This window comes from Pseudomonas sp. UBT, assembly GCF_050915955.1.
GTDB classification, from domain to species: Bacteria; Pseudomonadota; Gammaproteobacteria; order Pseudomonadales; family Pseudomonadaceae; genus Aquipseudomonas; species Aquipseudomonas antarctica_A.
On sequence record NZ_CP168079.1, the window covers coordinates 539,739 to 597,409 of the forward strand.

Sequence of the window (57,671 nt, forward strand, 5' to 3'; positions counted from 1 at the left end):
TCAACTACTGCATCCGTCGCTTCAACCTGAAGACACCGGGTCGCGAAGATATCCCGGTGGTGCAGGCCGAGGCGATGAGTGAGAACCAGCGGGCCGGTGCGTACATCCGTGCGCTGGGCGGTGCGGCTAATTTGTTGAGTGTCGGCGCCTGCACCACGCGCCTGCGGTTGGACATGGTGGATCGCAACAAGGCAGTGGACGCGGAACTGAAAGCGCTTGGCGCGATGGCCGTGGTGCGGCCGGGCAATGGCGGGAGTTTGCAGGTGGTGGTGGGGCCGATGGCCGACAGCATTGCTGATGAGATTCGCTTGGCCATGCCGTCATTTGTTGCCACTGCACCGGTAGCGGCTGCGCCTGTGGATAAGCCGGTTGCGGTGAATGTGCACGAGGCCGAGAAATGGCTGAGCGCCTTGGGCGGACGCGGGAATGTGCGGCAGCTGGAAGCCGTGGCGATGACCCGGTTGCGCGTGGAATTGGGGGATGACTCGGTGCTGTCCGAGGCCGACTTGACTGCGCTGGGTTGCCAGGGTGTGAGCCAGTTGGACAGCGGGGTTTGGCACCTGTTGATTGGTGACAAGGCCTTGGGGTTGGGCGAGGCGCTGGAGCGGTTGGTCAGTGGCCGTGAGGTCGGCGCCAGGGTTTAGCGCTGTAGCGGCTGTTCTGGCCTCATCGCGGGCAAGCCCGGCTCCCACATTTGACTGTATTCACAGTTCAACATGTGGGAGCGGGCTTGCCCGCGATTGGGCCCGACAGGCGCCCGATTACTTCTGTTCAGGCACCTCAACTAAATCCAACACCCGATCCACCATCAACTGAATACCCTCCAGCATCCGATGAATCCCCAGCACCGCATCACGCTGCGGGCCGTCGATATCAAACGCCAGATTGCCCGCCAGCGCCTGCACGGATGCCAGGTCTTGGGAGGCGTTGGCGAGCAGGGTTTCGCTGTTCAGGTTGGGCAGTACGGTGAAAATATGGTCGGTAGATTGAGAATCAGATGGAGGATTGGGACTGTCTTTGATCATGGTAAATCTCCTGAAAAATAGGAGCTGCCAACATCACTTGCAGATGATGGGAGGCAGCTGTGCGCGGGTCTGCAAGACCGAGTCAGGAGCAGCTCGGCAGACCCGAAGGTCTCCCACGCACAGCCACCACAAAACGATGACCATGAAAAACGCCACGATTATAGCGGCGCTTCTTAGCTCCCAACATGATTTCGGCAGGCTTGCAGTCCCGATCGCTGAATTGGCAGCGACTGGCGAAGGTTAATGAGGCCAGTTCCGAGGGACAACCTGAAAGGCCTGTGGGAAATCTCCGAGACCTGAAGATAGCGCAGACAATAAAAAACCCGGCCTAAGCCGGGTTCATTGTTTGCAATCTACGCCTAAGCAGACGCCGCACGCTGCTCAGCTTCGTAATGGCGAGTCTGGAAAGGCATCAGTGCTTGAACCTTCAAACCCAGCCCCTCACTCAACCCCCAAGACACCGCCAGTTCATCACGACGGCTGCGCAGCGCAACAGCGCCTTGCGGTTGCACGTTGTGCTTGGCAGCAGAACCCGAAAACAATTCAAGCGCCTTCAACGCTTCCAATACCCGGGAATCCGTCGCACATGAAAAGCGCGTGAAGCGCTCAAGCAAGTAACCTGCGCGGCGAAGCTCCACTTCACTGGAGTGCGCCTTCAGAAAAGCCCTCACCTCGCCCACAAGGTTCGCGTCCGAATACCAAACCGCCTTCGCTGCAACGACAAGCGCAGCGTCATCAGCCTGATTCAAAGGGCTTTTGACCAGCGTATCCAAGGCGGATGAGAGGACGGGAGCGTTAAAAGGCTTCGTCAACTTCAGTCTCCAAGTAGTCGTGCAGAATATTGGTCAGAATGGATCTAGGTGATTCTTTATTGCCAACATACATATCAATCGCCTGCAATGCCAATCGACGGAACTCAGTGGTAACGATGAAGCCTGCCCTGAGCAACGCCATGATGTCGCTTATATCCTGATCAGTAGCTCTGCCCAATTTGGAGATCGCAATATCGATAGGCGCAGCTATGTGCAGATGCAGTGAAGATTTATCAGGAAACGCCTCGAGGGGAATACTTCGTTCCCAGTAGTCTTCATGAAGCGGGCCAAATGCAGTGTTGTATTGAAGATCGTAGTTCAGCTCCATGACGCGGCCGGATTGCTCATCGAAAAATGTTTCTGGAAACTCCGCCAGCAATGTCCGTAGACGCAATGTGTCTCGCGCATTCGCGCAATAAATTTCTGCATCCACATCAGTGGAAACTCGATGGTGCGTATACAAATGGACAGCACAACCGCCAAAGACAATAACCTTTACCGCGCCGGGCTTGGCGCCCTCAACCATCAACTCCACCTCGATGGACTTGAACATTGAAATCAAAGCCTGGCCCAGTGGGGTATTCGTATTGAGTCGGGGAGAGACGACATCTGGAAAACCCATTATTGAATCTCAAGCCGGTGCAACGTTGTTGAACGGGTATTGAGCTCAAATCCCGATCACTGACTTTTCAGTGACCGAGCAAGGCTATTGAGGCGGGTTCCGAGGGACAACCTGAAAGGCCTGTGGGAAAGATCTCAGGCGCCTGTCCCGGCGCGTTCGCGAGCAAGCTCGCTCCCACGTTTGATCGGTGCCCGACGTGGCAATGCGGTCAAATATGTGAGCGGGCTTGCTCGCGAATAGGCCCTTGCAAACAACAAAAAACCCGCTGACCAAACTGGCCCAGCGGGTTTCTTGTTTCTACAATCTGCGAATCAAAAATCCGCCAACTGCCACACCTCATACGCCGGTGTCTCATAGGGATGGCTCAGTTTCAACGCGGCCACAACCGCCACGATCAACTCATCCGCCACCACCAGCTCAACCTTCCATTCTTCAACCACTTCAACCTGGCCGACTTGCCCGATAAACGGCTGGCTGCCGTCCAACGCGCGAAATTGGCCCTGGCCCAGCACTTGCCAGGCACAGCTGTCGTAATTGCCGATGCGCCCGCCGCCAGCGGCAAAGACGGCGGTTTTCACCGTCTCCACATGGCTGTCGGGCACAAAGAAGCTGAGCTTGTACACCGCCTTAGTTCACCCACACGCGGGCGTTGCGGAACATGCGCATCCAGGCGCCGTCTTCGTTCCACTCTTCCGGACGCCACGAGTTCTGCACGGCGCGGAATACACGCTCCGGGTGCGGCATCATGATGGTCACGCGACCGTCGCGGCTGGTAAGGCCGGTGATCCCGCGCGGCGAGCCGTTCGGGTTGGCCGGGTAGCTTTCAGTGACCTTGCCGTGGTTGTCGACGAAACGCATGGCCACACAGCCGGACAGGTCGGCTTCGAGCAAGGCTTCTTCGCTGGAGAACTCAGCGTGACCTTCACCGTGGGCAATGGCGATCGGCATGCGCGAACCGGCCATGCCTTGCAGGAAGATCGAGTTGGATTCCTGCACCTGCACCATGGCGACACGGGCTTCGAACTGCTCGGAACGGTTACGCACAAAGTGCGGCCAGAACTCGCTGCCCGGGATCAGCTCGTGGAGGTTGGACATCATCTGGCAACCGTTGCACACACCCAGAGTGAAGCTGTCGTTGCGCTCGAAGAAACCCTGGAACGCATCGCGAGCACGGCTGTTGAACAGGGCCGACTTGGCCCAGCCTTCACCGGCACCCAGCACGTCGCCGTAGGAGAAACCGCCGCAGGCCACCAGGCCTTTGAACTCGTTGAGGTCAACGCGACCGGCGAGGATGTCGCTCATGTGCACGTCGATCGCATTGAAGCCGGCGCGGTCGAACGCGGCCGCCATCTCCACCTGGCCGTTGACGCCCTGCTCACGCAGTACCGCAACTTGTGGGCGAATGCCTTTCTTGATGTAAGGCGCGGCGATGTCCTGGTTGACGTCGAAGCTGAGCTTGGTGCTCAGGCCCGGGTTGTCTTCTTCCAGGATCACGTCGAATTCCTGCTCGGCGCACTCAACGTTGTCGCGCAGACGCTGGATCTGGTAGCTGGTTTCAGCCCACTGGCGTTGCAGCAGACGGCGCTGGCCGGCAAACACAGTGTCGCCGTTGAAGGAGATATTGATCTCGCCATTGTTGATCGGCTGGCCGATCACGGCCACGCAGTCGTCCAGGCCAGCGGCGCTGAATTGTGCGAGTACGTCCGGCGTAGCGTCCTGGCGAACCTGGATCACGGCGCCCAACTCTTCGTTGAACAGGATGCCGTTGATCTCGGAGGCGTCCTCGGCAACGCTGTCGAGCACGATGTTCAGGCCGCAATGACCGGCGAAGGCCATTTCCACAACGCTGGTCAGCAAACCACCGTCGGAACGATCGTGGTACGCCAGCAGGTGGCCGTCGGCATTCAGGCCCTGGATGACGGCGAAGAAGGCTTTCAGGTCTTCAGCGTCATCCACGTCCGGCGCGTGCTTGCCAAGCTTGCCATGGGTTTGCGCGAGGATCGAGGCGCCCATGCGGTTCTGGCCACGGCCCAGGTCGATCAGGATCAGATCGGTGGTGCCCTTGTCCATGCGCAGTTGCGGGGTCATGGTTTGGCGGATGTCGGTAACCGGTGCGAAACCGGTGACGATCAGCGACAGCGGCGAGGTGACGCTCTTGTCGGTGCCGTCTTCGTTCCAACGGGTAGCCATGGACATCGAGTCCTTGCCCACCGGAATGGTGATACCCAGTTCAGGGCACAGCTCCATGCCGACCGCCTTGACGGTGTCGTACAGGCGCGCGTCTTCACCCGGGTGACCGGCAGCGGACATCCAGTTGGCCGACAGCTTGATGTCGGACAGCTTGCCGATGCGGGAAGCGGCGATGTTGGTGAGAGTTTCACCAATGGCCATGCGACCCGACGCCGGAGCGTCCAGCAGCGCCAGCGGCGTGCGCTCGCCCATGGCCATGGCTTCACCGGTGTAGACGTCGAAGCTGGTGGCGGTGACGGCAACGTCGGCCACCGGCACTTGCCATGGGCCGACCATTTGGTCACGGGCAACCAGGCCGGTGATGGTGCGGTCGCCGATGGTGATCAGGAAGCTTTTGCTCGCCACGGCCGGGTGGTGCAGCACGCGTTCGATGCTGTCGGCCAGTTCCAGCGTGCTTGGGTCGAAGTCATCGCCCAGCTCGGCTTCACGTACCGCCGAACGGTGCATGCGCGGGGCTTTGCCCAGCAGCACTTCGAGTGGCATGTCGACCGGGCTGTTGCCGAAGTGACTGTCGGTAACCGTCAGTTGCGGTTCGGCAGTGGCTTCGCCGACCACGGCGAACGGGCAACGCTCGCGTTCGCAGATGGCCTGGAAGCGCGCGAAGTCTTCAGGGCCGACGGCCAGCACGTAGCGTTCCTGGGATTCGTTGCTCCAGATTTCGTGCGGGGCCATGCCCGGCTCGTCGTTTGGAATGTTGCGCAGCTCGAAACGGCCACCACGGTCGCCATCGTTGACCAGTTCCGGGAAGGCGTTGGACAAACCGCCGGCGCCGACGTCGTGGATGAAGCTGATCGGGTTCTTGTCACCCAACTGCCAGCAACGGTCGATGACTTCCTGGCAGCGGCGTTCCATTTCAGGGTTTTCGCGCTGTACGGAAGCGAAGTCCAGGTCAGCCGAGCTGGTGCCGGTGGCCATGGAGGAAGCTGCGCCGCCGCCCAGGCCGATCAACATCGCCGGGCCGCCGAGTACGATCAGCTTGGAGCCGACCAGGATTTCGGCTTTCTGTACGTGTTCTTCACGGATGTTGCCCATACCGCCGGCCAACATGATCGGCTTGTGGTAGCCGCGCACTTCATCGCCACGCGGGGTGGTGATGGACTGCTCGAACGTACGGAAATAGCCGGTCAGCGCCGGGCGCCCGAATTCGTTGTTGAACGCGGCGCCGCCCAGTGGGCCTTCGATCATGATGTCCAGCGCGGTAACAATGCGCTCAGGCTTGCCGTACGGCACTTCCCACGGCTGTTCGAAGCCCGGGATCTGCAGGTTGGACACGGTAAAACCGGTCAGGCCCGCCTTTGGCTTGGCGCCACGGCCGGTAGCACCTTCGTCACGGATTTCGCCACCGGAACCGGTGGCGGCGCCCGGGAACGGGGCAATCGCGGTCGGGTGGTTGTGGGTTTCAACCTTCATCAGGATGTGCACCGGCTCCTGCACCGCGCCGTACTGGCGGGTTTCAGGGTCCGGGAAGAAACGCCCGGCGACGGAGCCGACGATCACCGAAGCGTTGTCCTTATAAGCCGACAGAACGCCTTCGCTGTGCATCACGTAGGTGTTCTTGATCATGCCGAACAGGCTTTTTTCCTGGCTTTCGCCGTCGATGTCCCAACTGGCGTTGAAGATCTTGTGACGGCAGTGCTCGGAGTTGGCCTGCGCAAACATCATCAGTTCGATGTCGTGCGGGTTGCGCTTCAAGCCAATGAAGGCGTTGACCAGGTAGTCGATCTCGTCTTCGGCCAGGGCCAGGCCCAGTTCGGTGTTGGCCTTCTCGAGGGCGGCGCGGCCACCGCCCAGCACGTCAATCGCGGTCAGCGGCTTGGGCTCGGCGTGGCTGAACAGACCGGCAGCCTGTTCCAGCTGGCTGACGATGATCTGGGTCATGCGATCGTGCAAGCTGCTGGCGATCAGCTCGGCCTCGGCATCGCTGAACTGGCCGGCGACGTAGAAAGCGATACCGCGTTCCAGGCGCTGGATTTTTTCCAGGCCGCAGTTACGCGCGATATCACTGGCCTTGCTCGACCAGGGCGAGATGGTGCCGAACCGCGGCAGAACCAGGAACAAGCGGCCGGTCGGCTCTTGAACGGGAACGCTGGGGCCGTACTTCAGAAGGCGTGCGAGCACTTGCTGTTCGTCGGCGGTCAACACGCCGGTAACGTCGGCGAAGTGAGCAAATTCAGCATACAAGCCTGTAACCGCTGGAACCTTTTGGCTCAATTGCTCAAGGAGTTTGCTGTGGCGAAAGGCAGAAAGGGCAGGAGCGCCGCGCAGGATCAACATCTTCGGGACAGCCTCGGGAAGGGGTGTGCTTTGAGGCCGTGCATTCTAGCGTAAACCGCCGCCAACGGCACCCGAAACGGCACGGCTGGCGGCTGCCGAACGTCAGTTGGCACTGATTGCACGGTATCGGAGCGTTTTCCAAGGGTTTGCGCGCAGTTATTTTAACCGTCACAAACCCTCGTCAACCCACGTTTCTGCGGGCTTCAGCCCGGTTTTGCGGGCGCTAGCAGACAAGTCCCCTGCTGTCGAGATATGGCGCCGAGGGTCGTTTGCGTATACTGCGCAGATGTTCTCCCCTACTGCTTTACGCCCGCGATGCGCCAAATGGCTCATCGCAACCGGACTCTTCCTGATGCTCAGCGCCTGTGTTGATAAGCCCAGCACGCTCGAGCGAATCAAGGAGGATGGCGTATTGCGGGTGATCACCCGGAACAGCCCGGCGACGTATTTCCAGGACCGCAATGGTGAAACCGGTTTCGAGTACGAACTGGTCAAGCGTTTTGCCGATGACCTGGGTGTGAAGCTGGAGATCGAGACCGCTGATAACCTCGATGACCTTTTCGGCCAATTGGGCAAACCCAAGGGCCCGGTTCTGGCCGCCGCCGGCCTGGTCAGCAGCGAGCAACGCGCGCAACAGGTGCGCTTCTCCCATCCGTACCTGGAAGTGACGCCGCAGATCATCTACCGCAATGGCCAGTCTCGCCCGACCACCCCGGCGGACCTGGTGGGCAAGAAGATCATGGTGCTTAAGGGCAGCACCCACGCCGAGCAATTGGCCGAGCTTAAAAAGCAGAACCCTGCGATTGAATACGAAGAGTCCGACGCCGTTGAAGTGGTCGACCTGCTGCGCATGGTGGACGAGGGGCAAATCGACCTGACCCTGGTGGACTCCAACGAAGTCGCGATGAACCAGGTGTACTTCCCCAACGTGCGCGTGGCGTTCGACCTCGGCAATGCCAGTAACCAGAGCTGGGCCGTGGCGGCGGGGGATGACAACAGCCTGCTCAACGAGATCAACAGTTACCTGGACAAGGTAGAAAAGAACGGCACGCTGCAGCGCCTTAAAGACCGCTATTACGGGCACGTTGATGTACTCGGCTATGTCGGTGCCTACACCTTCGCGCAGCATTTGCAGCAGCGCCTGCCCAAGTACGAAAAGCACTTCAAAGCCTACGCCAAGGAAGAAAAAGTCGATTGGCGATTACTGGCAGCCATCGGCTATCAGGAATCGCTGTGGCAGCCGGCCGTCACCTCCAAGACCGGCGTGCGCGGCCTGATGATGCTGACCCAGAACACCGCCCAGGCGATGGGCGTGTCCAACCGCCTGGACGCCAAGCAAAGCATCATGGGCGGCGCCAAGTACCTGGCCAAGATCAAGGATGAGCTGGACGACAGCATCGCCGAGCCGGACCGCACCTGGTTCGCCCTAGCCGCCTACAACGTCGGCACCGGCCATCTGGAAGATGCGCGTACGCTGGCCAAGCGAGAAGGCCTGAACCCGAACAAGTGGCTGGATGTGAAGAAGATGCTGCCGCGCCTGGCGCAAAAGCAGTGGTACAGCAAGACCCGCTACGGCTATGCGCGCGGCGGTGAGCCGGTGCACTTTGTGGCGAACATCCGGCGCTACTACGACATCCTCACGTGGGTGACCCAGCCGCAGCTGGAAGGCAACCAGGTGGTCGAAGGCAACTTGCATGTGCCGGGTATCGACAAGACCAAGCCGCCTGAAGACACCCCGCAGCTTTAACACCAGACTCGCAAACACTGCAGAATCCTGTGGGAGCCGGGCTTGCCCGCGATGGCATTCTTACAGCCGACACATGCGTTGCCTGACATACCGCTATCGCGAGCAAGCCCGCTCCCACATTTTTGATCTCCGCCTGGCTTAGAGGCCGGTGAGCAGATGCACGACGCCGCCGGTCAACACCATCACCCCCGCAACACCCGCCGCCTTCAGCGCCTGCGCATCCAACCGCCCGGCATCCTGCAGCTGCACGCGCACCCGCGTCAGCGCCACGCGCTGCTGCGACTTGAGATTATCCGCGCCACCCAACGCATTCAGCATTTCGGCCGACAACAAACTCGGTGGCGGCGCCACCACCGTCTCGGCAATCAGATCCGGGGTCAGGGCTTTCCAGAACGCCCGCTGCAATTTCTCGAACATGCTCAGTGCTCCACGACAGGTGAGGTTTCAACGGTGGCCGCGTGATAGAGGCGCAGGGCCTCGCGCACTTGGGCAGCTTCTTCCAAGCCGAGCACCTGGCGGGCGATGATCTGGCAGTCGGCCAGGTCCAGCTCGCGCACCGTGGCCTTGATGGTCGGGATCAGCGGTACGCTCACTGACAATTCATCCACGCCAAGCCCGATCAACACCGGCACCGCCAGCGCTTCGGACGCCAACGCGCCGCACACACCGACCCACTTGCCATGCGCATGGGCGGCCTTGACCGTGGTGGCGATCAACCGCAGCACCGACGGATGAAAACTGTCGGCCTGGCTGGCCAGCCTTGGGTGGTCGCGGTCCATCGCCAGCGTGTATTGGGTCAAGTCATTGGTGCCAATAGAGAAGAAATCCACATGCGGCGCGAAAACGTCCGCCATCAACGCGGCAGAAGGCACCTCGATCATGATCCCCAGCTTCGGTAGTTCGCAGAGCCCCAGCGCCAGCGCTTCTTCTTCAAGAATCTTGCGCGCCAGGTGCAGCTCCGACAGCAGGCTGACCATCGGCAGCATGATATGCAGCCGCGCAAACCCGGCACTCGCCAGGATCGCACGGAACTGCTCGCGCAATAACGCGGGGCGTTCCAGGCACAGGCGAATACCGCGCAAACCGAGGAAGGGGTTGGTCTCGCTCTCCATCGGCACGTAGGCCAATGGTTTGTCGCCACCGACGTCCAAGGTGCGCACGACCAAATTGCGCTCGGTGCCCAGGGCGCGGGCGATGGCGCTATAAGTACCGGCTTGCTCCTCGGGGCTCGGTGCGCGATTGCGGTCCAGGTAGAGGAACTCCGAGCGCAGCAGGCCGACGCCTTCACCGCCCAGGCTCAGGGATTGCTCCACCTCCTGCAACGACGCGACGTTAGCCGTGACCTCAACGTGATGACCATCGCGTGTGATGGCCGGTAAGGCAGCCTGTGCCACTTCGCGTTGACAGCGCAGCACCTGCTGCTGCCGGGCTGCCTGCAGTTGTTCAATTTCGGCCAGGTCCGGGTCCAGGTGCAGCTCGCCTTTGTCGGCGTCAAGCAGTACTTGTTTGCCGTTGGCCAGCGCCAGCACGTGCGCTGGCACACCGCAAATAGCCGGAAGACCCAGTGCCCGGGCGAGGATCGCGACATGGCTGGTCGCGCCGCCGCCGACCGTGACAAAGCCCAGGACCTTGCGTGTGTCCAGGCTGGCGGTCTGTGACGGGGTCAGTTGCTCGGCGATCAGGATGGTTTGCTCAGGCAAGTCCCAGGCACGCTCCTGGACACCGAGGATCAGTTTAAGCACGCGCTGGCCGACATCCGCCAAGTCTGCCGCGCGCTCGGCGAGCAGCGCGTTGCCCAGGCCCTGGAACAATGTGGCGGTGTTTACCGTGGCGCGGTTCCATGCAAAGGCAGCGCTTTTGCCATTGGCCAGCATGGCATGGGCTTGCTCCAGCAGGGTTGGATCTTCAAGCAGCTCTTGATGGGCGCGGAAGATCTCCGCCTGGGCACTGCCGGCCGCCTTGGCCTGCAAGGCTTGCAGCGCCTCGGTTGCCGCCAGCAGGCCACGTGCCAATATGGCCCGCTCGGTCGCCTCTCCTGCGCCCGCTTCGGTAATCTTCAGTTCAGGCTCGGCCACTTGCACCACCTGACCAAATGCCGACCCCGGGGACGCACATACGCCCCGCAGCAAGGTCGCCGACGATACCGGCGCAACGGCCTCGACCACCTCGGCCACCTCAGCCGGTGCCGCGATCGTCTCGCCACACCCTTCAGCCAGCAGCGCGACCAATGCCTCGATCGCCGCCTCGGCATCCTCACCCGCCGCACTCACCTGCAAGGTATCGCCCTGCACGGTTTGCAGCGCCATGATCGCCACCAGCGACTTGGCGTTGGCACTCTGGGTTTGCTTGTGCAGGTAAATGCTGGCACTGAACCCTTTCGCCGCCTGGGCAAAGACCGCCGCAGGACGGGCGTGCAAACCGTTGGTATTGGGCAAGGTCAGCGGCTTGGAAAACCGCGCATCGCCCTCCTCCTCGACCGCTGCGGAAGCGGCCTCCCCCGGTGATACTCGCAACAGCGGCTGGCCTGCATCCACCACACCGCCGTCCTCGGCCAGCAGCGTAAACGGTTCGCCACTGACCACCAGCATCAAGGTCAGCAAACTGCGCGCATTGAGCGCCACGTAGTCGGCGTCGAACTCAATCAGCGGCTGCCCGGCCTCCACCCGCTGGCCTTCCTGCACCAGTCGGCGGAAGCCCTGACCCGCCAGGTTCACGGTGTCCAGGCCGATATGCATCAGCACCTGGACGCCATTGTCGTCGGTCACGCTGACCGCATGACCACTGTCCTGGATATTGCTGATCACCCCGGCCAACGGCGCGCACAGGGTTTGCGAGGTGGGATCGATACACAGGCCGTCGCCGATCACGCGACTGGCGAACACTGGGTCGGGCACCTGATCCAGCGCCAGCAGCACCCCGGACAGGGGCGCCAGCAGTTCCAGGGGTTGAGTTGTGGTCATGACTTCACCTGCTGTTTTGTTCTGTAAAAATCATAGGGTGGATGTGAGTCCTGGGATGACGAAGATCAAATGTGGGAGCGGGCTTGCTCGCGAATGCGGTGTATCAGGCGACACATGTATTGGATGACCCACCGCTTTCGCGAGCAAGCCCGCTCCCACATTTAGTCCGCGTACATTTACAGATTTACTTCCACCAGTATTCGACCTGCACACCCACATTCGACCCGTGCCGCGCCGTACCGTACGCGCCGGTGTCGGACAACGCCGAACCTGCCGCCAGTTCATTCGCCGCGCGCTTGGCCGCTTCGTTCCAGGTTGCATAGGTGTAGTACAAACGCACTTCCGGCCGCGCCCAGAAATCCGGGCCGTTGGGCGACCAGGTCGGGGCGAAGGTAAATTTGCTCAACTTGCGCGTACCACCGGCGGCCTCAACCTGATCATGCCCAAGTTCGGTGACCAGTTTGAACTGCTCGCTGATGGCGTACGCCGGGCGCACGCCGATGGACATCCAGGTCTGGTCCTGGCTGCCAGGTCGGATGTCTTTCTGGTACACCGCCTCGATCTGCCCGCCGAATCGCGGGGTCACCTGCCAGTCAAAAAATTCCACGGCGCGGTAACTTTTGCTGCTCTTGTCCAGCGCGGTGTCGCCGGTATAACCCAAGCCCGTGCCGGGGCCTTCGCCGTACTGCAAGGCGAATTTGTTCTTACCGCCAAGGAAAGGTTTTTGCACATGCTGCGCCGTGATCGCCCAACCGCTGTTGGCGTCACGCCCGCCGGCTTTTTCGATGTAGCTCAAGCCGAACTCCAGCTCACCGCCGGGGTTGGTCTTGAAGCCTGCGACGTTGAAGTCGTGACGGGTGGCGTATTCCTTCTGGTACAGGTTGTCCTTGCGCGAGAGGGCATAGCTGTATTTGAGGTCACCGATCAACACGTCCTCGATACCGCCGCCCGTGGCGCTCTGGTTCCAGTAGTAGAAGTCGGAGATATGGATGTCGTTACGCTTGTAGTAACGACGGCCGGCCCACAACGAACCACCATTGAGACTGGGCAGGTTGGACCACTGCGCATACATCTGCGGCATGCGCGCCGAGCCGTTGTCTTCACCCTGGAATTTCAGGGCGCGGTCGTACTTGTTGTACAGGGACGCCATGGCATCGACGCTGAGCACCGAGCCGTCGTCGAGGGTCAGCAGGTCCTGGCGCAATTCAAATTCAGCGTACTGCTCGCATTCGTTACCCAGACGGTATTTCGATTGCGCTCCCGGCAGTTGGAAACACTGTTGCTTGCCACTGCCCGTCGACGTGCCCGCGCCGCTGCGCAAGTAACCGGCAAATTCGAGGGCCTGAGCGGCAAAAGGGGCGGTGAGACACGACGCAATAAGGCCCAGCTTTATTGTTGTTTTCATGAAGCACTCCAATATTTTTATTATGTTTTGGTGAAGCGCCCCTGCACTCCCATACAGGGGTTGAAGCGGGTCTCAGTCCTTGAGGTGCAGCACAAACGACTCATAAGGTCGCAACACCACCGTGCTCGAACGCAATGGGCAGTCGGGGTAATTGCTGATCAGCAGGCGTTGCTCGTTCGCCGCACTGATGACGCCTTCCGGCAGTTGGATTTCGCAGGGTGTGCCGTAAAAATTGTTCAGCACCAACAAGCGCTCGCCATCGCCTTCGCGCAGGTACGCCCAGACCTGGAGGTGGTCTTGCAGCAGTTGGCGATAAACACCCTCCTGGATCAGCGGCTCGTGACGACGCAACGCAATCAGCGCGCGGTAGTGATGCAGCACCGAATCCGGGTCATCCAGTTGGCTTTCGACGTTGATCTGCGCCGCGTTGGCCGGAATACCGATCCACGGTTCCCCGCTGCTGAAACCGGCATTGGCCTGCGTGCTCCACTGCATCGGCGTACGACCGTTGTCGCGCGACTTCTGCATGATCGCCGCCATGCTCGACGCCTCGGACTCACCGGCATCGCGCTTGAGCCGGAAGATGTTCAGCGTCTCGACATCTCGGTACTGATCAATCTTGTCGAACCCTGGATTGGTCATGCCCAGCTCTTCGCCCTGGTACACATACGGCGTGCCCTGGAGAAAGTGCAGCGCAGTGGCGAGCATCTTGGCCGAGACCACGCGGTACTCACCGTCGTCACCAAACCGCGAGACCACCCGCGGCTGGTCGTGGTTACACCAGAACAGCGCGTTCCAGCCGCCACCGGCTTGCATGCCCAACTGCCAGTCGGAAAAAATCTGCTTGAGTTGCAGGAAATCGAAGTCAGCCTTCACCCACTTTTGCAGGTTCGGGTAATCCACTTTCAGGTGATGAAAGTTGAAGGTCATCGACAGCTCTTTCGATGCAGGATTCGAATAGCGGATGCAGTGTTCCAGGCTGGTGGACGACATCTCGCCGACGTTGATCAGGTCATGGCCTTCGAAGACTTCACGGTGCATTTCCTGCAGGTACTCATGCACGTTCGGGCCATCGGTGTAGAAGCGGCGGCCGTCGGTGTTGTCTTCGGGGAAATCGGCAGGCTTGGAGATCAGGTTGATCACATCCAGACGGAAGCCACCCACGCCTTTGTCACGCCAGAAACGCATCAACTGGTACACCTCGGCGCGCACGTTGGGGTTGTCCCAATTGAGGTCAGCCTGGGTGTGGTCGAACAGGTGCAGGAAGTACTGGCCGGTTTGCGCCTCGTATTCCCAGGCCGAGCCGCCGAACTTGGATTCCCAGTTATTCGGCTGGTCGCGCCAGATGTAGAAGTCGCGATACGGGTTGTCGAGGCTGCTGCGCGCCTGCTGGAACCACTCATGCTCGATGGAGGTATGGTTGACCACAATGTCGAGCATCAGCTTGATGCCGCGCTTGGCCGCTTCGCTGATCAGCAGGTCGCAATCGGCCATGGTCCCGTAGCTGGGGTCGATAGCGTAGTAGTCGCTGATGTCGTAGCCGTTATCGCGTTGCGGCGAGCGCAGGAACGGGGTGATCCACAGGCAGTCCACGCCCAGCCATTTCAGGTAATCAAGTTTGTCCACGATGCCCAGCAGGTCACCGGTGGCGTTACCCGCGTGGCTGTGAAAGCTTTTTGGGTAGATCTGGTAGATCACCGAGTGTTGCCAGTTTTGCATGGTGGACTCCTTCAATTAAGTTGTGTGTTGGCCTTGAAGGCCTCATCGCGGGCAAGCCCGGCTCCCACTTTGATTTGTGAACACATTCAAATGTGGGAGCTGGCTTGCCTGCGATAGCGATCGATCAAGCGACGCGATACCCCGGCCGCACAATCTTCATGCTCAACGCACAGGTCAGAACAAACGGCACCACAATCGCGATGACCATCCCGATGACAAAAACCGGGATGTACTGCGGAAGAATTGAGATAAACGCCGGCAAACCACCGACGCCGATCGCCGAGGCGGTCACCTTGTTCAACGACAGGAAAATGCTGCCCAGCGCCGAGCCCAGCAGCGCGGCATAGAACGGAAACTTGAAGCGCAGGTTCACCCCGAACATCGCCGGTTCAGTGATACCGAAGTAAGCAGAAATGGCCGAGGTGGAAGCCATGCTTTTGTCCCGCGCGTTGCGGGTCATGTAGAACACACCAAGCGCGGCGCTGCCCTGGGCCAGGTTGGACATCACGATCATCGGCCAGATAAAGGTGCCGCCCTGGGTCGAGATAAGCTGCAGGTCCACGGCGAGGAACATGTGGTGCATGCCGGTGATAACGAGCGGCGCATACAGCAGGCCGAAAATCGCTCCGCCGACCATCGGCGCCAGGTCAAACAGGGTGACTACGCCTTCGGTGATCAGGATGCCGAGGTGGCGGGTGACCGGGCCGATGATTGCCAGGGCCAGCACGCCGGTGACGACGATGGTGGTGATGGGCACAACGAGCAGTTGAATCGCATTCGGCACCCGTGCGCGCAGCCATTTTTCAATCACGCTCATCACATAGGCCGCCATCAGGATTGGCAGGATCTGCCCCTGGTAGCCGACTTTTTCGATCTTGAACCAGCCGAAAATATCGAAGTAGGGCAGGCTCTGGCCATCGAGCCCGGCGACTGCCTTGCCGTAGTTCCACGCGTTGAGCAGATCGGGGTGCACCAGCATCAGGCCGAGCACGATGCCGAGGATTTCACTGCCGCCAAAGCGCTTGGCCGCCGACCACCCCACCAGCGCCGGCAGGAACACGAACGAGGTGTTGGCCATCAGGTTGATCAGGCTCCACAGGCCGTCCAGGTTCGGATAGGCCTCCAGCAGCGTCTTGCCCTCGATGAACATGCCTTTGGCGCCCATCAGGTTGTTCACGCCCATCAGCAGGCCGGCGATGATCAGTGCGGGCAGGATCGGCATGAACACATCGGAGAACACCCGCACCAGACGCTGCATCGCGTTGGTCTTGTCGGCGCCCTTCTTCTTCACGTCGGCGATGGTGGCGGCGGCGAGGCCGGTCTGTTCGCGCAGTGCGGCGTAGACCTTTTCCACTTCACCCGGGCCGATCACCACCTGAAACAAACCACCGGTGAAGAACGAGCCTTTGACCAGATCGACCTGGTTCAACGCACTGCTCTTGACCAGGCTCGGGTCCTTGAGCGCGAGGCGCAGACGCGTCACGCAGTGGGCAGCTTGCTCAAGGTTGTCGCTGCCCCCGAGGTTCTCGAGAATCTCGCGGGCGATATTCGAATAATCGTGGCTCATGCTTGGTATCCACTTTGATTTTTTTATTTGGGGGCAGTCATTGGCAGCACGCCGAGAGCAAAAATACTCGTCTGTACGAGTTAAAGCAACAACTCGTCTGTACGAGTTAAGAAATGTTTATTTTTCTGAGTTTTAAGTCAGACATTTCTCTTATTCCATTTGGGTCCAATGGACAAAGCCCACCTCTGCCACTAAGGTTCCTGCCTTGAACACCGTTCACCCTTCATCACGTCGGGCACAGAGCCATCGCCATGAGCAAATACAACCAGATCTATACCGATCTGCTTGCCAACATCACCACTGAACGCCTGCAACGCGGCACGCGCCTTCCCTCCGAAACCGAACTGATGGACGCCTACCAAGCCAGCCGTGGCACCGTGCGCCGCGCTATCGAGCAGCTGCAGGAACGGGGGTTTGCGCAAAAAATCCACGGCAAGGGCACCTTCGTGCTGTCGCCCAACCCGATCGAGTTCCAACTGGGTGGCATCGTCAGCTTCCACGAAACCCACGCCGACCTGGGCGATGACGTACGCACCGACGTCGTCGAATTCAGCCAGTTCCCGCTGGAAGGCTCTCTGCTGCAACACATCGAAGCCGAGCCCGGCACGTTGATCACGCGGATCAAACGGGTACGGCGCATCGGCGGCAAACGGGTGATCCTCGACATCAACCACTTCGTCGCCGACCTGATCCCAGGCCTGGAGCGCTCGATTGCCGAGCAGTCGATCTATGCGTTTATCGAAGACACCTTGCAGCTGCAGATCAGCTACGCGCAGCGCACCATCGAAGCCCTGCCCCGCAGCAAAGACGACCAGGCGCATCTGGACCTGGATGGGCAAAGCCATGTGATCGTGGTGAGTAACCAGACGTTTTTGCAGGATGGAAGGCAGTTCGAGTACACCGAGTCACGGCATACGTTGGATAAGTTTTATTTTTCGGACATTGCCCGGCGCTGAGGCCCGAGCGAAGATCAAATGTGGGAGCGGGCTTGCTCGCGAATGCGGGGTATCAGTCACCTGTTCATTAACTGACACACCGCATTCGCGAGCAAGCCCGCCCACACATTTTGATCCGTGGTGTTTGATTTAGCGTATTCCAGAAACACAAAACCCCGGCACATGGGGTTATTCCCCCCAGTAAGGAATACATAGTTCGGGGCTTCTGAGTCGATTCGGTTAAAACACCCCTCCTGCTGGGGTGTTTTTTTGCCTTTAATAAAGCTGAAGCTTTACGGTATCGATACATCTTATGCATCAAATTACATTTGATGCATAAGCTCTGGCCCCCTGCAGCAATTCAGAATTGTTCAGACTTATCCATGTATGTAATCGCTTGGCGCTTGCCCCCTTTTTTTCACCACCGACCAATTGCGCTCGTACAGGCCAATCCGCTCGCATTCGGCTTGAACAATACGTGCCGCAGTGCGTAGGCTCACAAAACTACCCACTATTGATGGAAAAGAACCTCATCGATTCGTGTAAACCACTTTTTTCACTTGTTAACTCTCGTGGTTTACGGTGCAAAAAATAGGATTACAAGGTAGTGAGTTTCCCCTGACTCCATAGAGGTGCTGATCACTCCCCTTCTGATCGAAATTCTGTTGATGAATCTACGGGGGCCAGCGCAGTCGATCGTGCGTACAGGTTGGTTCTGGCGACTTAAGCGAGATCAACGGAGATTGGGCGCTCGTAACTGGTAATCTGACGCAGCGATGCACCGAGATTCATGTTTTTCAAATCGTCTGGCACCCCGCCCTAAGCGGCATCATTACTTCTGAACAAGAGAGCGCAATCTTGAGTCTTCGCTTTTCGAACGAAGGTCCAGCATTTCCGGAGCAGCTTGTTGATGCTTTGCTTACCGGTGACGTCGTTTTTTTATGTGGTGCGGGCATAAGCGCGCCCCAGCTACCATTGTTTTCGGGTTTAGTCGAAGAGTGCGTTGGCCGGCTAGGTTTGGAAAAAAATGCATCTGAGACGGAGTCATTTAAAAATTACAGATTCGAAGAGGTGCTTGGATCGTTAAGTCGTCGGACTGTAGACCCAGGCGATGTGATCCGGGCGGTAGTGAATATACTGCGGGAGCGCTCGGAAAATGCCGATTTGGCTCACCACCACACCATTCTCAGGTTATCTCGCAGCCTTGATAACCGGCCGACCGTCATCACAACTAACTTTGACACAATGCTCGAGAAAGCATTGTGGGATGTGGAGGGTATCGAGCAGGCGCAGGAGCTTAGCTTTGCTGGCCAGGATCTGCCATCGCCGGGTAGCACGGAGTTCGGTGGCATCATTCACCTCCACGGCCGTATCGCCGACGAACGGATCGGTCTAAAACAGACTCCACTCGTCGTAACAAGCGCGGATTACGGTGATGCTTACATGCGCTCGGGTTGGGCATCTCGTTTTTTGTTCGACCTGTGTCGCTGCAAGACAGTCGTTCTCGTCGGCTATAGCGCAGGCGATGCACCGGTCCGCTATTTCCTGAATGTCCTCGAAGCTGATCGGCAGCGATTCCCTGACGTACTCCCTGTCTATGCACTAGATGGGGTCAAGGCGCGGGAGCTACCCGACGCTCGCTGGAGCACACTGGCTGTCGAACCGATTGCGTACGAATTTACTACCGATGCTGCGAATGGCAACGAAGATCACAGCGCACTATGGCGTGATCTTGATCAACTTGCCGAGCTCGTTGTACGACCACGAACGACTAGGCATGCTTGGGCTCAAACGATCCTGGTAAAAAGCTTCGATGCGGCTGACCTAGCCGAACGTGATCGCATCTTGTGGCTACTTCAAGGGCGCCGAGACCTTTGGCCGGTTGCAATCAGATCGATTGAGGATGTCGCTTGGTTTAACTTTCTGGTCGAGCGCAAGGTTTGGAGTGACCAAGATGTAGCCTGGATCCTTGCTGCGTGGATTGCTCGAAACCTACAGTCAGTTGATCGGTTCAGGGGCGCCATCCAATGGTTGGAACGGTTCGGAAAGCCATTTTCCGACGCGCTCATTAGGCATGTTGATCAGAGCAAGGATTTACCAGATTTGTGGCTTCGAGCCTGGCGCCTCCTTGCAGCCAGTCAGCCGCGCTTTAGCAAGGACTTAGATCTCCATTTCTATGCCATGCTGAAGATCCTTCGTGGTTCTGTTGTCCTGAATAAAGACCTTCATCACGCGGTAGGATTGATCACCCCAGTGTTCAAACTGACAGCTCGAGAATTAGCTGAAGGCGATTCTCCTAATCGTCTCGCCGATATATTTGGGGCGCGCTGGATAGTACGGGGGCAAGGTGAAGCTACCGAACTGGTTGACGCTCTTGTCGAAGTGCCGCAATCACATGTGATCATCGCAATCGCTACGGCGAAGCTTCAAGAGGTTGTTGGAGTAACTGTCGACCTTGATGCAATCGACGAATATTTCGATAAAAACGACTACTCAGTGCCGTCTGTTGAGCCTCACACACAGAACGACCATCATGAAGGACCTGTCTTTCTCGTCCAGCTTCTTGCGCGCTTACTTCCCGCAGCCACCCAACTGGATAAAGCGACAACCCGTTCATTGGTAACGACGTGGCGTAAAATGTCCGGGTTCTTGGGGTGCAGGCTATGGTTACACGCGCTGCGTAACAAGGCGCTTTTTACAGGAGACGAAGCAATCGCTGGGCTAGCAGACCTCCCACTTAATGTCTTCTGGCATGTTCGGCGCGAGCTCGCACTTGTACTGCGCGACCGTGCGGCCGACGCTGATGAGAAGCTGGTCGCCCAGGTAGAACAGCGCATCCTCATCGAAGGAAAGGCCTACTACGAGCATTACACAATTGAGGACGGCCAGGCCGATTGGCGCGGTCATGCACGGGATTCCGAAGTGTGGTTACGACTCAACATGCTCAATATTGCTGGCATGCTGTCGCGACGCGGCGCCACCGAGTTAGCCTCTATCAAGAGGACGCGGGAATATCTGGATCGAGACGTGGAAGAGCGGGATTTCTTCGGATCCTATAGTTACGGCGTTCAGGAAGTTGTCGGAGACGCCCAGCCAATCATCGACGCAGGAGATGGTGAAAGGCTGGAGGTGGCCCGCCAAGTCATCCATAGCCCTGACATAAGAAAGCAGCTTGGTTGGAGCGTCTATTGCCGGACTGACCCGAGCGGGGCCTTCGATACGCTTGCACAAGCGGAGCTCGATGCTTCAAACGCCCCGTTATGGAACACTCTCATCGGTTCCCTTTCATTTGCGCAAGAAGCCCCTGATGAACACCGCAGCAAACTCGTCATCAGCATTTTCGAGGTGATTAAGCCTGCGAACGGAACCTTTTTAGAGCTCATAATCGACCGCTTAGCAGACCTTTACTTCAGGACCCCTCGACAATCGGCGCTGGCACTCGCGGATTGGTGGCCACGGTTGTTTGCCATTGCCGTAGATCATGATATCGAACCTTTCGATGCGAGCTGCGAACTTGCTGAAGATGCGATCAATTCGCCAGCCGGGCGACTCACCCAAGCGCTGTTGGCGGACGTTGAAAGGTGCCGCCAGCAACGCGAGCTTACTAGGCCCGATCTGCTGAAGAATATCGCTCATGCAGCCTCGACAGAGGGCCGCCAAGGCATATTTGCGCGTGCAGTCCTGATACGCGATGCAGCGTTTGTTCTATCAATCGATGGACAAACTGTGGCCGGATTAATCGATGCTGCACTTACTGGCGAATCTGCAGAGGCAGCGGCGCTGCGCTCAGTGCTGGTCAACCGGGCAAACCTGTCTTCTACTACGTCGCGGGTATTCTGTAAGCACATCTTGCAGGGTGTTACTGAAATCGGAGGCCGTGATCGAAGCTCGAGGACAGCAGCCGCTAAAATTATGGCCCCAGCCTTATCGATCATTCGTCGAGAACAAGATGCCGACCATTGGGGAATCTCACTTGAGCAAACAGATTTGGCGCTCAAAAAGGGCCCTCCTGCGTTGCGTGAGGGAGCTGTACGCCTGCTCGTGCAATGGATTCATGAGATTGAAGGCGGCCCAGCTGAGGCATGGCGTACCAGCATCGGTCCTTTACTAGCCAGGTGGTCGCGTGACCGCGAGTTGTACGAAAAGGAGCTGACGCAACATTTCGCCGAACTTGCGATTGCATCGGCAGACGCGTTTCCTGAGGCTCTAAATCAATTGCTGCCTTATTTAACCCAACTACATGGCCGTGGCAGCCTCTACGCGATTGAGTCGTCAGAGGCGCCTGAAAAGTTTCCAAGTGAGACTTTGACTTTGCTCTGGAGGCTATTCGGACCAGGCTGTACTAGTAATCTTTTTGGAGTGCCCAAGATTCTAGAGCGCATGATCAAAGCCAAGCCGAGCATCGAGCTGGATCGGCGGTTGCAATGGCTCGACCAAATGGCTCTCCGCTATGAGTAGCCCTTGTCACTTGTGCCATCTAAGCATTGAGATTACCAACAACCACTTTAATGCTCAAGGCGCTACATGCTAAGTGCCGGAATAGAAATAATCTGACATCTCCTCCCAGTGTAGCCCTTGAGTTACGGAACTTTCCCGGCTGAGATGGTGGAAGATTTTCGTTCAGGTACTTAATCCCATCAGCATGGTGCTGTTTTCCTACTGATGTGGCCGGCGACTCTCCGCTTCTGGTCCAGACTGCGTAAAGCTCCGACGCAAAGTCGAAGTGCGCACTCCTACATGAATTCTCAAAAAAACGCGGCTACTCAAGATCTAGAGTTTACGTAGAAGCGCGATTTTCAGATCTTTTTGGCCAGTCGAGCTACTGTAGGAGTTTTTACACACTCTGCGCCGAAAGCGGACGTTGGTCCGCGCAGTCAAAATGCTCCAAGAATCACATGACTATTGAGTGCTCGCCGTACCGTCTAGCCAGTTTTCATTTCGCGAATGGGTGCGTGACGAATCAGCTTTTTTCAGTCGACTCAGCACTTGGTTCACCGTACATTTTTCTCACTTCTTCGGGGTCCGTTGTGAAAGTTTGCGCCTTGATCCAGTTCGCTATTCTCATAACTGGATCGCGGTGAAGGTCTCGCCCCTGATTCACATTATCAAGACCACGGACAACCAAATAAACCCCGGCGGTCAAGACTGCCGCGTAGAAGCCGAAATCGTTTGTTGTCCATAATGTCGTGTCCCCATATGCTCGGTGTGAAGCAATCGCCACTCCTGCAAAAGCTTCAGAAATGCCATACGTAACTCGCCACTTCGTTCGCATCCAAAAAAAGACTGCGCCCGCGAGGAACGTAATGAAACCAACTATCAGAGAGAATCGACCCTCATATGTCATGACCCCCCATAAGTGTTCGCAGACATCAAACAGAGATACTCCGAAGCCAAATAACATTAGACAAGCGAGGGCGCTAAGTGCCCACAGGACTATCAGAGTTTTAAAACTACCCCACACCGTGCGAAAGCTTTTTTTTGTAGTTCCCGGCGAGGGTGACAACAGCGAAAACAAAATGCACGCTAGTGCTGATGAAATTAAAATAGGAGAAGGAAGAAAGTCGAACGCACCGCGCGTATATATCGCGTATGCAATGCCGCCAATACCGATTAGGCTTAACACTATTGCAAATGGGCCTTCAATTGAAAATGTCCATGAGCTGCTTTTTGCATCGTTCGTATTTGAGTCTGTTGTCATTAATCTCTCCTTTGCTGTGGATTCCGATTTAACTCGCAGGCAAGCAAAAGCGTAACTTTCGCGAACCCAGTGAGCTAAGCGAACGATATTCATTGCACTGCTAGTTTTCGCTTGCAGGCGCGTAGTGTTGTTTGAGGAACTCAGCTACGCGATCAATTTCCGGATACACAGTACCTTGGAAGATACCCAGTGACTCCAACTGACTGCGTATACGTCGCTTCTCAGAACCGATGATCAGTATTCGTTTTGACGACGAAGTCGCGATGTAACGCTCCGGGACCGACGCGGCATTGGATTTTAATCCAGTCACACCGAATAGAAAGAATGCTCCGTCCTGTCTAATGATGCGTGGGTTCTCAAGCTTAGGCCTAACACAGACAACCGATTCAAGATGCTCGCGCACGATCTCCGGCTCAAAGTAAGGCTTCTCCTGCTTGATTTCGTGCAATAGATAGCGAATTGTTGAATCCTTATTGAACTTGACCTTAGTCAAATTCGCCGGAGGTACCGCAAAAGAAATAGGCCTGCGCGCAATATTCGCGATTACGCTTACCGTATCGCTGTCATAATACTTCACCTCACCAGTAGGTACCCCAAAGGCGAGTACCTCCCCGCTCTCGCTTGGCGGATCAGCGGGATCGCTTGCAAAATAGAGCGCAATAAGTGGATTCGCAGTCAAATCAAGCAACCTTGTTGGAAGACCGTAGTGCTGCATCTTCACGAGGGTTTGAAAAGTGGACGCGAGTGAGGTGAACTCGTTCGGGCACCTAAGGATGAGTTCCTTGAACATGATGTCTTCGTTGTTGACCCATCTCGCTTCACGATAAACGCTGGGCTGAAGTACGTAGGTAAAGCTAGGATGCCCGCGATAGAAGAAGGTCGTGCCACTAGGCTTTTCTAGCTTTTCAAGTGCATCGAGAAAAGTCCGAACGCTCCCAACGCGTATGGCGTCTTGCGGATCGGTGGCTGCGACTCGTTTATATTTGACTGCCACTCATGAACCCCTAGTGAGACCTGATAATTACCAGTTTCATGGAAACCCGATCAAACCCTCCGCTTGATGGCATGCATCGCGCGGGCAAACTTGAACGCTACTATTTAGCCGGCACGCTGTCTACGTGCTGACCTCATTCAACCTAGCTGCCTACGTCCGACTGCTTACGGCCCAGGCTGTGTGAAACCGTTTTATAGCGCGTTTGACAGTCAGAATCGCGACGGGAATCGCGTTCCTACGGAAATTTCAGGTCTGCTGATCAACTAAACTCTGGCAGAGTGTACATAGCAAAGCAGACTTTGAAACGGTACATGCATTTTCAAACAGCCTGGGCCGTTTGCTGTCTATCAGGGATGACAGCAAACGATCCATTGCGCAAACTAATATTCAAACTCAGTGACTGCCGAGGCAGTTCGCTGAGGTGTTTGGCTAGATAGTTACTACAGGCCTATAGCTGTTTGAATTGCTTTAGCTGCGACAATTGTTCCAGTTTTCGTTGCCACATCAAACGCCCACTTCCCGGCGGATTTCAGATGTTCCAATGCCCCTGCGGCATCTTGTTTTTTAGCCGAACGTTCCGCAGCACCAATGCTAGCAACTGCTTGGTCGTGTTCGATCTCGGTAGCTTGATCACGCATTGACTTGCGAAGTGTCGCAAGCTCCGCAGCAAGCGCAGGTAGATCGAGATTGGATGCCGCCTGTTGTATTACTTGGTTAAAGGTATTGTTCTCTGCTTTTGCGTTGGGGCCGATCGCTCCAATCTGCCCTGTTACATTGTATTGGTCACCCATAGAAATCTCCTTAGAAAAAAACTGCTGGACAAAAACTTGATTATGGTGCGAAAGCAAACGCTTGTTGGCGTCTTCTCTTGAATTAAAATCATGGACTTGATTATATACACTACAATCCAAAAAATGGCAGGGAGATATAAAGCCCCATTCATATCGCCAATCGTTTGGTCTTTTTTCCCTTTCAGCAATTCTGCGCCCACAGTCGCTATCAATTTCATCTACGTATTTCGCTAAGTAGCTTGCGTAGTAATGAAGATAAGCGAAGGTCACCTCAGGGCAAAAATTTGAAAAAGCGCTCCAATTTCCTTGTGTGCCACTTACACCAGTGTCTTCTTCTGCTATAACTGGTAGCAGTCCAGAGGAAGTCCAAAAAGCATCCAAAGATTGTTCTTTATCATCGGCTATAGAGGTGATGATTCTAGCTTTGCCTAGCATATATATGCTTGCATAGTACCTCGGGCATTTATGCACATTTGCATAAGGGCACGAGGCGGGAGCATTTTTCTCTGCGCTTTTGCTTATGTACCATGAAGAATCAGGAACTGTGATAGGCATCGCGAATGTCCTGGAAAAATCTAACTATAGATATTTGCTACAGACCAATTGCTGTTTGAATTGCTTTAGCAGCCACACTAGCCCCAATCTTCGTTGCCACACCCAATGCCCACTTCCCAGCGAATTTCAGATGCCCCAATGCGCCTGCGCCATCTTGTTTCCTCGCTGAACTCTCTGCGGCACCAATGCTAGCAACTGCTTGGTCGTGTTCGATTTCGGTAGCTTCATTACGCATCGAATTGCGAAGTGTCGCAAGCTCTGCAGCAAGTTCCGGTAGATCGAGATCGCATGCCGCTTGTTCTAATACTTGGGTAAAAGTATTGTTTGCAGCTCTGGCGTTGGGGCCAACTGCTCCGACTTGTCCCGATACATTGTATTGGTCGTTGAAAAAATTCTGCTGCAAAATAAACTGTTTAGGATGCGGGAGCGAGAAATTATGGTGGGCGATTTTTTCTGAAATTGGAGCCATACTTAATTCACTTCCCTGTTCAAGCTCATGCTGCATACTAAACTCGCTCATTAATAGCCCCCACATTCGCTGAGCAGAAATACTATCGGGCAAAAAGTATTTTGCATCATTAATGATTGGAGTAACGAGCTTGCTAGAGACAGAACCAGACTTTAAGTCTCGCTTAATTGCGCATGCAAACTCCATCAATGAGGAGGCATTCTTAAAGCGCTGAAGGTTTCCTTCAATTTGATGAGCGCCACAGCGAGGTGGCAAGTAGGAGAGAACTCCTTGCCTATCAATTAGCACTAACGTTTTGTCAATTTGATGGGTCTTATTTTTTTGAATAACCGAATCAACTATGCCTGATTCTTCGATAGTGTGACGCGTTAGGATTTCCACAAGGCGATGTAATGTGTCTTCCGCCTGGCTATCTAAATTCGCAATTTGAGTTATTGGGAATATTTTAGGACGCGCGGAAAGCTTTTTTATGGTGGTGGTGCCTGAGGTAGTGACGGCAAGAATTTCTGAAACGAATCTAAACAGCCCCTTATGAGATTTAAAGTCTTGCAGGTCGGCAATTACAGCAAGGCAATCGACACTAAACGCCTGAACTTTTACTGAGGCGCATATGCAAGATAAGTATCTTCGTAGACCTATCGTTACTTGTAGGCGCTGCTGCACCTTCTCAAAAAAAATCGTAAAGGTAAATTGCTTTCCTTCAACACCCAGCTCACTCTTCGAAGCCCGCAATGCGTGATGAAAGTTTTTTGTCGGCTCGAGTGTTTTTGGCGCGTAAGGTGCGCGTGGATTGCCTCCAAGCGTACGCAAAAAAGAGCTCGCCCCTTTGATATTGAAAAGCGAGCTAGACAGACTAGTTGTTTCAGTCCCTTGAGGGGAAAGGTTGGAGAAAATTTTCCAACCTAATTCGACTTGGTAGGACACAATTCAGACCTTCATTGGGTTGGCGAGGGAGGAGTCGAACCCCCTTGGTCTAGCAATCTAGAATCTGTCGGCTCAATGTCTCCAAAGCGCCGTCCACACAGCCCGCCGGAGACGAGAATATCACGCCAGATTTTGTAAACAATATCAATCGTACTTGAATTTGTTCCTACATCTGGATGACGGCTCTGGTCAATCGAGGCCTGTCGCAACAGTCAGGATTAGGCAGAGTTTTGCTTTTCATGGTTGCGAAGCGTGCTGGTCAACTCCGATTCAATGGGGGGGGCAAGTAGAGGGCAACTGCGTTGGGGCTTGCTACGCTCAGCCAAAAGCACATGCTGGCTGGAAGGGTGGCACGCACGATGGCCCCTACTACAAGCAGGCGTACTGGTTCCTGCCGGAGTATGGTGAGTGGTTCCTGCAAGTATGGCACCGCTATCTCGAACAGGTTGCGCTTGTCGAGCGCGACCACCCCTTCGCTTTCATTAACCTGAGCCGCGAGCCCGTGGGCGCGATGTACACGCTCACCCAGTACAACAAGGCGCACGCCGCTGCCTGCGAGCGTATAGGTCTCACAGTCGGCAAGGCGCTGGGGACGACGCCGCACGGCCACCGTCACGCATATGGCCGCCGGCTTCGCAACGCCAGCATCGACAAGATGCTCATTCGCCGCTTTATGCATCACTCATCGCCGGAAAGCCAAGAAACTTATACTCAGCCTAACACCCGCGAAGCCTTAGAAGCGCTCGAAGCGGCTGCCCAGCGGCTGCGGGACAAATGCATCAGCACACAATCTGCATTTGGCCTGTCGCTACCTGGCATTGAACTCATCGACTGAGAATTCCCATGCTTGAAAAAAAGATCATGGCAGTTCCAAAGACGTCCGTGTCTCCCCCTCTCAAAGTGAAAGTGTCGCGCGAGTCGGACGTGAATTTAGGCTGGGTTGAGCGCGACTATCCGCAACTCAATGCCTGGCGTGACCTGGCGATAGAGTGGTTAAAAGGGGAAACGCGAGATATCCGCGTGAAGCTACAAGCATTGGTAACCTTCTTTGAACGCTACCTCATAAAGCAAGGGCTACCACTCAACCCTGCAGAGTTCTTGGCGCAGGGCAAAGTTTTCCCCGACTTCTACCAAACGGTCTGCCCACACTCCAAAGCTGGTATCGAATACAACAACAGCATCCATATCTTCCTGCGCTTCGTATTGCTGCGCGAGTTCAGCGAGGAATCCGATGACGGCAAATCTGTGGTCTCATCGGCCTTTTGCAACCCTGTCCCCCGCCTGACCAAAAGCGGCCTGCCCAAGCATGACGAAAGTGTGTATCCACCACTACCATACGGCTACATTGACGAGCTGCGGCAGATGCTTGCAGCAGGAGCGCATTTCTGTGATTGGCGGTGGGCACAGGCCTCGCCAGATGTTGAACTTGGTCAGCGGGGTTCAACAGGACACGACTGGTTTGAGGTCACTGAAGACCTGATTGATCGGAATGACCCGGATTGTGTATGGCGTAAGCGTCCGAAGCGTAATGGCAATCGACTTGAAATGTGGAGCCCTGTTCGCTGGGTGGCACTGCTCGTAAAACTCATCCTGCCACTTCGAACCACACAGGTCCGCATGCTTGACTCAGGTGAAGCCGACACCTGGCGCTACGAAGCTGGTACCTGGGCGCTGAACACGAGTCGCCTTGCGCAGGGCAGCGAACGTCGGCCTCTGCAACAAGGAATGTTTCGTCGTAGCCGCCCGATAACAGACGGTGAGATGGTCTCAACTGTGCTGTACATCAATACTAATAAAACTGCCGATATTGCCACGTCCGGTGCCGAAAAAGGTTACGTGCTGCCCTGGTCCTTTGGCGGACCGGTGCATCAGGACGCCTACTACTTGCTGGAGAGGCTTCGCAACTGGCAGTACAAGTATAATCCTGTCTCGCGCCGCACGGCTTGGGCGGAACTGGATGGTCGCCACACTCGGGTGAAAAGTGATGTGCAGCTTGCTAGCTATCCTGACGCCTGCTTCATCTTTAGGCGGCCAGAAGCAGTAGAAGGCGAGCGCCACTTGCCTATCCAGAACAGGGTCCTGGATGGCTGCTGGTTCATGTTACTAAAAGCACTAGAATTGCGGCTCGCCGCCCGAGGCGAATGCCATCGCAACGGCACGCCAATTCGCTTCCTTCCGTCGCCCGAAAAGCAAAACAATGCTACGACAACTCTCTTTCCCCTGCATAGCCTACGCGTCTCACTCATCACGGCACTGGCTTTGGAGGGACAGATGCCGTTCCCACTTCTGCAAAAACTTGTCGGCCATAGTCGCCTTTTGATGACTCTCTACTACGTTAAGCCAGGCGCGTCATACGTCCACGATGTGCTGCTCAAAGCGGCAAAACGCCTGGAGGAAAATAAGGAGGCGAGTATTCAGAACTTCCTTCTCGAGACTGAATACGAAGAACTTCAGAAAAGTGCCATCTGCAATAGCGTGACCAGCTTCGCCGCAGTCATCCCGCAACATCCGGCCGCCCGCAACCCGGCAGGCTGGATGCCAATGCATCACGGTTTTTGCCTGGTTGGTGGCAACACCAGTGAGGTCGAGGGCAACGGTGCAGTGGGTGGCTGTTACAACGGGGGATCGTTAATTACCAAAGGTTTTCAAGGTACTAATCCCAAGTACGGGCCCGTTCCGGGTGGCAGCCGCAATTGCGTGCGCTGTCGCTGGTTCGTGACCGAGCCGCGTTACCTGCCCGCACTGGTCGCACACTTCAATACGCTCGCCTATTACTTCGACGAAGCGCGCAACGTCTGCCTCAGTCGTGAAAACGAACTTCAGGACCTGAAGAGGCAGAAAGTCGACAATGAGGACGCCGGAAAGCCATTCACCCAACTTGACGCTTACCGGCAGGCCGAGCGGATATGGGAAAGCTCCATGAAGCGCTTTAGCGACTTCGCCGAAGACCTCGTAGCTTGCTGGCGTCTCATCGAGCGCTGCAAAGCAACGCTCGAAGTATCACAGGGCGACAGTAAACTGCTGGTGGCTGCCGGCACGACTCTCGACGTGCAGGTCGCTTTTGAAGAAACGAAGTCGGAATTGCTCCAGCTCGACAGCGTGTGCCAAAGCGTTGAGATCTATCCGGACCTTGAACCTGGCAAAGCTGTATTCCGCCGCAGTCAACTGCTCGACTCTATGCTCTACCGCGACGATATATCGCCTGTGTTCATGCTGTTGAACGAGGAAGAGCAATTGCTTGCTGGCAATGCATTTATGCGGAACCTTGCCCAGCAGATGAACCCGGCGAATCCCGTGCTAGGTCAACGCCAGGTAATTCATTTGATCGATGCAGGCGTGAGCCTTAGCCAGTACTTTGAAATGGACCTCTCCAAGCTGACTACGACAAATCTCGCCAAAGCGTTTTCCGACAGGCGCCAGATCCCCACCGGAGATGAAGTATGAGTGGCAAAACGGACATCCATCCGAACGCAACTCTAGAGGCGTTGCTCACAAAAGGTGGGCGCTCAAATCGGCGCGCAAACTTGACAAAGATGCACGAGCTTTGCCGCAAGCAACACGAGACCTGCTCACGGGAGTTCTCGCTACCATCCATCGGCCGTCTGGCGGAAGCCGAAGGAATCATGAAGGGCCGAGTGCTCTACAACGCCCAGTCTGCTGACTACCGGATGCTCATTGAGAGCTGGGCTGCCTACTCCGGCCCACCTACACCAAAGCCGCAGAAGACGCTGGCAAGCCATGAATACCTAATGCGTATCGACGACCCGGCTATCCGATCAATTATGCAGACCATCATTGCAGAGCGTGACAGGCTCAGGGCGCAACTGAACGTGTTGAAAGCCAATGCCCAAGTGACCGCAGACCGGCGCCCACTCGGAGCGAAAGTCGCATTTGGGTCTGACTCGCAGTCAGTAACCGTGCTTGCTTTGAGTGCGCAGCTCACGCCTTCGGAGCGCGAAGCCTTGAAGAAAGCAGTATCCGCCGAATATCTTGAGGAACGAGGCCTGCGAGAAGGTAGCCACGGCGAAATCGTAAATGAGCGCGGTCGGCCGATGTTCGAGGTAGGGTTCGCCCGTGCAATACGCAAGGTACTTGGCGACTGACCGTCGAAATGAAAAAGCGCCGACGTTGTCGCCAGCGCTTGAGAGTAAAGATGTATTTTTATGTAGCAATACATCGCTAGCGCAGATTGACCAACCCCTTATCGGGATTGGCCTCTGAGCTAATCGCCCCTGAACTATGTACCGTTAGGGTATAAGACTTTTGGGTTTTGTTATTTAGCACTCACCTGCTTTGGCAGGATCATTCCCACTCAATCGTCGCCGGCGGCTTGCTCGAAACGTCATACGTCACGCGCGAAATACCTTCGATCTCATTGATGATACGGCCGCTGACAGTTTCCAGCAGTTCGTACGGCAGGTGCGCCCAACGTGCGGTCATGAAGTCGATGGTTTCTACGGCACGCAGGGCCACAACCCAGGCGTAACGACGGCCATCGCCTACAACGCCAACCGATTTCACCGGCTGGAACACCACGAACGCCTGGCTGACTTTGTGGTACCAGTCGGCTTTGCGCAGTTCTTCGATGAAGATGTGGTCGGCGCGACGCAGCAGGTCGGCGTATTCCTTCTTCACTTCACCCAGGATGCGCACGCCCAGGCCCGGGCCTGGGAATGGGTGGCGGTAGACCATGTCGTACGGCAGGCCGAGTTCCAGGCCCAGACGGCGGACTTCGTCCTTGAACAGTTCGCGCAGCGGCTCTACCAGCTTGAGGTTCATTTCCTCAGGCAGGCCGCCCACGTTGTGGTGGGACTTGATCACGTGGGCCTTGCCGCTCTTGGCGCCGGCCGACTCGATCACGTCAGGGTAGATCGTGCCCTGGGCGAGGTACTTGATGTTGTCCAGGTGTTTGGCCTGGGCATCGAAGACGTCGATGAAGGTGCGGCCGATGATCTTGCGCTTCTTCTCCGGGTCGGACTCGCCGGCCAGGTTATTCAAGAACTGATCTTCAGCGTTGGCGCGGATCACTTTGACGCCCATGTTCTCGGCGAACATGGCCATCACTTGCTCGCCTTCGTGCAGGCGCAGCAGGCCGTTGTCGACGAAGACGCAAGTCAGCTGGTCGCCGATGGCTTTGTGCAGCAGCGCGGCAACCACGGAGGAGTCAACGCCGCCGGACAGGCCGAGCAGCACGTTGTCGGTGCCGACCTGGGCACGCACGTTGGCGATCGCGTCTTCGGCGATTTTCGACGGGGTCCACAGGGCTTCACACTCGCAGATGTCGAGGATGAAGCGCGACAGGATGCGGCCGCCTTGCTTGGTGTGGGTCACTTCCGGGTGGAACTGCACGCCGTAATAGCCGCGCTCGTCGTTGAACATGCCGGCGATCGGGCAGCTCGGGGTGCTGGCCAGGATGTGGAAGTCTTGCGGCATCTTGGTGACCTTGTCACCGTGGCTCATCCATACGTCGAGGCCGAACAGGCCGTCGGCGTCGATGTGGTCTTCGATGCCGTCCAGCAGGCGGCTTTTGCCGACCACGTCGACACGGGCATAACCGAATTCACGCAGCTCGGAACCTTCAACCTTGCCACCCAGTTGCTCGGCCATGGTCTGCATGCCGTAGCAGATACCGAAGACGGGCACGCCCAGGTCAAATACGGCTTGCGGGCAGCGCGGGCTGTTGGCTTCGTGCACGGACTCGGGGCCACCGGCGAGGATGACGCCTTTAGGTGCGAATTCGCGGATCGCTTCGTCGTCCATGTCGAACGGGTGCAGTTCGCAGTACACGCCGATTTCACGCACGCGGCGGGCGATCAGCTGGGTGTACTGGGAACCGAAGTCGAGGATCAGGATGCGGTGGGCGTGAATGTCGAGGGCCATGAAAGAAACTCTGAAAAGCAGTTGCAAGCTTCAAGCTGCAAGCTGCAAGTAATCGGAAGCTGCGCGGTAACTGCACTAGCACAGCACCGCTTGCAGCTTATAACTTGTGGCTTATAGCTGTCGGCGTCAGCCGACCCGATAGTTTGGCGCTTCCTTGGTGATCTGCACGTCGTGGACATGGGATTCAGCCATGCCGGCGCCGGTGATCCGTACGAACTCTGGCTTGGTGCGCATTTCTTCGATGTCGGCGCTGCCGGTGTAGCCCATCGAGGAACGCAGGCCGCCCATCAGTTGATGGATGATCGCGCTCAGGGTGCCCTTGTAAGGAACACGGCCTTCGATGCCTTCCGGAACGAGCTTCTCGGCGCCTGCCGAGGAGTCCTGGAAGTAGCGGTCGGAGGAGCCTTGTGCCTGGGACATGGCGCCCAGCGAACCCATGCCACGGTAAGCCTTGTACGAACGGCCCTGGAACAGTTCGATCTCGCCCGGCGCTTCTTCAGTACCGGCGAACATCGAGCCCATCATCACGCAGGAAGCACCGGCAACGATGGCCTTGGACAGGTCACCGGAGAAACGGATGCCGCCGTCGGCGATCAACGGAACGCCAGTGCCTTCAAGGGCAGCGGCAACGTTGGCGATGGCGCTGATTTGCGGCACGCCCACACCGGCGACGATACGCGTGGTGCAGATCGAGCCAGGGCCGATACCAACCTTGACCGCATCGGCGCCGGCTTCGGCCAGAGCCTTGGCGGCTGCGCCGGTGGCGATGTTGCCGCCGATCACCTGCACGTCAGGGAAATTCTGTTTGACCCAGCGAACGCGGTCGATCACGCCTTTGGAGTGACCGTGGGCAGTGTCGACCACCACCACGTCAACACCGGCAGCGACCAGGGCCGCAACACGGTCACCGGTGTCTTTACCGGTGCCGACTGCCGCGCCAACACGCAGACGACCTTGGTCATCCTTGCTGGCCAGCGGGTAAGCCTTGGCTTTTTCGATGTCGTTGACGGTCATCATGCCTTTGAGGGCGAATTTGTCATCGACGATCAGCACGCGCTCGATGCGGTGCTTGTGCAGCAGCTCGCGCACATCGTTCTTGTCGGCGCCTTCCTTGACCGTGACGAGACGCTCTTTAGGCGTCATCACTTCGCGGACGGTGACTTCAAGGCGGTTCTCGAAACGCACGTCACGGGAAGTGACGATGCCGACCAGGTCGCCATCGTGCAGCACCGGAACGCCGGAGATGTTGTGCAGGCGGGTCAGGTCGAACAGGTCACGGACGGTGGCGTCGGCTTCGATGGTGATCGGATCTTTCACCACACCCGCTTCGTAACGCTTGACCTTGCGCACTTCGGCAGCTTGCTGCTCGATGGTCATGTTCTTGTGGATGATGCCGATGCCGCCTTCCTGAGCCATGGCGATTGCCAAACGGGCTTCGGTGACGGTGTCCATGGCAGCAGAAACCAGGGGAATATTCAGCTCGATGCCACGGGTTAGGCGGGTCTTGAGACTGACTTCGTTAGGAAGCACCTCGGAATAACCGGGCACTAGGAGAATGTCGTCGAATGTCAGAGCTTCTTGGCTGATACGCAGCATCGCGGGGGCTCCCGAGCGGGAAAATGGAAGCGCGCCATTATATACATGCACCCGGTCAGGCTCAATGTAAAACTCTGACAAACTTGGTAATACTGATAGATGGATTAAAGCTCGACTTTGACCCAACTCATCTTCTGGTCCAGCCAGTCGGCAAATTCGTCGATAAAGCTCTGCTTGAAACCCGCCTCCGCCCAATTGTTGAAGATGAACCCCAGGTTGGAAAACCCGCATTCCTGCAGGAACAGAAACCCGTTGATGTCATCCTCATGCCCACACAGCGGGCAGGTGAAGTTGTCGGTGTGGCCGGGCATCCAGTCTTCGAGGCTTTCGAACAGCGCCTCGCCGACTTCCTTGAGGCATTCCGGGCAGCCGGCCTCTTCGAGAAAGCCCTTGGCCGGGGTATAGATGCAGCGCTTGTAGATGATCTCCAGGCCGTTGACCGGCTCGTTGAACGGCAGCGCTTCGGGGTGCAGCACCACGGCGCGGGCGCCATCGGCCAGCGCGTAAGCCATGCGGTTGCCGGTGCGGCCGCAGGTGGTCAGCTCTTCCTTGATGATGTTCTTGCGCACCAGCCAGCGCACGATCGCCCGCGCGCGGGGTTCGTGGACGGGCAAGGTGGAGATTTTCGGGACAAGGATGCTTTGCGAGTTCATGAGAGTCCTGCGGTGTGGCTACTGGCCCCATCGCGGGCAAGCCCGCTCCCACATTTTGATTTGCGAATACATTCAAATGTGGGAGCGGGCTTGCTCGCGAAGAGGCCCTAAAGCCTGGCAGCTTAATCCCTGAAGAAATCAGGTCAAGTGCTCAAGTACCGACCGATCAACGCAATGCCACTGGCCAACACCAGCCACGTCACCAGCCTTACAAAGGCTTCACGCGACATTCGCATCGTCAACCGGCGCCCGAACCACAGCCCCAGAGCCATCGCTGGCAACAGGCACAACGCCAACATCAACAGCGGCACGTCAGCATACACCCCGGCAATCAGAAACAGGCTCAGGCGCACCACCGTGCTGCAACTGATCAGCGCACTTTGCGTAGCGCGCGCCGCGTCCTTGGGTAAACGGCTGTTCAGGTAGATCGCATATAAAAAGCCGCCACTGCCAAACAACGCACCAAACAGCCCGCCGACGGTGCCCATGGGAATCGACCAGCCCGCCGCCAGCTGTGTCGGCCGGTTTTTTACCGCCAGGCTGTAGATCGCGTAGGCGCTGATAAACAGCCCCATCAATAGCAGCAACAGGTCTGAATGCAGGTTGAGCAAGAAGATCACGCCGAGTATGCAACCCATCGCCATGCACGGCAGCAATCGCAACAGCTCGGGCGTGTTCACGTCCCGCCGCGATTGCAGCAGGTTGCCAAAGGCGGCGACAAAATCCAGCAGCACCAGCAGCGGGATGATCTTCGACAATGGCATAAACACAATCAGGATCGGCCCCGCGACCAGCGCCGTGCCAAACCCGGCGATACCAAACACGATGTAGGCCACGACAATACCGAGGCCGATCACCAGCCAATCAACGCTGCCAAACGACCACTGACTCATCAGCTCAACCGGGCTCATGGGCACTTCCTTGAAAGAGATGGCCGTCACTTTAGCCATCGTCGAGCGTTGCGACTAATATCTTCAAAGTCCTCCACCCATCTCGAAAAGGCATGACGCGTGATCTCTACTCGCCAACTGCGCTACTTCGTCGAAATCGCCGACAGCGGCAGCTTCAGCGCCGCGGCCGAACGTTTGTTTGTGGCGCAGTCAGCCTTGAGTCGACAGATCAAGGCGCTGGAAAAACAGCTGCAAACTCCCTTGTTCGAACGCACCGCGCGCCAACCCCGGCTCACGGCGGCCGGTGAAGCCTTCTACCCTCGGGCGCGCAACCTGCTGAGCGAGTTGCTCAAAGCCAGCGAAATGGCCACGCAGGTGGGCAATGGCCAGCTTGGCACGCTGCGCCTGAGCCATTCGAGCACCGTGCCGATGAGCGGGCCGTTGCTGCACGGCATCAGCACCTGGCTGGCGCGCTGCCCGGGCGTGTCGATGGACATCGTCAAACTGTCCTCTGAAGCGCAACTGGAGGACATTGCCGACGGCCGCCTGGACGTTGGGCTGTTGCGCTTGCCGGTGTTGCGCCAGCGCGAAGGTGTGCGTGTGGTGCCTTTATACAGCGAGCAGCTGTTGCTGGCGGTGCCGCCGGATCACCCCTTGGCGCGCAGCGACACACCGGTGGAATTGGCGCAGCTCAGGGACGAAGCGTTTATCTCTATCCCTCACCCGCAACGCGGTGGCCTGAGTTACCTGTCAGCCGAGCTCTGTATGCGTGCCGGTTTTTTCCCCAAGGCGGCGCGAGTGATGTCGCGCAAGACGACCCAGCTGCAATTGATCCAGGCCGGCTTCGGTATTGCCTTGTTACCAAAATCCATGCAGGACATCGCCCCTGCCAATCTGCACTTTTTACCCCTGGCCGACCCGGACAGCCTCAGCACCGTCGCCCTCGCCTGCCACCAAGCGCCGAGCGCGCTGGTCGAGCAATTCTGCCAAACCTTGCACGAATGCCTATAAACTGCCGCCCATGATTAAAGATCCTTTTGCCCGTCTGGGCCTGGACCGCGAAGTCCTGACTGTCAGCCAGCTCAACGGCCGCGCGCGGGTGTTGCTGGAGGACGTGTTCACCAATATCTGGGTCGAAGGCGAGATCTCCAACCTCGCCCGCCCGGCCTCTGGCCACGTGTATTTCACCCTCAAGGACAGCGGCGCCCAAGTGCGTTGCGCGTTGTTTCGCAACAATGCCGCCAGGGTGCGCCAGGCATTGAAGGACGGCCTGGCCGTTAAAGTGCGTGGCAAGGTCTCGCTGTTTGAGGGCCGTGGCGACTACCAGTTGATCCTCGACACTGTAGAGCCTGCCGGTGATGGCGCGCTGCGCCTGGCCTTCGATGCATTAAAGGAAAAGCTCAGCGCCGAAGGCCTGTTCAGTGCCGAACGCAAGGTGCCGTTGCCGGCGCACCCTCGGCGCATCGGCATTATCAGTTCGCCGACCGGCGCGGTGATCCGCGACATCATCAGCGTGTTCGGCCGCAGGGCGCCGAACGTTGAACTGACACTGATCCCTACGGCGGTACAAGGCCGCGAAGCCGTGTCGCAGATTGTGCGCGCCCTGAAGCTGGCCGATGCGCGAGGCTTTGATGCGCTGATCCTGGCCCGTGGCGGTGGTTCGCTGGAAGACCTGTGGTGCTTCAACGAAGAAGCCGTGGCGCGCGCGGTGGATGCCTGCGTAACGCCGATCGTCAGCGCCGTCGGCCATGAGACCGATGTATCGATCTGCGACTTCGTCGCCGACGTGCGCGCGCCTACACCCTCCGCTGCCGCCGAGTTGCTCGCACCCGACGCCAGCCATTGGGTGCGCCAAGTCGAAAACCTGCACCGCCGGCTGGTGATGCTGATGCGCAACCGGCTGTCCCACGACCGCCTGCGCCTGGAAGGCATGGCTCGCCGCCTGCGCCACCCGGGCGAACGCCTGCGCCAGCAGGCCCAGCGCCTGGATGACCTGGACATGCGGATGCGCCGTGCTTTCGAGCGCAGCCTCAATACCCGTCGCGAACGCTTGATCCGCCTGGAAACCCGCCTCGCCGGCCAGCACCCCGGCCGTCAGTTGGCCCTGCTGCGCCAACGCCTGGACAGCCTTGCCGAACGCCTGCCCCGCGCCATGCGCGAAGGTCTCAAGGCGCGTCGCCTGCAACTGCAAAGCCAGGTGCAGACGCTGCAAGTGGTCAGCCCGCTGGCGACTCTCGGCCGTGGTTACAGCATCTTGCTGGACGAGCGTGGCCAGGCGATCCGCAACGCCGCGCAAACCCACACCGGCCAGCGCCTGACCGCACGCCTCGGTGAAGGCCAACTGCAGGTGCGGGTGGAAGATAACCACCTGACGCCCGTCACCCTTTCGTTACTGGATTGATTGATGCCACGTTTATTGAGCTTGTTGATGCTGTTGTGCCTCACCTTCACCGCCCATGCCGACAGCTACATCACTCGGCTGCTGAACAAGCCGGTGCCCGGTGGCGTCGCGGTGGTTGACCTGGGTACTTCAGCGGCAGCGCCTAAAGCCACCTACCAGAACCGGCCAGTGTTAGTGGTCAAGGAACAGAACAACTGGCTGGCGATTGTCGGGATACCGCTGACGGTCAAACCTGGCACGCAACGCATCAGCAGTGGCGGGCAAAACCTGCCGTTTGTGGTGGGGTTCAAGAAGTACCCCGAGCAGCACATCACCCTGAAGAACAAAAGCCAGGTGAACCCGGATCCGGCGCAACTCAAGCGCATCGAGGGCGAACTGGCCGTTCAGCTCAAGGCCTACCGCAGCTTCAGCCCGAACACGCCCAGCAACTTGCTGCTGGACAAACCGGTCAACGGGCCGCTGTCGAGCAAGTTCGGCGTGCGTCGGTTCTTCAATGGCGAAGAACGCAATCCCCATTCTGGCCTGGACTTCGCCGTAGGTGCCGGCACGCCGATCAAGACCCCGGCGGCAGGCAAGGTGATCCTCACCGGTAATTACTTCTTTAACGGCAATACCGTGTTTGTCGACCATGGCCAAGGCTTTATCAGCATGTTCTGCCATATGTCGAAGATCGACGTGAAGGTCGGTGATCAACTGGCGCGCGCCGCGGTGGTGGGCAAGGTCGGTTCAACAGGCCGTGCGACCGGGCCACACATGCACTGGAACATCAGCCTCAATGACGCACGGGTCGACCCGGCGATCTTTATCGGCGCTTTCCAGCCCTGAATGACGCAATTGCGCGCACCTTAAAGGGCGCGCAATTAAAACAAGCAACCCAGTTGTTTCCAACCATAAAATCTCGTTTTCCACACCCATAGCAGAACTTCTCTCAATTTTTCTCGACTGCTTGCCATCTTTCACCCCGGCGGTTAGGGTTGGGCTTATGAAAACCTCTCACACCCTCATTCAGCTCCGCCAGCACCGCAGCCTGTGCCTCGTCAGCGCACGACTGCCAGGCTGAATCGTTCTGCCTCGTCCCCAGCTTCGCCCCCAATAACAGTTTTACGGCAGGCCGCCTTTTCTCGGCCCTTACCACAAAGGATTTCCCGATGAGCATGCTCAAAGACCCGTCTTCGAAGTACCGTGCGTTCCCGACCATCGATATTCCGGACCGCACCTGGCCGTCGAAAACCATCACCGAAGCGCCGATCTGGTGCAGCTCCGACCTGCGTGATGGCAACCAGTCGCTGATCGAGCCGATGGACGCGGTGAAAAAGCTGCGCTTCTGGAAGACGCTGGTCGCCGTCGGCGTGAAGGAAATCGAGGCCTCGTTCCCAGCCGCTTCGCAAACCGACTTCGACTTCGTGCGCACCCTGATCGAAGACAACCACATCCCCGAGGACACCACCATCCAGGTGCTGACCCAGGGCCGTGAAGACTTGATCGCACGCACCTTCGAATCGCTGCGCGGCGCGAAAAAAGCCATTGTGCACTTGTACAACGCGACCTCGCCGTCGTTCCGCCGCATCGTGTTCAACCAGGACAAGGACGGCATCAAGGCCATCGCGGTCAACGCAGCCAAGCTGTTCGTCAAATATGCCGCGCAGCAGCCGGAAACCCAGTGGACCTTCGAATACTCCCCGGAAACCTTCAGCGCTACCGAGCTGGAGTTCGCCAAGGAAGTCTGTGACGCGGTGATCGAGGTATGGAACCCGACACCAGAGCACAAGATGATCCTCAACCTGCCGGCCACGGTTGAATGCGCCACGCCGAACATCTATGCAGACCAGATCGAGTGGTTCGGTCGCCATATCAACCGCCGGGACAGCGTGATCATCAGCCTGCACACCCACAACGACCGTGGCACCGGCGTGGCCGCCACCGAGCTGGGCCTGATGGCCGGCGCCGACCGTGTCGAAGGCTGCCTGTTCGGCAACGGCGAGCGTACCGGCAACGTCGACCTGGTCACCGTGGCCTTGAACATGTACACCCAAGGCCTTGACCCGCAACTGGACTTCTCCGACATCGACGGCGTGCGCAAAGTCGTCGAGGAGTGCAACCAGATCCAGGTGCACCCGCGCCACCCCTACGTTGGCGACCTGGTACACACCGCGTTCTCCGGCTCCCACCAGGACGCGATCCGAAAGGGCTTTACCCAGCAAAAAGCCGACGCGCTGTGGGAAGTACCGTACTTGCCGATCGACCCGGCCGATATCGGCCGCAGCTACGAGGCGGTGATTCGTGTGAACAGCCAGTCCGGCAAAGGCGGCATCGCCTACCTGCTGGAGCAGGAATACGACATCAGCTTGCCGCGCCGCATGCAGATCGAATTCAGCCAAGTGGTACAGGCTGAGACCGATCGCGTCGGCCTGGAAATGACCGCGCCACAGATCTACGCCTTGTTGCAGCGTGAATACCTGCAAGCCAATACGCCGTATGCGCTGGTCAGCCATCGCCTGCAGGAAGAGAACGGCAACAGCACGGTGGAAGTGGAAGTCTCGGGCAAAGGCCAGGGCGAAACCAACCTGCGCTGGCACGGCAAGGGCTACGGCACCCTCGAAGCGCTGGTTGCCGCGCTGCCGATCAAGGTCGAGATCATGGACTACAACGAACACGCCATCGGCGCCGGCACCAACGCCAAAGCCGCGGCTTACATCGAACTGCGCGTGAATGGCGAGCGTCCGGTGCACGGTGTGGGGATTGATGAAAACATCACCACGGCCAGCTTTAAAGCGGTGTTCAGTGCGCTGAACCGCTCGTTGAGCCAGCTGGAAGCGAAAGCGGCGTAAGCCTTACCGCTGAAATGCAAAAGGCCCCTGGGTGAGAATCCAGGGGCCTTTTTATTTGTGGTGTCTACTAGGGCCTCATCGCGGGCAAGCCCGGCTCCCACATTTGGAATGCATTCACCTGTGGGAGCGGGCTTGCCCGCGATAGCGGCCTATCAGACAAACTGAAAGTCATCGGCATCCAGATTCGCCGGAAACTTGGTGCGATACGCCGCCAACTCCGCAGCATTCAGGCACACCTGAAACACCCCGTCCGCCTCCCCCGCGCTCAGCAGTGTCTCACCCTGGAAATCCAGCACCTGACTGTCCCCGGTGTAGGCAAAGCCTTTGCCATCGGTACCCACCCGATTCACTGCAGCCACGTAGCACAGGTTCTCGATGGCTCGCGCCGGTAACAGCCGATTCCAATGCTGGCGCCGCGCGCCCGGCCAGTTGGCGGTATACAGCAGCAAATCCGTGTCCTGAGCATCTCGACTCCACACCGGGAAGCGCAGGTCGTAGCAAATCAGCGGACGGATACGCCAGCCCCTCAACTCAAACTGCACTTGACGCTCGCCCGGCGTGTAATGGTCGTGCTCGCCCGCCATACGGAACAGGTGGCGCTTGTCGTAATGCAGCACTTCGCCATCCGGCCGCGCCCACAGCAGGCGATTGCGGTGGCTGCTGTCGGCGGCCTGGATGATCACGCTGCCGGTGACCACAGCGCTGTATTTCGCCGCCTGAGCTTGGAGCCAGTGCTGGGTCGGGCCGTTTTCCCGCTCTGCTAGGGTCTGCGATTCCATTGAGAAACCGGTGGTAAACATCTCCGGCAACACAATCAGATCGGCGCCCCTGGCCTGTTCCAGCAGCAGCTCAAAATGTTCGAGGTTGGCCTGACGGTCATGCCACACCAGGCTGGTTTGGACCAGGGCGATATTCAGGTCGGGCAATGTACTCAAATCACGCATAGTTTCTCCGCCGCTTGTTGCAGCGTCTCCTCGCGTTTGGCAAAACACAGGCGCACCAGGCGCTGGCCTTCGGGTGGGTGCTGATAGAACACCGACACCGGAATCGTCGCCACGCCGTGTTCACGGGTCATCCACAGCGACATGGCGACGTCATCCAGGTCCGGGCGAATCTGTGAGTAATCCACCAGTTGGAAGTAGGTGCCGGCCACCCGGGTAAAGCTGAAGCGCGATGGCGTCAGCAGGTCGCAGAACAGATCACGCTTGGCCTGGTAAAAAGCCGGCAGTTCTTCGACGTGTTCCGGGTGTTCGGCCATGAAGTCAGCCAACGCGTACTGCAAAGGGGTCACCCCGCAGAAGTTGACATATTGATGCACCTTGCGCAGTTCAGCGGTCAGCGCTGGAGGCGCAACCACATACCCGGTTTTCCAGCCGGTGACGTGGTAAGTCTTGCCGAAGGAACTGACCACAAACGCCCGCTGATAAAGCTCTGGGTGGGCCAGCACGCTGGCATGGGCCACGCCGTCGAACACCAGGTGTTCGTAGACCTCATCGCTGACCAGGTAAATATCACGGTCGCGGATCAGTTCGGCCAATTGGTCCAGCTCGGCACGGTTGATCAGTGCACCGGTGGGGTTGTGCGGGGAATTAAGGATGATCATGCGCGTGCGCGGTGAGAGCGCGGCCTTGATCTTCTCAACGTCCAGGGCGAAGCCTTGCAGGCTCAGTTGCACGTGCACGCAGCGACCACCGGCCAGCTCAACCGAGGGCTCATAGCTGTCATAGCTGGGGTCGAACACAATGACCTCATCGCCGCTGCGAATCACCGCCTGAATTGCGCAGAAGATTGCAGCAGTGGCGCCAGGCGTGATGGTCACTTCGCTGTCGGGGTTGACCGTGGCGCCATAGCTGCGCGCGATCTTGGCCGCCACTTGCTGACGCAGGGCCGGCAAGCCGGTCATCGGTGAATATTGGTTATGCCCGCTGGCAACGTGTTTGCCCACCGCATCCAGCAACGCCTTAGGGCCATTGAAATCAGGAAAGCCCTGGGACAGGTTGAGCGCGCCGGTTTCGGCAGCGAGTTGCGACATGGTGGTGAAAATGGTCGTGCCGACATTCGGCAGCTTGCTGGTGATCATAGGAGCCCCCTTCGGGTGAGCTGCAAGTTTTAAGCTGCAAGCTGCAAGCAGGTCAAGCGACAAACCGCCAGGCACAAAAAAGGGCTCAGTCAGAGCCCCCGTTGTACCTGGCGATTTGAGCGGCAAGCTATTAGCTTCAAGCTAAAAGCAATCCCGCTTCTACTTGCCGCTTGTAGCTTGCCACTCACTACTGCTTACTTTTTATCTCGACGCTTCTTGTCGGCCTTTTTGTGGTGAGTCATCAAACGACGCTTCTTGTTCACCTGACGGTCAGTCAAGGTGTTCTTGTTGCCTTCGTATGGGTTCTCGCCACCCTTGAACTCGATACGGATCGGCGTACCGACCAGTTTCAAGACACGGCGGTAGGTGTTTTCCAGGTAACGCACATAGGACTTTGGCACCTTCTCGATCTGGTTACCGTGAATCACGATAATCGGCGGGTTGGCACCACCCAAGTGGGCGTAACGCAGTTTAATGCGGCGGTTGTTGACCATCGGCGGCGCGTGCTCGCCGACGGCGTCTTCCAGGATCTGGGTCAGACGGTTGGTCGGCCAGCGGGTAACCGCGGACTTGAACGAGTTCTGTACGGAGGCGTAGAGGTTACCCACGCCGGTGCCGTGCAGGGCCGAGATAAAGTGGATATCGGCGAACTCAACGAAGAACAGGCGACGCTGCAGCTCGATCTTGACGAAATCGCGCTCGCTCGGCGTCATGCCGTCCCACTTGTTGATCGCGATCACCAGGGCGCGACCGGCTTCCAGGGCAAAGCCCAGCAAGTTGAGGTCGTGGTCCACCACGCCTTCGCGGGCGTCCATCACGAAGATCACCACGTTGGCGTCTTTGATCGCCTGCAGGGTTTTGACCACCGAGAACTTTTCAACTTCCTCGTGGATCTTGCCGCGCTTGCGCACACCAGCGGTGTCGATCAGCGTGTACTTCTCGTCGTTACGCTCGAACGGGATGTAGATACTGTCGCGGGTGGTGCCGGGCTCGTCATACACGATAACCCGGTCTTCACCGAGCATGCGGTTAACCAGCGTCGACTTGCCGACGTTCGGGCGGCCGATGATGGCGATCTTGATACCGTCTTTTTCGCTCGGGCCAGGAATGCGCTTGGCTTCCTCACCTTCGGCGACGATCTCTGCTTCGCCCTCTTCTTCCTCTTCGTCATCCTTGGGGAAGTCGCGCAGGGCGATTTCCAGCATCTGGGTGATGCCGCGACCGTGAGCACCGGCGACCGGGATCGCGTCGCCCAGGCCCATCGGGCTGAACTCGGCGCGGGCAGCCTCAGGATCGATGTTATCGATCTTGTTGGCGACCAAATAGGACCGCTTGTTGCGCTTGCGAAGGTGCTCGCCAATCATCTGGTCGGCAGCGGTGTAGCCCGCACGGGCGTCCACCAGGAACAACACAACATCGGCTTCTTCAATGGCCAGCAGCGACTGCTCGGCCATCTTTTCGTCCATGCCATGCTCGTCACCGGAGATACCACCGGTGTCGACAATAATGTAGGAGCGCCCTTGCCACTTTGCCTCACCGTATTGGCGATCACGGGTCAGACCGGACAAGTCGCCGACGATGGCGTCGCGAGTCCTGGTCAGGCGGTTGAACAAGGTGGACTTGCCGACGTTAGGTCGGCCCACCAGGGCGATTACGGGAACCATGCGGCTCTCCACTTCGTTATTTCAGAAAATACAAAAGCCGCTGCAAGGCAGCGGCTGGTGCTCGGGGCAGCATATTCAAATGCCGCATGCCCCGCCGAAGCGGGGCCGCCTGGGTTTTACCCCAAGCATAATTCTTTACTTGATGGTCAGGGCTTCCAGCTTGCCGCTGTTGCCAAACACGTAAAGCATGTTACCCACAACCAGCGGACGCGCACGCAGGCCGTCGCTGTCGATACGCTCGCGGCCGACAAAACGACCGTCCACCTGGCTCAGCAGATGCAGGTAACCTTCGAAGTCACCTACCGCTACGTAGCTGGAGAACACTTCCGGTGCCGACAGTTGACGGCGGGCCAGGGAGTCGTTGCTCCACAGTGCAGTGGTGGAACGCTCGTCGACACTTTCAACAGTGCCGGACGCCAGGCTTACGTAGACGCTGCCAAACCCTTGGGCGACACCGGCATAGCTGGAAGCATCACGCTGCCAGTTGATGCGGCCGCTTTGCAGGTCCAGCGCAGCAACGCGGCCCTGGTAGGTGGCGACGTAGATGGTTTCGCCCGACAGCAGCAAGCCGCCGTCGATGTCCACCACGCGGTCCAGTTCGGAACGACCCTGAGGGATTGCCACACGGGTTTCCCAGGCCGGCACGCCGTTCTGGGTATCCAGGGCGACCACTTTACCGGTCGACAGGCCTGCGATGGCCAGGTTGTTGGTCACAATCGGACCACTGGTGCCGCGCAGGGTCAACACCGCAGGGGTGCTGTCGTACAACCAGCGCTGGTTGCCGGTGGCGGCGTCCAGGCCAATCACACGGTCGTCCTGGGTTTGCACCACGACGATATCGCCGTTGGTGGCAGGCGCGGAGAGCACTTCACTGGTCACGCGAGCGCGCCATTTCTCTTCACCCGTTGCGGAGTCCAGAGCAACCACGTCGCCTTTGAGCGTACCCACCAGCACCATGCCGTAGCCGACGCCCACGCCACCGGAAACCGGCAGTTCGAGGTCTTTCTTCCACTTGACGTCGCCATTCATGCGATCCATGGCAATGATCACGCCGGTGGAGTCAGTGGCCACGATGTTGTCGCCGTCGATTGCCGGCTGCAACAGGTTGTACAGGTCGCCCTGGCCATCACCCACGGAGCGGCTCCACTGCTTTTGCAGGACCACTTCTTCCTTGAAGCTGGTCAGCTCGGCAGGAGGCAGTTCTTTTTTACTGTTGCTGCTGCAACCCGCGGCCAGAACGGCCAGAGCCAGCAATGCTGCATGTTTCCAACGGATCACGTCACGCATCCCCTTTGGCCAAGTCGTCCAGCTTGATTTGTAAGCCACCGACCGCCGCTTCATCAGACAGCGCCGCCTTGGCTTTTTGGTACGCAGCATGGGCTTCGTCGGTACGACCCAATTGGACCAAGAGGTCGCCCTTGAGCTCTTCGCGAGTGGCCACGAATGCCTTGTCAGCATCGCCGTCGAGCAGTTTGAGTGCTTCGTCAGCCTTGTTCTGTGCCGCCAATACCTGGGCCAGGCGCTGACGTGCGATTTCACCCAGGGTCGGGTTCGTCGGCTTGTCGGCGATGGCCTTCAGCTCAGTGGCCGCGTCGTCCAGTTTGCCGGTGTCGACCGCGACTTTCGCGACGAACAGGCTGCCGTACTGGGCGTAAGTGCTACCGCCAAATTCGCTTTTCAGCTTGCCGGCCAGGTCCGCCACTTGGGCAGGATCGGGCTTGCCGTCCGGCGTCAGGGTGGTTTCCAGCAATTGCTGATAGAGGACCGAGGCGCCTTGGGACTGGTTGGCCTGATACTTGTGCCAGGCTTGCCACCCGAACACCACCACTAAAGCCAGCAGGCCGCCAGTAACCAGGGGCTTGCCGTTACGCTGCCACCAGTCCTTGAACTCGGCCATCTGCTCATCATCAGTACTCGACACCCCAATACTCCTTAATCGCTAAATTCGGCTGTTCGACAGCTTCAACCCTGCACGACGCAGGTGGCCAAGTGCGCGGCGAGCGCATCAAAGGCAATGTTCTGTTGCTCGCCCTGACCACGCAGGGGTTTGAAACCTATCACTTGCTGGGCCAGTTCGTCATCGCCCAGGATCAGTGCATACAGCGCACCGCTCTTGTCGGCCTTCTTGAACTGGCTCTTGAAGCTGCCGGCGCCGGCATTGATCTGCAGGCGCAGGTTCGGCAGCTGGTCGCGCACTTTTTCGCTCAGGGCCAGGGCTGCCAGTTCGGCGGCCTCGCCAAAGGCGCAGAGGTACACGTCCACCTGACGGGAGATTTCTTCCGGGACCTGCTCCAGGGTTTCCAGCAGCAGGATCAGCCGCTCGATGCCCATCGCAAACCCTACGCCCGTGGTCGGCTTGCCGCCCATTTGCTCAACCAGGCCGTCGTAGCGACCACCGGCACATACGGTGCCTTGGGCACCAAGCTTGTCGGTGACCCACTCGAATACGGTCTTGCTGTAGTAATCGAGGCCGCGAACCAGCTTAGGGTTGATCACGTAGGGAATACCGGCCGCATCCAGGCGAGCCTTGAGGCCCTCGAAGTGCGTGCGGGATTCGTCGTCCAGGTAGTCGGCCATTTTCGGCGCGTCGACCAGTACGGCTTGGGTGTCGGCGTTTTTGGTATCGAGGACGCGCAACGGGTTGGTTTTCAGACGGCGCTGGCTGTCTTCATCCAATTTGTCCAAGTGAGCAGACAGATACTCGACCAGGGCGACGCGATAGCGACCCCGGGATTCGCTGGTGCCCAGGCTGTTGAGTTCAAGCTTGACCGCGTCGCGGATGCCGAGCAGGCCCCACAGGCGCCAGGTCAGCACGATCAGCTCGGCGTCGATGTCCGGACCGTCGAGGTTAAACACCTCGAGGCCGATCTGGTGGAACTGGCGATAACGGCCTTTCTGCGGGCGTTCGTGGCGGAACATCGGGCCGATGTACCACAACTTCTGCGGCTGGCCACCACCGGTGAGGCCATGCTCAAGCACGGCACGCACGCACGCAGCGGTACCTTCCGGACGCAGGGTCAGGGAGTCGCCGTTACGGTCTTCAAAGGTGTACATCTCTTTTTCGACGATGTCGGTCACTTCACCGATGGAGCGCTTGAACAGCTCGGTGAATTCAACGATCGGCATGCGGATCTGCTTGTAACCGTAGTTATCCAGCAGGCGCGCGACCGTGTTCTCGAAGTAGCGCCACAGTGGCGTCTGCTCCGGCAGGATGTCGTTCATGCCACGAATGGCTTGCAGAGACTTGCTCACATCTAATCCTTAAATTCGTTCTTAGCCGCGCGCGATCAGCGCTGCGTCAGCCGCGACCTTTTCGGCCGCTTTCTGGCGGATCAGCTTTTCCAAGTGATCCACCAGATTCTCATTCGTCAACTTCTGCGACGGCTTGCCGTCGATGTAAATCAGGTTTGGCGTACCGCCAGTCAGGCCGATGTGCGCCTCTTTGGCTTCACCCGGACCGTTGACCACGCAACCGATCACCGCAACATCGAGCGGCACCAGCAGGTCTTCAAGGCGCAACTCCAGGTCGTTCATGGTTTTCACCACGTCGAAGTTCTGCCGCGAGCAGCTCGGGCAGGCAATGAAGTTGATGCCACGGGAACGTAAACGCAGGGATTTGAGAATGTCGTAGCCGACTTTCACTTCCTCTACGGGGTCTGCCGCCAGGGAGATGCGGATAGTATCGCCAATCCCTTCGGCGAGCAGCATACCGAGACCCACCGCAGATTTCACTGTGCCTGAGCGCAAACCGCCCGCTTCAGTGATACCCAGGTGCAGCGGCTGCACGATTTCCTTGGCCAGCAGGCGGTAGGCTTCTACCGCCATGAACACGTCGGAGGCCTTTACGCTGACCTTGAAGTCCTGGAAATTCAAGCGTTCAAGGTGCTCAACGTGGCGCAGCGCCGATTCAACCAGCGCCGCCGGAGTCGGCTCGCCGTATTTCTTCTGCAGGTCTTTTTCCAGGGAACCGGCGTTGACGCCGATACGGATCGGAATCCCGCGGTCACGGGCTGCATCCACCACTGCGCGTACACGGTCTTCACGACCGATGTTGCCCGGGTTGATGCGCAGGCAGTCGACGCCCAGTTCGGCCACGCGCAATGCGATCTTGTAGTCGAAGTGAATGTCGGCAACCAGCGGCACCTTGACCAGTTGCTTGATGCGACCAAATGCTTCGGCAGCGTCCATGTCCGGCACGGAAACCCGCACGATGTCCACACCGGCAGCTTCCAGACGGTTGATCTGGGCGACGGTGGCGGCGACATCATTGGTGTCGCTGTTGGTCATGCTCTGCACCGCGATAGGGGCATCGCCACCCACCGGCACCGAGCCGACCCAGATCTTGCGCGATACGCGACGTTTGATTGGAGATTCGCCGTGCATGACTATTGTCCCAACTTGAGGCGAGCGGTCTCGCCACTGGTGAACGGCGCCACGTCCACAGGCTGGCCGTTGTAGGCCACTTGCGCGCCACGGGCATAACCCAGACGCAGCGTCAAAGGAGGCTTGCCGCCCTGGTCAAGCGTATCTCCCTTACGCTTCAAACCGCTAAACAGCACTTTGCCATTGCCATCGGTGACTTGCGTCCAGCAGTCAGAGATGAAGGTAATCTGGATATGCCCATCGCCGGCCACCAATGCGGGTGTGCTGGGCGGCGAGACTGCCGGCGTTGCCGGTGCAGCTGGAGCAGTGGTCGCTGGAGCCTGTGCCGGAGCGACTGGAGCATGCGCCTGGGCAACGGGGGCCACCGGAGTGGCAGGCACCGCCGGTACTGGCACAACGGCGGTCGCAGCAGGTGCCGTGCCGGCTTCCGCAACGGGCTGCTCGGCAGTGGCTGGCGCTTCCGGCACGGCCTGGCCTTGAGCAACGGCCTGGTCTTCCGGCTCATCCAGCGGATGAATCTGGGTGGTGCCGTCGGCGCTTTCGACTTCGACATGCTCCAGGGCGTTGCTGGTCAGGTCCTTCGTGCGCTGGGAGGCCTGATCCTGCCACCAGACGAAGCCTCCGCCGATCACGGCGATCAGCAGCAAGAGGCTGACAATACGCAAAATCGTGTGGGAAACCCGCACCGGCTCTTCGATGCGACCGAGGCCATGCACATTGCTGCCCTGGGAGTCGGTGCCGGTGAATTGGTCGAACGCTTGGACCAGTACGGTTTGGTCAATGCCCAGCAACTTGGCATAGGCGCGAATATAGCCGCGGGCAAAGGTGTGCCCAGGCAGCTTGTCGAACGCGCCGGCTTCCAGGTTGCCCAGGGACGTGGCGGTCAAATTGAGCTTGAGGGCCACTTCTGCCAGCGACCAACCATTGCTTTCGCGGGCCTGACGCAAGGTCTCGCCTGGGTTTACGCGATTAGCTGCTACAACTTCCGGGTGCGCCGCTTTCATCATTGCTCCGACAGGTATTGCTGATATTCCGGCGTACCGGGATAGAGTCGTTCGAGTTGCTGGCCAAAACGTGCGGCCGTGTCGCGTTCTTCATGAACCGTCGCCAGCCGCACACCGAGCAATAGACTACGTGCATTTTGCCCGCTGAGCAGGCTAAAACGCTCGTAATAGTCACGTGCCGGCACATAATGCCTGTCTTCGTAAGACAACTCAGCCATTTCGAGCAACGCGCGTGGCTGGCTACCGTTCAGGTGCAGGGCTTTTTCCAGCTGCCGACGGGCGCTGTCGCGCTGGCCAAGACGCATTGAGGTCACCCCAAGGTTCTCGAACACGCGCGAGCGTTCAGGATAAAGAGTATCGGCGCTGGCTTGTTGGAAATAACGGGAGGCCTGGTCATAACGTTTCTGCTCGAACAGGAAGCTGCCGTAATTGTTCAGCAGCCGAGGGTCGGCGGGACGCACGGACAAGGCCTTGTGGAAATACTGATCAGCCAGCTCGGGCTCGGCCTGCGCCTGGAATACCAAAGCCAGTGCGGCATTCGCGTCGGCATCGGCGCTGTCCAGCTCCAGGGCCTTTTTCAACGGCACCTTGGCCTGCTCGCTCATGCCTTGGCGCAGATACCCCAAACCCAATTGCACATAGGCAACTCGCGCCTCATCACGGCCTTTATCGGTGTGCAAAGGGCTGTCATGGCCCGATGAAACACAACCGGCCACGAGGCCGGTAAAAAGTAAAAGCAGCGCAAGGCGCAAGGGCATAGAGATCCTCTCTCAGATTCGATTCACAGCAATTTGCGGCAAATCTTCGGCGGCGTTAAGTTCGCGCACGGCGATATAACGTTCGCTGCGACGGGTGCGATCCAGCACCTGCCCTACCAATTGGCCACAGGCGGCGTCGATGTCTTCACCACGCGTGGTGCGTACGGTGACGTTGTAGCCGGCCTGGTGCAGTTGATCCTGGAAACGGCGGATGGCGTTGTTGCTCGGCCGCTCGTAACCAGAATGTGGAAACGGGTTAAACGGAATCAGGTTGATCTTGCACGGGGTGTTCTTGAGCAGCTCGATCATCTCGACCGCGTGCTCGACCTTGTCGTTGATGTCCTTGAGCATGGTGTACTCAATGGTCAACACACGCTTCTCGCCCAAGGTCGCCATGTAACGCTGGCAAGATTCGAGCAGCATCTTAAGCGGATACTTCTTGTTGATCGGCACCAATTGGTTACGCAATGCGTCATTGGGTGCGTGCAGCGACAACGCCAGGGAGACGTCGATTTGCTTGGCCAGCTCATCGATCATCGGCACCACGCCTGAGGTCGACAGGGTCACACGGCGCTTGGAGATGCCATAGCCCAGGTCGTCCATCATCAAATGCATGGCGGCAACGACGTTATCGAAGTTCAGCAGCGGCTCACCCATGCCCATCATCACCACGTTGGTGATGGCACGGTCGACGGTTGCCGGGACGCTGCCAAAGGATTTGTTGGCAATCCACACCTGGCCAATGACTTCGGCGGCGGTGAGGTTGCTATTGAAGCCTTGCTTGCCGGTGGAGCAGAAACTGCAGTCCAGGGCACAGCCAGCCTGGGACGAAACGCACAATGTGCCGCGCTTGCCCTGGGGAATGTAAACGGTCTCGACGCAGCTGCCGGACGCCACGCGCACCACCCACTTACGGGTGCCGTCGCTGGAGATATCCTCGCTGACCACTTCGGGACCACGGACCTCAGCAATGACCTTGAGCTTATCGCGCAGGGCCTTGCTGACGTTCGTCATGGCGTCGAAGTCGTCGACGCCAAAGTGGTGAATCCACTTCATTACCTGACCGGCACGGAAACGCTTCTCCCCGATTGAGTCGAAGAATTTTTCCATTTCCTGTTGAGTCAGACCCAGCAGGTTGGTTTTAACAGTCGATGTAGTCATGGATTCACCCTCACTCTTTAAGCCGATGCTTAGCGAGCGGTTACTTCAGTAGCAGCGAAAAAGTACGAGATTTCGCGAGCAGCAGCGGCTTCGGAGTCCGAGCCGTGAACAGCGTTGGCGTCGATCGATTCAGCGAAATCAGCACGGATGGTGCCGGCAGCCGCTTCTTTAGGGTTGGTAGCGCCCATCAGCTCACGGTTCAGAGCGATAGCGTTTTCGCCTTCCAGAACCTGAACAACAACAGGACCGGAGATCATGAAGGCAACCAGGTCGCCGAAGAAACCACGAGCGCTGTGCTCAGCGTAGAAGCCTTCAGCTTCAGCTTTGGACAGTTGCTTGAGTTTCGAAGCTACAACCTTCAGGCCGGCTTTTTCGAAACGAGTGGTGATCTCGCCGATGACGTTTTTTGCAACAGCGTCAGGCTTGATGATGGAGAAAGTACGTTGAACAGCCATGGTGTAACTCCAGAAACGGTAATTTACGAAAAATTAAACCCGCGAATTATACGCGGGTTATTGGGTATTGCCTAACCTGCGGGGATGATCAGTCGATTTCTTCGATCCAGAGCGCCTGGACCGCTTCCAATACCTTCTCGCCACAACGGCCAGAGGTATTGTCGAAATCAGGCAGCTCCATGATCCAGCGCTGCAGATCAACGAAGTTGACCGTCAACGGACTCACATCCGGCTTGGCTTCAGCGAGCTCTTCAGCAATGCGCTGTACATCATTCCAACCATAGTTCATGACAATACTACCCATCAGTGCGGCGCTTCGGCCGCATGGTTGAGCGAATATTTCGGAATTTCGACGGTGATGTCTTCAGTCCCGACTTTTGCCTGACAGCTTAGGCGAGAAGTCGCCTCCAGGCCCCAAGCGCGATCAAGAAAGTCCTCTTCCAGCTCATCCGCTTCTTCCAGAGAGTTGAAACCCTCGCGAATCACGCAGTGGCAGGTGGTGCAGGCGCAGACACCGCCGCAGGCACTCTCGATCTCGATGTGGTTGTCATGGGCAACTTCGAGGATGGACTTGCCGGTCTCAGCCTCAACAACCATACCGTCCGGGCAATGCTCGGCGTGTGGCAGAAAAATGACCTGCGGCATTAATTATTCCTCGATTTCATTCAGATTGCGTCCCGCCAGGGCGGCTTTTACCGACTGGTCCATACGACGGGCGGCAAAAGCATCGGTCACTTGCGACAAACGCTTGGTCTGTTGCTCGATGGCATAACCATCGTTGCCTTTCATCAGTTCGGCCAGCTCCTGCATCTGCAGGTCGATGACCATGCGCTCTTCGGCGTCCAGCAGACGCTCGCCATCAGCATCAAGGGCACCCTGCACCGCTTCAAGCAGGCGCTGGGCATCGACTTGCTGCTCGCGCAGTACACGGGCGACCTTGTCATCACCGGCGTACTGGAACGAATCCTTGAGCATCTTGGCAATTTCGCCGTCGGTCAGGCCGTAGGACGGTTTGACCTGGATGCTGGCTTCAACGCCCGAGGCCAGTTCACGCGCAGCCACGCTAAGCAGGCCATCGGCGTCGACCTGGTAGGTGACGCGAATCTTCGCTGCACCCGCCACCATCGGCGGAATGCCGCGCAATTCAAAGCGCGCCAGGGAGCGACAGTCGCTGATCAGCTCGCGCTCGCCTTGCAGCACATGAATCATCATGGCCGTCTGGCCATCTTTATAAGTGGTGAAATCCTGGGCGCGGGCGACGGGGATGGTGGTGTTGCGTGGAATCACCTTCTCCATCAGGCCACCCATGGTTTCCAGCCCCAGGGACAGCGGAATCACGTCGAGCAACAACAATTCGCCACCATCGCGCTTGTTGCCGGCCAGGGTGTCGGCCTGGATCGCAGCACCAATGGCGACAACTTGATCCGGGTCGATTTCAGTCAGCGGCTGGCGACCGAAGGCTTCTGCAACGGCTTCGCGAACGCGTGGCACACGGGTCGAACCGCCAACCATGACCACGGCGGCTACGTCTTCCAGCTCGACACCGGAGTCACGTACGGCGCGACGGCAAGCCCTGAGGCTGCGAGCGACCATCGGCTCGATCAGCGCATCGAAAGCTTCTCGGGTCAGTTGAGCCGACCAGGAACCGTAGGAAACGTCTACAGAATTGGCGTTCGTCAGTGCTTCTTTGGCCACACAGGCGGTTTGCAGCAATTTACGCTGCGCGCCCGGGTCCAGGTCGGCGGACAAGCCTGCGCTGGTGATGATCCAGCCGGCAATCGCGTGATCGAAGTCATCGCCGCCCAGGGCGGTGTCGCCACCGGTGGCCAGCACTTCAAACACACCGCCGGTCAGGCGCAGGATCGAAATATCAAAGGTGCCGCCACCCAGGTCATAAATAGCAACCAGGCCTTCGGCGTGTTGATCCAGGCCATAAGCCACAGCGGCGGCAGTCGGCTCGTTGAGCAGGCGCAGCACGTTCAGGCCGGCAAGCTTCGCCGCGTCCTTGGTGGCTTGGCGCTGAGCATCATCGAAATACGCAGGAACCGTGATCACCGCGCCGACCAATTCGCCGCCCAAGGTGGTTTCTGCGCGCTGGCGCAGCACCTTGAGGATATCAGCCGACACTTCCACCGGGCTTTTCGGGCCCTGGACGGTGTCGATGAACGGCATATGGGATTCGCCGCCGACAAAGCGGTACGGCAGTTGCTCGCCCAGTTGCTTGACGTCGGACAGACCACGACCCATCAAGCGCTTGACCGACAGCACGGTGTTCAAAGGGTCGGAAGACGCCGCCAGCTTCGCCGACTCACCGACTTCGGTGCGATCAGCGTGATAGCGCACGGCGGACGGCAGGATAACCTGGCCATCGGCGTCGGGCAGCGGCTCGGACAGGCCGCTGCGCAAGGCGGCGACCAGGGAATTGGTGGTGCCCAGGTCAATCCCGACCGCCAGACGACGCTGGTGCGGTTGAGGGCTTTGGCCGGGTTCGGCGATCTGCAGTAGAGCCATGGTAATCAGGTCTTATCTGTCTATCAGGCGTGCAACACGGGCAGCACTGGGTTAATCGTCGAGGCGCTCTTCTAGCTGGCGCACTTCGTAGGTGAGCTTGTCGAGGAACTGCATGCGCCGCATCAGGCGTTCGGCCTGTTCACGTTGCGCGGCATCATTCCAACAGGCTGCGAAGCTTTCGTAGAGCTCATCCTGAGCCACTTTCAGACGACGCTTGAAGACGGCGACACCGGCCACATCGGCTTCGTCCTGCAAGTCTTCGAGCTCTTCGCGCCATTGCATCTGCTGCATCAGGAAGTCCGGGTCGTGCACCGTGACTTCAATCGGCAACTCACCACCGTTCATCGCGAGCAGATAGCGCGCGCGTTTCGGGGGGCTTTTGAGCGTCTGATAGGCTTCATTGAGGCTGGCCGATTGCTCCAGCGCCAGGCGTTGCTCACGCTCGGAAGCGTCAGCGAAGCGGTCCGGATGCACCCCACGCGCCAATTCTCGGTAGCGCGTGGCAAGCTGCTCAAGGTCCAGCCGAAAGCTTGGCTGCAGCTCGAATAAAGCGAAATGACAAGGAGTGCCCACAAATAGCCTCAGATGTTGAAGCTTTCGCCGCAGCCACATTCACCGCGCACGTTGGGGTTGTTGAACTTGAAGCCTTCGTTCAACCCTTCCTTGACGAAATCGAGTTCGGTGCCGTCCAGGTAGGTCAGGCTCTTAGGGTCGATGATCACTTTCTCGCCGTGACTTTCGAACACCTGGTCCTCTTCAACCACCTCGTCGACAAACTCCAGCACGTAGGCAAGGCCGGAACAGCCCGTGGTGCGAACACCCAGACGAATCCCCTCACCTTTACCGCGCCCATTCAGGGAGCGGCGAATGTGCTGCGCAGCCGCTTCTGTCATGCTGATAGCCATCGTTGACTCCTTACTCGTCGCCAAATGCTTAGATCAAGCCTTTCTTCTGCTTGTAGTCGCGAACGGCCGCTTTGATAGCGTCTTCGGCGAGTACGGAGCAGTGAATTTTCACTGGCGGCAGTGCCAGTTCTTCGGCCAGCTGGGTGTTGCTGATGGTCACAGCCTCATCCAGGGTCTTGCCTTTCATCCACTCGGTAGCGAGGGAACTGGAGGCAATGGCGGAACCGCAGCCGTAAGTCTTGAACTTGGCGTCTTCGATAACGCCAGCGTCGTTGACCTTGATCTGCAGGCGCATAACGTCGCCGCACGCCGGAGCGCCGACCATGCCAGTGCCGACATCAGGGTCTTCCGCGTTCATCTTGCCGACGTTGCGCGGGTTTTCGTAGTGGTCGATGACCTTTTCGCTGTAAGCCATGGTACTGAATCCTCACTCATCAGGGCCGCTCTGGAACCCTGTAAAAACGCCTGCGTTTTCCGCCACGTTTCTACAGAGCTTGGGTGGCGGCTTCTATAGTTAGTGTGCCGCCCACTCGATCCTGGAAATGTCGACACCGTCTTTGTACATGTCCCACAGCGGCGACAGAACGCGCAGCTTGTTGACGGCTTCGCAGACTTTCTGCGCGGCGTAATCGACTTGCTCTTCGGTGGTGAAACGGCCGAACGTAAAGCGGATCGAGCTGTGTGCCAGTTCGTCGTTGCGGCCCAGGGCGCGCAATACGTACGAAGGCTCAAGGGAAGCCGAGGTGCAGGCCGAACCGGACGAAACTGCCAGGTCCTTGAGCGCCATGATCAGCGACTCGCCTTCGACGTAGTTGAAGCTCAAATTCAGGTTGTGCGGTACGCGGGCAGTCATGCTGCCGTTGATGTACAGCTCTTCAAGGTTCTCGACCTGCTTGTAGAAGCGGTCGCTCAACGCTTTGATGCGCACATTTTCGGCAGCCATGTCTTCTTTGGCTACACGGAAGGCTTCGCCCATGCCAACGATCTGGTGGGTCGCCAGGGTGCCCGAACGCATGCCGCGCTCGTGACCGCCGCCGTGCATGGTGGCTTCGATACGCACGCGAGGCTTACGGCTCACGTACAGCGCGCCGATGCCTTTAGGGCCATAGGTCTTGTGGGCGGAGAAGGACATCAGGTCGACTTTCAGTTTCGACAGGTCGATGTCGACCTTGCCGGTGGACTGAGCAGCGTCGACGTGCAGCAGAATGCCCTTGGAACGGGTCAGTTCGCCGATGGCTGCGATGTCGTTGATGGTGCCGATTTCGTTGTTCACGTGGATCACGGAAACCAGGATGGTGTCTTCACGCAGCGCGGCTTCGATCATGGCCGGGGTGACGATACCGTCGGTGGTTGGCTCGAGGTAGGTAACCTCGAAACCTTCACGCTCCAGTTGGCGCATGGTGTCGAGGACAGCCTTGTGCTCAATCTTGGTGGTGATCAGGTGTTTGCCTTTGGTCGCGTAGAAATGCGCCGCACCCTTGATTGCCAGGTTATCGGATTCGGTGGCACCGGAGGTCCAGACGATTTCGCGCGGGTCGGCATTGACCAGGTCGGCGACTTGGCGACGAGCGTTCTCGACCGCTTCCTCGGCTTTCCAGCCGAATACGTGGGAACGGGAGGCCGGGTTGCCGAAGTTTCCGTCGACCAGCAGGCATTCGCTCATCTTTTGCGCGACACGCGGATCAACCGGGGTGGTCGCTGAGTAATCAAGGTAAATCGGCAATTTCATGGACTTTCTCCTAATCAGGCTGGCTG

At 58.0% G+C, this 57,671-nt stretch carries 47 protein-coding genes (1 of these 47 only partly in view); 11 read left to right on the forward strand and 36 right to left on the reverse strand.

All coding sequences use genetic code 11. From position 1 onward, the window contains the following. Positions 1 to 644 carry the 3' end of an N-acetylglucosamine-specific PTS transporter subunit IIBC gene (gene nagE, locus ACDZ94_RS02530; RefSeq protein ID WP_064454014.1) on the forward strand. Its footprint begins 1,063 nt before the window's first position, so the window shows 644 of its 1,707 coding nt (coding positions 1,064–1,707); its start codon lies beyond the left edge, outside the window; it ends in the stop codon at positions 642 to 644. Between the two features lie 117 nt (positions 645 to 761). On the opposite strand, the gene ACDZ94_RS02535 is transcribed toward nagE, so the two are convergent. The 5 genes from ACDZ94_RS02535 to purL all read right to left on the reverse strand — a co-directional run bounded on the left by ACDZ94_RS02535 (position 762) and on the right by purL (position 6,983). Then, on the reverse strand, positions 762 to 1,025 hold the full coding sequence (locus ACDZ94_RS02535) for a DUF6124 family protein (protein ID WP_064454015.1): 264 nt from the start codon (positions 1,023 to 1,025) through the stop codon (positions 762 to 764). 359 nt (positions 1,026 to 1,384) lie between these two features. Then, complete coding sequence (locus tag ACDZ94_RS02540; protein ID WP_407016209.1) at positions 1,385 to 1,837, reverse strand: hypothetical protein; 453 nt, start codon at positions 1,835 to 1,837, stop codon at positions 1,385 to 1,387. Continuing rightward, positions 1,821 to 2,459 (reverse strand): DUF6036 family nucleotidyltransferase, encoded by a 639-nt coding sequence (locus tag ACDZ94_RS02545; protein WP_064454018.1) that lies wholly within the window; start codon positions 2,457 to 2,459, stop codon positions 1,821 to 1,823. Before ACDZ94_RS02545 ends, ACDZ94_RS02540 begins: the two co-directional genes overlap by 17 nt. A 311-nt stretch (positions 2,460 to 2,770) precedes the next feature. Then, on the reverse strand, positions 2,771 to 3,082 hold the full coding sequence (locus tag ACDZ94_RS02550; RefSeq protein ID WP_015885716.1) for an NIF3 1: 312 nt from the start codon (positions 3,080 to 3,082) through the stop codon (positions 2,771 to 2,773). Between the two features lie 4 nt (positions 3,083 to 3,086). Then, the gene (gene purL, locus ACDZ94_RS02555; protein ID WP_407016208.1) at positions 3,087 to 6,983 is read right to left on the reverse strand and encodes a phosphoribosylformylglycinamidine synthase; all 3,897 of its coding nucleotides are present in this window, start codon (positions 6,981 to 6,983) and stop codon (positions 3,087 to 3,089) included. A gap of 286 nt (positions 6,984 to 7,269) precedes the next feature. Here purL and mltF point away from each other — a divergent pair, with 286 nt between their 5' ends. Continuing rightward, positions 7,270 to 8,730: a membrane-bound lytic murein transglycosylase MltF gene (gene mltF / locus ACDZ94_RS02560; RefSeq protein WP_407016207.1), complete on the forward strand. Its 1,461-nt coding sequence runs from the start codon at positions 7,270 to 7,272 to the stop codon at positions 8,728 to 8,730. Between the two features lie 138 nt (positions 8,731 to 8,868). On the opposite strand, the gene ACDZ94_RS02565 is transcribed toward mltF, so the two are convergent. The 5 genes from ACDZ94_RS02565 to treP all read right to left on the reverse strand — a co-directional run bounded on the left by ACDZ94_RS02565 (position 8,869) and on the right by treP (position 16,381). After that, the gene (locus ACDZ94_RS02565) at positions 8,869 to 9,147 is read right to left on the reverse strand and encodes a PTS transporter subunit EIIB (protein WP_221295593.1); all 279 of its coding nucleotides are present in this window, start codon (positions 9,145 to 9,147) and stop codon (positions 8,869 to 8,871) included. Positions 9,148 to 9,149: 2 nt separating this feature from the next. Beyond that, positions 9,150 to 11,690 (reverse strand): phosphoenolpyruvate--protein phosphotransferase, encoded by a 2,541-nt coding sequence (gene ptsP / locus ACDZ94_RS02570; RefSeq protein ID WP_432751023.1) that lies wholly within the window; start codon positions 11,688 to 11,690, stop codon positions 9,150 to 9,152. A 184-nt stretch (positions 11,691 to 11,874) separates the two neighbouring features. After that, positions 11,875 to 13,095 (reverse strand): maltoporin, encoded by a 1,221-nt coding sequence (locus ACDZ94_RS02575; protein ID WP_064454023.1) that lies wholly within the window; start codon positions 13,093 to 13,095, stop codon positions 11,875 to 11,877. A 72-nt stretch (positions 13,096 to 13,167) separates the two neighbouring features. Then, on the reverse strand, positions 13,168 to 14,814 hold the full coding sequence (treC, locus tag ACDZ94_RS02580; protein ID WP_064454024.1) for an alpha,alpha-phosphotrehalase: 1,647 nt from the start codon (positions 14,812 to 14,814) through the stop codon (positions 13,168 to 13,170). 124 nt (positions 14,815 to 14,938) lie between these two features. Further along, on the reverse strand, positions 14,939 to 16,381 hold the full coding sequence (treP, locus tag ACDZ94_RS02585; protein WP_064454025.1) for a PTS system trehalose-specific EIIBC component: 1,443 nt from the start codon (positions 16,379 to 16,381) through the stop codon (positions 14,939 to 14,941). A gap of 251 nt (positions 16,382 to 16,632) precedes the next feature. Here treP and treR point away from each other — a divergent pair, with 251 nt between their 5' ends. Continuing rightward, positions 16,633 to 17,337, forward strand: coding sequence for a trehalose operon repressor (gene treR / locus ACDZ94_RS02590; protein WP_432751024.1), 705 nt, complete (start codon positions 16,633 to 16,635; stop codon positions 17,335 to 17,337). Between the two features lie 837 nt (positions 17,338 to 18,174). Then, positions 18,175 to 21,774 carry an SIR2 family protein gene (locus tag ACDZ94_RS02595; protein WP_432751025.1) on the forward strand — a complete coding sequence of 1,200 codons (3,600 nt, stop codon included), beginning with the start codon at positions 18,175 to 18,177 and terminating at the stop codon, positions 21,772 to 21,774. 502 nt (positions 21,775 to 22,276) lie between these two features. On the opposite strand, the gene ACDZ94_RS02600 is transcribed toward ACDZ94_RS02595, so the two are convergent. The 4 genes from ACDZ94_RS02600 to ACDZ94_RS02615 all read right to left on the reverse strand — a co-directional run bounded on the left by ACDZ94_RS02600 (position 22,277) and on the right by ACDZ94_RS02615 (position 26,747). Next, positions 22,277 to 23,014: a hypothetical protein gene (locus ACDZ94_RS02600; protein WP_432751026.1), complete on the reverse strand. Its 738-nt coding sequence runs from the start codon at positions 23,012 to 23,014 to the stop codon at positions 22,277 to 22,279. A 100-nt stretch (positions 23,015 to 23,114) separates the two neighbouring features. Then, the gene (locus ACDZ94_RS02605) at positions 23,115 to 24,008 is read right to left on the reverse strand and encodes an FRG domain-containing protein (RefSeq protein WP_432751027.1); all 894 of its coding nucleotides are present in this window, start codon (positions 24,006 to 24,008) and stop codon (positions 23,115 to 23,117) included. Between the two features lie 440 nt (positions 24,009 to 24,448). Beyond that, positions 24,449 to 25,354, reverse strand: coding sequence for a hypothetical protein (locus tag ACDZ94_RS02610; RefSeq protein ID WP_432751028.1), 906 nt, complete (start codon positions 25,352 to 25,354; stop codon positions 24,449 to 24,451). Positions 25,355 to 25,391: 37 nt separating this feature from the next. After that, a complete protein-coding gene (locus tag ACDZ94_RS02615; protein ID WP_432751029.1) occupies positions 25,392 to 26,747 on the reverse strand; it encodes a hypothetical protein in 1,356 nt (451 codons plus the stop codon). Between the two features lie 160 nt (positions 26,748 to 26,907). Here ACDZ94_RS02615 and ACDZ94_RS02620 point away from each other — a divergent pair, with 160 nt between their 5' ends. Genes ACDZ94_RS02620 through gmtX form a run of 3 tightly spaced genes read left to right on the forward strand, consistent with a single transcriptional unit; the run spans position 26,908 to position 30,850 of the window. Then, complete coding sequence (locus ACDZ94_RS02620) at positions 26,908 to 27,582, forward strand: tyrosine-type recombinase/integrase (protein WP_432751030.1); 675 nt, start codon at positions 26,908 to 26,910, stop codon at positions 27,580 to 27,582. 8 nt (positions 27,583 to 27,590) lie between these two features. Continuing rightward, the gene (gene gmtZ / locus ACDZ94_RS02625; RefSeq protein ID WP_432751031.1) at positions 27,591 to 30,191 is read left to right on the forward strand and encodes a gamma-mobile-trio integrase GmtZ; all 2,601 of its coding nucleotides are present in this window, start codon (positions 27,591 to 27,593) and stop codon (positions 30,189 to 30,191) included. After that, positions 30,188 to 30,850, forward strand: a complete 663-nt coding sequence (gmtX, locus tag ACDZ94_RS02630; RefSeq protein WP_432751032.1) for a gamma-mobile-trio protein GmtX — start codon at positions 30,188 to 30,190, stop codon at positions 30,848 to 30,850. Before gmtZ ends, gmtX begins: the two co-directional genes overlap by 4 nt. Before the next feature lie 199 nt (positions 30,851 to 31,049). Here the strand turns inward: gmtX and guaA are convergent, their stop codons facing one another. The 4 genes from guaA to ACDZ94_RS02650 form a co-directional block, all read right to left on the reverse strand. Next, positions 31,050 to 32,627 carry a glutamine-hydrolyzing GMP synthase gene (gene guaA, locus ACDZ94_RS02635; protein ID WP_064454028.1) on the reverse strand — a complete coding sequence of 526 codons (1,578 nt, stop codon included), beginning with the start codon at positions 32,625 to 32,627 and terminating at the stop codon, positions 31,050 to 31,052. 126 nt (positions 32,628 to 32,753) lie between these two features. Next, positions 32,754 to 34,223: an IMP dehydrogenase gene (gene guaB / locus ACDZ94_RS02640; protein WP_003209646.1), complete on the reverse strand. Its 1,470-nt coding sequence runs from the start codon at positions 34,221 to 34,223 to the stop codon at positions 32,754 to 32,756. Positions 34,224 to 34,327: 104 nt separating this feature from the next. Continuing rightward, the gene (locus tag ACDZ94_RS02645) at positions 34,328 to 34,876 is read right to left on the reverse strand and encodes a hypothetical protein (RefSeq protein WP_058422675.1); all 549 of its coding nucleotides are present in this window, start codon (positions 34,874 to 34,876) and stop codon (positions 34,328 to 34,330) included. Positions 34,877 to 35,019: 143 nt separating this feature from the next. Further along, entirely contained in the window at positions 35,020 to 35,787 is a 768-nt protein-coding gene (locus tag ACDZ94_RS02650; protein WP_432751033.1) for a sulfite exporter TauE/SafE family protein, read from the reverse strand. 99 nt (positions 35,788 to 35,886) lie between these two features. On the opposite strand from ACDZ94_RS02650, the gene ACDZ94_RS02655 reads away from it, so the two are divergent. The 4 genes from ACDZ94_RS02655 to leuA all read left to right on the forward strand — a co-directional run bounded on the left by ACDZ94_RS02655 (position 35,887) and on the right by leuA (position 40,995). Beyond that, positions 35,887 to 36,777: a LysR family transcriptional regulator gene (locus ACDZ94_RS02655; RefSeq protein ID WP_432751034.1), complete on the forward strand. Its 891-nt coding sequence runs from the start codon at positions 35,887 to 35,889 to the stop codon at positions 36,775 to 36,777. A gap of 10 nt (positions 36,778 to 36,787) precedes the next feature. After that, a complete protein-coding gene (xseA, locus tag ACDZ94_RS02660; protein WP_064454031.1) occupies positions 36,788 to 38,167 on the forward strand; it encodes an exodeoxyribonuclease VII large subunit in 1,380 nt (459 codons plus the stop codon). A gap of 3 nt (positions 38,168 to 38,170) precedes the next feature. Next, positions 38,171 to 38,992, forward strand: a complete 822-nt coding sequence (locus ACDZ94_RS02665) for a peptidoglycan DD-metalloendopeptidase family protein (RefSeq protein WP_432751035.1) — start codon at positions 38,171 to 38,173, stop codon at positions 38,990 to 38,992. A 323-nt stretch (positions 38,993 to 39,315) separates the two neighbouring features. Beyond that, the gene (gene leuA, locus ACDZ94_RS02670; protein ID WP_053257867.1) at positions 39,316 to 40,995 is read left to right on the forward strand and encodes a 2-isopropylmalate synthase; all 1,680 of its coding nucleotides are present in this window, start codon (positions 39,316 to 39,318) and stop codon (positions 40,993 to 40,995) included. A gap of 152 nt (positions 40,996 to 41,147) precedes the next feature. On the opposite strand, the gene ACDZ94_RS02675 is transcribed toward leuA, so the two are convergent. The 18 genes from ACDZ94_RS02675 to ACDZ94_RS02760 form a co-directional block, all read right to left on the reverse strand. Further along, the gene (locus ACDZ94_RS02675) at positions 41,148 to 41,939 is read right to left on the reverse strand and encodes an amidohydrolase (RefSeq protein ID WP_432751036.1); all 792 of its coding nucleotides are present in this window, start codon (positions 41,937 to 41,939) and stop codon (positions 41,148 to 41,150) included. After that, positions 41,927 to 43,075, reverse strand: coding sequence for a pyridoxal phosphate-dependent aminotransferase (locus tag ACDZ94_RS02680; RefSeq protein WP_221295599.1), 1,149 nt, complete (start codon positions 43,073 to 43,075; stop codon positions 41,927 to 41,929). The genes ACDZ94_RS02675 and ACDZ94_RS02680 overlap by 13 nt, the downstream gene beginning before the upstream one ends. Before the next feature lie 194 nt (positions 43,076 to 43,269). Beyond that, entirely contained in the window at positions 43,270 to 44,739 is a 1,470-nt protein-coding gene (gene der, locus ACDZ94_RS02685; RefSeq protein WP_407016200.1) for a ribosome biogenesis GTPase Der, read from the reverse strand. Positions 44,740 to 44,874: 135 nt separating this feature from the next. Next, positions 44,875 to 46,026 (reverse strand): outer membrane protein assembly factor BamB, encoded by a 1,152-nt coding sequence (bamB, locus tag ACDZ94_RS02690; RefSeq protein WP_064454036.1) that lies wholly within the window; start codon positions 46,024 to 46,026, stop codon positions 44,875 to 44,877. Further along, on the reverse strand, positions 46,019 to 46,636 hold the full coding sequence (locus ACDZ94_RS02695; RefSeq protein ID WP_177410102.1) for a tetratricopeptide repeat protein: 618 nt from the start codon (positions 46,634 to 46,636) through the stop codon (positions 46,019 to 46,021). Before ACDZ94_RS02695 ends, bamB begins: the two co-directional genes overlap by 8 nt. 65 nt (positions 46,637 to 46,701) lie before the next feature. Then, positions 46,702 to 47,991 (reverse strand): histidine--tRNA ligase, encoded by a 1,290-nt coding sequence (gene hisS, locus ACDZ94_RS02700; protein ID WP_064454038.1) that lies wholly within the window; start codon positions 47,989 to 47,991, stop codon positions 46,702 to 46,704. A gap of 21 nt (positions 47,992 to 48,012) precedes the next feature. Then, on the reverse strand, positions 48,013 to 49,122 hold the full coding sequence (ispG, locus tag ACDZ94_RS02705; protein ID WP_064454039.1) for a flavodoxin-dependent (E)-4-hydroxy-3-methylbut-2-enyl-diphosphate synthase: 1,110 nt from the start codon (positions 49,120 to 49,122) through the stop codon (positions 48,013 to 48,015). A gap of 2 nt (positions 49,123 to 49,124) precedes the next feature. Further along, positions 49,125 to 50,126 carry a RodZ domain-containing protein gene (locus tag ACDZ94_RS02710; protein ID WP_064454040.1) on the reverse strand — a complete coding sequence of 334 codons (1,002 nt, stop codon included), beginning with the start codon at positions 50,124 to 50,126 and terminating at the stop codon, positions 49,125 to 49,127. Beyond that, on the reverse strand, positions 50,126 to 50,884 hold the full coding sequence (gene pilW, locus ACDZ94_RS02715) for a type IV pilus biogenesis/stability protein PilW (RefSeq protein WP_128590182.1): 759 nt from the start codon (positions 50,882 to 50,884) through the stop codon (positions 50,126 to 50,128). The genes ACDZ94_RS02710 and pilW overlap by 1 nt, the downstream gene beginning before the upstream one ends. Before the next feature lie 12 nt (positions 50,885 to 50,896). Continuing rightward, positions 50,897 to 52,045, reverse strand: a complete 1,149-nt coding sequence (gene rlmN, locus ACDZ94_RS02720; RefSeq protein WP_432751037.1) for a 23S rRNA (adenine(2503)-C(2))-methyltransferase RlmN — start codon at positions 52,043 to 52,045, stop codon at positions 50,897 to 50,899. Between the two features lie 29 nt (positions 52,046 to 52,074). Beyond that, positions 52,075 to 52,500, reverse strand: coding sequence for a nucleoside-diphosphate kinase (gene ndk / locus ACDZ94_RS02725; protein WP_003175956.1), 426 nt, complete (start codon positions 52,498 to 52,500; stop codon positions 52,075 to 52,077). Between the two features lie 88 nt (positions 52,501 to 52,588). Further along, positions 52,589 to 52,789: a Fe-S cluster assembly protein IscX gene (gene iscX / locus ACDZ94_RS02730; RefSeq protein WP_064454043.1), complete on the reverse strand. Its 201-nt coding sequence runs from the start codon at positions 52,787 to 52,789 to the stop codon at positions 52,589 to 52,591. Positions 52,790 to 52,803: 14 nt separating this feature from the next. Continuing rightward, entirely contained in the window at positions 52,804 to 53,145 is a 342-nt protein-coding gene (gene fdx / locus ACDZ94_RS02735; protein WP_015885743.1) for an ISC system 2Fe-2S type ferredoxin, read from the reverse strand. Between the two features lie 3 nt (positions 53,146 to 53,148). Then, on the reverse strand, positions 53,149 to 55,011 hold the full coding sequence (hscA, locus tag ACDZ94_RS02740; RefSeq protein ID WP_432751038.1) for a Fe-S protein assembly chaperone HscA: 1,863 nt from the start codon (positions 55,009 to 55,011) through the stop codon (positions 53,149 to 53,151). Positions 55,012 to 55,062: 51 nt separating this feature from the next. Next, the gene (gene hscB, locus ACDZ94_RS02745; RefSeq protein WP_432751039.1) at positions 55,063 to 55,584 is read right to left on the reverse strand and encodes a co-chaperone HscB; all 522 of its coding nucleotides are present in this window, start codon (positions 55,582 to 55,584) and stop codon (positions 55,063 to 55,065) included. 8 nt (positions 55,585 to 55,592) lie between these two features. Then, the gene (gene iscA / locus ACDZ94_RS02750; RefSeq protein ID WP_003209680.1) at positions 55,593 to 55,916 is read right to left on the reverse strand and encodes an iron-sulfur cluster assembly protein IscA; all 324 of its coding nucleotides are present in this window, start codon (positions 55,914 to 55,916) and stop codon (positions 55,593 to 55,595) included. A 28-nt stretch (positions 55,917 to 55,944) separates the two neighbouring features. Then, a complete protein-coding gene (gene iscU / locus ACDZ94_RS02755; RefSeq protein WP_003175965.1) occupies positions 55,945 to 56,331 on the reverse strand; it encodes a Fe-S cluster assembly scaffold IscU in 387 nt (128 codons plus the stop codon). Positions 56,332 to 56,430: 99 nt separating this feature from the next. Then, on the reverse strand, positions 56,431 to 57,645 hold the full coding sequence (locus tag ACDZ94_RS02760; RefSeq protein ID WP_432751040.1) for an IscS subfamily cysteine desulfurase: 1,215 nt from the start codon (positions 57,643 to 57,645) through the stop codon (positions 56,431 to 56,433). Positions 57,646 to 57,671: the final 26 nt, after the last annotated feature.

Coding starts and splice junctions, on each gene's coding strand:
- treP (WP_064454025.1), bottom strand. CDS start 16,381: ATGAGCCACGATTATTCGAATATCGCCCGCGAGATTCTCGAGAACCTC.
- rlmN (WP_432751037.1), bottom strand. CDS start 52,045: ATGACTACATCGACTGTTAAAACCAACCTGCTGGGTCTGACTCAACAG.
- ACDZ94_RS02535 (WP_064454015.1), bottom strand. CDS start 1,025: ATGATCAAAGACAGTCCCAATCCTCCATCTGATTCTCAATCTACCGAC.
- purL (WP_407016208.1), bottom strand. CDS start 6,983: ATGTTGATCCTGCGCGGCGCTCCTGCCCTTTCTGCCTTTCGCCACAGC.
- leuA (WP_053257867.1), top strand. CDS start 39,316: ATGAGCATGCTCAAAGACCCGTCTTCGAAGTACCGTGCGTTCCCGACC.
- ACDZ94_RS02645 (WP_058422675.1), bottom strand. CDS start 34,876: ATGAACTCGCAAAGCATCCTTGTCCCGAAAATCTCCACCTTGCCCGTC.
- ptsP (WP_432751023.1), bottom strand. CDS start 11,690: ATGACCACAACTCAACCCCTGGAACTGCTGGCGCCCCTGTCCGGGGTG.
- ACDZ94_RS02760 (WP_432751040.1), bottom strand. CDS start 57,645: ATGAAATTGCCGATTTACCTTGATTACTCAGCGACCACCCCGGTTGAT.
- pilW (WP_128590182.1), bottom strand. CDS start 50,884: ATGCCCTTGCGCCTTGCGCTGCTTTTACTTTTTACCGGCCTCGTGGCC.
- gmtX (WP_432751032.1), top strand. CDS start 30,188: ATGAGTGGCAAAACGGACATCCATCCGAACGCAACTCTAGAGGCGTTG.
- ACDZ94_RS02710 (WP_064454040.1), bottom strand. CDS start 50,126: ATGAAAGCGGCGCACCCGGAAGTTGTAGCAGCTAATCGCGTAAACCCA.
- guaA (WP_064454028.1), bottom strand. CDS start 32,627: ATGGCCCTCGACATTCACGCCCACCGCATCCTGATCCTCGACTTCGGT.
- iscU (WP_003175965.1), bottom strand. CDS start 56,331: ATGGCTTACAGCGAAAAGGTCATCGACCACTACGAAAACCCGCGCAAC.
- ACDZ94_RS02565 (WP_221295593.1), bottom strand. CDS start 9,147: ATGTTCGAGAAATTGCAGCGGGCGTTCTGGAAAGCCCTGACCCCGGAT.
- hscA (WP_432751038.1), bottom strand. CDS start 55,011: ATGGCTCTACTGCAGATCGCCGAACCCGGCCAAAGCCCTCAACCGCAC.
- ACDZ94_RS02665 (WP_432751035.1), top strand. CDS start 38,171: ATGCCACGTTTATTGAGCTTGTTGATGCTGTTGTGCCTCACCTTCACC.
- iscA (WP_003209680.1), bottom strand. CDS start 55,916: ATGGCTATCAGCATGACAGAAGCGGCTGCGCAGCACATTCGCCGCTCC.
- ispG (WP_064454039.1), bottom strand. CDS start 49,122: ATGCACGGCGAATCTCCAATCAAACGTCGCGTATCGCGCAAGATCTGG.
- ACDZ94_RS02650 (WP_432751033.1), bottom strand. CDS start 35,787: ATGAGCCCGGTTGAGCTGATGAGTCAGTGGTCGTTTGGCAGCGTTGAT.
- ACDZ94_RS02545 (WP_064454018.1), bottom strand. CDS start 2,459: ATGGGTTTTCCAGATGTCGTCTCTCCCCGACTCAATACGAATACCCCA.
- ndk (WP_003175956.1), bottom strand. CDS start 52,500: ATGGCTGTTCAACGTACTTTCTCCATCATCAAGCCTGACGCTGTTGCA.
- iscX (WP_064454043.1), bottom strand. CDS start 52,789: ATGAACTATGGTTGGAATGATGTACAGCGCATTGCTGAAGAGCTCGCT.
- bamB (WP_064454036.1), bottom strand. CDS start 46,026: ATGCGTGACGTGATCCGTTGGAAACATGCAGCATTGCTGGCTCTGGCC.
- ACDZ94_RS02675 (WP_432751036.1), bottom strand. CDS start 41,939: ATGCGTGATTTGAGTACATTGCCCGACCTGAATATCGCCCTGGTCCAA.
- ACDZ94_RS02600 (WP_432751026.1), bottom strand. CDS start 23,014: ATGACAACAGACTCAAATACGAACGATGCAAAAAGCAGCTCATGGACA.
- ACDZ94_RS02695 (WP_177410102.1), bottom strand. CDS start 46,636: ATGGCCGAGTTCAAGGACTGGTGGCAGCGTAACGGCAAGCCCCTGGTT.
- xseA (WP_064454031.1), top strand. CDS start 36,788: ATGATTAAAGATCCTTTTGCCCGTCTGGGCCTGGACCGCGAAGTCCTG.
- gmtZ (WP_432751031.1), top strand. CDS start 27,591: ATGCTTGAAAAAAAGATCATGGCAGTTCCAAAGACGTCCGTGTCTCCC.
- ACDZ94_RS02575 (WP_064454023.1), bottom strand. CDS start 13,095: ATGAAAACAACAATAAAGCTGGGCCTTATTGCGTCGTGTCTCACCGCC.
- fdx (WP_015885743.1), bottom strand. CDS start 53,145: ATGCCGCAGGTCATTTTTCTGCCACACGCCGAGCATTGCCCGGACGGT.
- der (WP_407016200.1), bottom strand. CDS start 44,739: ATGGTTCCCGTAATCGCCCTGGTGGGCCGACCTAACGTCGGCAAGTCC.
- treC (WP_064454024.1), bottom strand. CDS start 14,814: ATGCAAAACTGGCAACACTCGGTGATCTACCAGATCTACCCAAAAAGC.
- ACDZ94_RS02610 (WP_432751028.1), bottom strand. CDS start 25,354: ATGCCTATCACAGTTCCTGATTCTTCATGGTACATAAGCAAAAGCGCA.
- mltF (WP_407016207.1), top strand. CDS start 7,270: ATGTTCTCCCCTACTGCTTTACGCCCGCGATGCGCCAAATGGCTCATC.
- ACDZ94_RS02680 (WP_221295599.1), bottom strand. CDS start 43,075: ATGATCACCAGCAAGCTGCCGAATGTCGGCACGACCATTTTCACCACC.
- treR (WP_432751024.1), top strand. CDS start 16,633: ATGAGCAAATACAACCAGATCTATACCGATCTGCTTGCCAACATCACC.
- guaB (WP_003209646.1), bottom strand. CDS start 34,223: ATGCTGCGTATCAGCCAAGAAGCTCTGACATTCGACGACATTCTCCTA.